At 69.5% G+C, this 56,143-nt stretch carries 58 protein-coding genes (2 of these 58 cut by a window edge); 42 read left to right on the top strand and 16 right to left on the bottom strand.

What is annotated here, in order from left to right; translation table 11 throughout:
- A protein-coding gene (locus ACFWPS_RS16840; RefSeq protein WP_383705656.1) for an FtsK/SpoIIIE domain-containing protein crosses the window boundary here: on the bottom strand, positions 1-3,923 show its 5' portion. Its footprint begins 652 nt before the window's first position; only the first 3,923 of its 4,575 coding nucleotides appear in the window; it begins with the start codon at positions 3,921-3,923; the stop codon falls past the left edge of the window.
- A gap of 240 nt (positions 3,924-4,163) precedes the next feature.
- Here ACFWPS_RS16840 and ACFWPS_RS16835 point away from each other — a divergent pair, with 240 nt between their 5' ends.
- Entirely contained in the window at positions 4,164-4,466 is a 303-nt protein-coding gene (locus ACFWPS_RS16835; protein WP_351708727.1) for a WXG100 family type VII secretion target, read from the top strand.
- A 66-nt stretch (positions 4,467-4,532) separates the two neighbouring features.
- Here the strand turns inward: ACFWPS_RS16835 and ACFWPS_RS16830 are convergent, their stop codons facing one another.
- Positions 4,533-5,225, bottom strand: a complete 693-nt coding sequence (locus ACFWPS_RS16830) for a hypothetical protein (protein ID WP_383705654.1) — start codon at positions 5,223-5,225, stop codon at positions 4,533-4,535.
- Positions 5,226-5,304: 79 nt separating this feature from the next.
- Between ACFWPS_RS16830 and ACFWPS_RS16825 the strand changes: the two genes are divergently transcribed.
- From ACFWPS_RS16825 to ACFWPS_RS16805, 5 genes are read left to right on the top strand one after another with little or no spacing between them, the layout of a single operon-like run.
- Positions 5,305-5,610, top strand: coding sequence for a hypothetical protein (locus tag ACFWPS_RS16825; protein ID WP_383705652.1), 306 nt, complete (start codon positions 5,305-5,307; stop codon positions 5,608-5,610).
- Positions 5,607-6,890: a putative T7SS-secreted protein gene (locus tag ACFWPS_RS16820; RefSeq protein ID WP_383705650.1), complete on the top strand. Its 1,284-nt coding sequence runs from the start codon at positions 5,607-5,609 to the stop codon at positions 6,888-6,890. The genes ACFWPS_RS16825 and ACFWPS_RS16820 overlap by 4 nt, the downstream gene beginning before the upstream one ends.
- Before the next feature lie 50 nt (positions 6,891-6,940).
- Entirely contained in the window at positions 6,941-7,519 is a 579-nt protein-coding gene (locus ACFWPS_RS16815; RefSeq protein ID WP_383705647.1) for a hypothetical protein, read from the top strand.
- Positions 7,516-8,184: a hypothetical protein gene (locus tag ACFWPS_RS16810; protein ID WP_383705645.1), complete on the top strand. Its 669-nt coding sequence runs from the start codon at positions 7,516-7,518 to the stop codon at positions 8,182-8,184. The genes ACFWPS_RS16815 and ACFWPS_RS16810 overlap by 4 nt, the downstream gene beginning before the upstream one ends.
- The gene (locus ACFWPS_RS16805; RefSeq protein ID WP_383705643.1) at positions 8,181-8,744 is read left to right on the top strand and encodes a hypothetical protein; all 564 of its coding nucleotides are present in this window, start codon (positions 8,181-8,183) and stop codon (positions 8,742-8,744) included. The genes ACFWPS_RS16810 and ACFWPS_RS16805 overlap by 4 nt, the downstream gene beginning before the upstream one ends.
- A gap of 328 nt (positions 8,745-9,072) precedes the next feature.
- Here the strand turns inward: ACFWPS_RS16805 and ACFWPS_RS16800 are convergent, their stop codons facing one another.
- The 3 genes from ACFWPS_RS16800 to ACFWPS_RS16790 form a co-directional block, all read right to left on the bottom strand.
- Positions 9,073-11,064, bottom strand: a complete 1,992-nt coding sequence (locus ACFWPS_RS16800; protein WP_383705641.1) for a protein kinase — start codon at positions 11,062-11,064, stop codon at positions 9,073-9,075.
- A gap of 346 nt (positions 11,065-11,410) precedes the next feature.
- Positions 11,411-11,788: a hypothetical protein gene (locus ACFWPS_RS16795; RefSeq protein ID WP_383705639.1), complete on the bottom strand. Its 378-nt coding sequence runs from the start codon at positions 11,786-11,788 to the stop codon at positions 11,411-11,413.
- Positions 11,788-12,135: a hypothetical protein gene (locus tag ACFWPS_RS16790; protein ID WP_383705636.1), complete on the bottom strand. Its 348-nt coding sequence runs from the start codon at positions 12,133-12,135 to the stop codon at positions 11,788-11,790. Before ACFWPS_RS16790 ends, ACFWPS_RS16795 begins: the two co-directional genes overlap by 1 nt.
- Positions 12,136-12,317: 182 nt before the next feature.
- Here ACFWPS_RS16790 and ACFWPS_RS16785 point away from each other — a divergent pair, with 182 nt between their 5' ends.
- Positions 12,318-12,587 carry a GntR family transcriptional regulator gene (locus ACFWPS_RS16785; protein WP_383705632.1) on the top strand — a complete coding sequence of 90 codons (270 nt, stop codon included), beginning with the start codon at positions 12,318-12,320 and terminating at the stop codon, positions 12,585-12,587.
- Positions 12,588-12,821: 234 nt separating this feature from the next.
- Here the strand turns inward: ACFWPS_RS16785 and ACFWPS_RS16780 are convergent, their stop codons facing one another.
- The 4 genes from ACFWPS_RS16780 to ACFWPS_RS16765 all read right to left on the bottom strand — a co-directional run bounded on the left by ACFWPS_RS16780 (position 12,822) and on the right by ACFWPS_RS16765 (position 16,419).
- Positions 12,822-13,289, bottom strand: a complete 468-nt coding sequence (locus tag ACFWPS_RS16780; protein WP_383705629.1) for a hypothetical protein — start codon at positions 13,287-13,289, stop codon at positions 12,822-12,824.
- Between the two features lie 211 nt (positions 13,290-13,500).
- The gene (locus ACFWPS_RS16775) at positions 13,501-14,376 is read right to left on the bottom strand and encodes a hypothetical protein (RefSeq protein ID WP_383705627.1); all 876 of its coding nucleotides are present in this window, start codon (positions 14,374-14,376) and stop codon (positions 13,501-13,503) included.
- A gap of 361 nt (positions 14,377-14,737) precedes the next feature.
- The gene (locus ACFWPS_RS16770) at positions 14,738-15,595 is read right to left on the bottom strand and encodes a hypothetical protein (protein ID WP_383705625.1); all 858 of its coding nucleotides are present in this window, start codon (positions 15,593-15,595) and stop codon (positions 14,738-14,740) included.
- A gap of 173 nt (positions 15,596-15,768) precedes the next feature.
- Positions 15,769-16,419 (bottom strand): hypothetical protein, encoded by a 651-nt coding sequence (locus ACFWPS_RS16765; RefSeq protein WP_383705623.1) that lies wholly within the window; start codon positions 16,417-16,419, stop codon positions 15,769-15,771.
- A gap of 497 nt (positions 16,420-16,916) precedes the next feature.
- Here ACFWPS_RS16765 and ACFWPS_RS16760 point away from each other — a divergent pair, with 497 nt between their 5' ends.
- The 9 genes from ACFWPS_RS16760 (at position 16,917) to ACFWPS_RS16720 (ending at position 24,165) form a co-directional block, all read left to right on the top strand.
- The gene (locus ACFWPS_RS16760) at positions 16,917-17,141 is read left to right on the top strand and encodes a hypothetical protein (RefSeq protein WP_383705621.1); all 225 of its coding nucleotides are present in this window, start codon (positions 16,917-16,919) and stop codon (positions 17,139-17,141) included.
- A gap of 68 nt (positions 17,142-17,209) precedes the next feature.
- Complete coding sequence (locus tag ACFWPS_RS16755; protein ID WP_383705618.1) at positions 17,210-18,469, top strand: putative T7SS-secreted protein; 1,260 nt, start codon at positions 17,210-17,212, stop codon at positions 18,467-18,469.
- Positions 18,469-19,212, top strand: coding sequence for a hypothetical protein (locus ACFWPS_RS16750; protein WP_383705616.1), 744 nt, complete (start codon positions 18,469-18,471; stop codon positions 19,210-19,212). The genes ACFWPS_RS16755 and ACFWPS_RS16750 overlap by 1 nt, the downstream gene beginning before the upstream one ends.
- Before the next feature lie 41 nt (positions 19,213-19,253).
- Positions 19,254-20,117: a hypothetical protein gene (locus ACFWPS_RS16745; protein WP_383705613.1), complete on the top strand. Its 864-nt coding sequence runs from the start codon at positions 19,254-19,256 to the stop codon at positions 20,115-20,117.
- Positions 20,118-20,393: 276 nt separating this feature from the next.
- Positions 20,394-20,696: a WXG100 family type VII secretion target gene (locus tag ACFWPS_RS16740; protein WP_383705611.1), complete on the top strand. Its 303-nt coding sequence runs from the start codon at positions 20,394-20,396 to the stop codon at positions 20,694-20,696.
- Entirely contained in the window at positions 20,693-22,099 is a 1,407-nt protein-coding gene (locus ACFWPS_RS16735) for a hypothetical protein (RefSeq protein ID WP_383705608.1), read from the top strand. The genes ACFWPS_RS16740 and ACFWPS_RS16735 overlap by 4 nt, the downstream gene beginning before the upstream one ends.
- A 46-nt stretch (positions 22,100-22,145) precedes the next feature.
- Positions 22,146-22,958: a hypothetical protein gene (locus ACFWPS_RS16730; RefSeq protein ID WP_383705605.1), complete on the top strand. Its 813-nt coding sequence runs from the start codon at positions 22,146-22,148 to the stop codon at positions 22,956-22,958.
- Positions 22,955-23,566, top strand: coding sequence for a hypothetical protein (locus tag ACFWPS_RS16725; protein ID WP_383705603.1), 612 nt, complete (start codon positions 22,955-22,957; stop codon positions 23,564-23,566). The genes ACFWPS_RS16730 and ACFWPS_RS16725 overlap by 4 nt, the downstream gene beginning before the upstream one ends.
- Entirely contained in the window at positions 23,566-24,165 is a 600-nt protein-coding gene (locus tag ACFWPS_RS16720; protein WP_383705600.1) for a hypothetical protein, read from the top strand. The genes ACFWPS_RS16725 and ACFWPS_RS16720 overlap by 1 nt, the downstream gene beginning before the upstream one ends.
- Here the strand turns inward: ACFWPS_RS16720 and ACFWPS_RS16715 are convergent.
- The gene (locus tag ACFWPS_RS16715; protein WP_383705598.1) at positions 24,155-24,847 is read right to left on the bottom strand and encodes a hypothetical protein; all 693 of its coding nucleotides are present in this window, start codon (positions 24,845-24,847) and stop codon (positions 24,155-24,157) included. The genes ACFWPS_RS16720 and ACFWPS_RS16715 overlap by 11 nt on opposite strands.
- Before the next feature lie 525 nt (positions 24,848-25,372).
- Here ACFWPS_RS16715 and ACFWPS_RS16710 point away from each other — a divergent pair.
- From ACFWPS_RS16710 to ACFWPS_RS16670, 9 genes are read left to right on the top strand one after another with little or no spacing between them, the layout of a single operon-like run.
- Positions 25,373-26,086: a hypothetical protein gene (locus tag ACFWPS_RS16710; RefSeq protein WP_383705595.1), complete on the top strand. Its 714-nt coding sequence runs from the start codon at positions 25,373-25,375 to the stop codon at positions 26,084-26,086.
- 17 nt (positions 26,087-26,103) lie between these two features.
- On the top strand, positions 26,104-26,943 hold the full coding sequence (locus ACFWPS_RS16705; protein ID WP_383705593.1) for a hypothetical protein: 840 nt from the start codon (positions 26,104-26,106) through the stop codon (positions 26,941-26,943).
- On the top strand, positions 26,940-28,247 hold the full coding sequence (locus ACFWPS_RS16700) for a CpaF family protein (RefSeq protein ID WP_383705590.1): 1,308 nt from the start codon (positions 26,940-26,942) through the stop codon (positions 28,245-28,247). Before ACFWPS_RS16705 ends, ACFWPS_RS16700 begins: the two co-directional genes overlap by 4 nt.
- A gap of 7 nt (positions 28,248-28,254) precedes the next feature.
- On the top strand, positions 28,255-29,253 hold the full coding sequence (locus tag ACFWPS_RS16695) for a type II secretion system F family protein (protein WP_383705587.1): 999 nt from the start codon (positions 28,255-28,257) through the stop codon (positions 29,251-29,253).
- On the top strand, positions 29,250-30,170 hold the full coding sequence (locus ACFWPS_RS16690) for a type II secretion system F family protein (protein ID WP_383705585.1): 921 nt from the start codon (positions 29,250-29,252) through the stop codon (positions 30,168-30,170). Before ACFWPS_RS16695 ends, ACFWPS_RS16690 begins: the two co-directional genes overlap by 4 nt.
- A gap of 59 nt (positions 30,171-30,229) precedes the next feature.
- Complete coding sequence (locus ACFWPS_RS16685; RefSeq protein ID WP_189266468.1) at positions 30,230-30,481, top strand: hypothetical protein; 252 nt, start codon at positions 30,230-30,232, stop codon at positions 30,479-30,481.
- A gap of 43 nt (positions 30,482-30,524) precedes the next feature.
- Entirely contained in the window at positions 30,525-30,986 is a 462-nt protein-coding gene (locus ACFWPS_RS16680; protein ID WP_383705582.1) for a TadE family protein, read from the top strand.
- Between the two features lie 9 nt (positions 30,987-30,995).
- A complete protein-coding gene (locus ACFWPS_RS16675; protein ID WP_383705579.1) occupies positions 30,996-31,406 on the top strand; it encodes a TadE/TadG family type IV pilus assembly protein in 411 nt (136 codons plus the stop codon).
- Positions 31,403-31,864 (top strand): TadE/TadG family type IV pilus assembly protein, encoded by a 462-nt coding sequence (locus ACFWPS_RS16670; protein WP_217548921.1) that lies wholly within the window; start codon positions 31,403-31,405, stop codon positions 31,862-31,864. Before ACFWPS_RS16675 ends, ACFWPS_RS16670 begins: the two co-directional genes overlap by 4 nt.
- Here the strand turns inward: ACFWPS_RS16670 and ACFWPS_RS16665 are convergent.
- Complete coding sequence (locus ACFWPS_RS16665) at positions 31,861-33,393, bottom strand: sigma-70 family RNA polymerase sigma factor (RefSeq protein ID WP_383705577.1); 1,533 nt, start codon at positions 33,391-33,393, stop codon at positions 31,861-31,863. The two genes, ACFWPS_RS16670 and ACFWPS_RS16665, sit on opposite strands and share 4 nt — an antisense overlap.
- A gap of 202 nt (positions 33,394-33,595) precedes the next feature.
- Here ACFWPS_RS16665 and ACFWPS_RS16660 point away from each other — a divergent pair, with 202 nt between their 5' ends.
- The 6 genes from ACFWPS_RS16660 to ACFWPS_RS16635 all read left to right on the top strand — a co-directional run bounded on the left by ACFWPS_RS16660 (position 33,596) and on the right by ACFWPS_RS16635 (position 40,701).
- Positions 33,596-33,946: an SsgA family sporulation/cell division regulator gene (locus tag ACFWPS_RS16660; protein WP_383705574.1), complete on the top strand. Its 351-nt coding sequence runs from the start codon at positions 33,596-33,598 to the stop codon at positions 33,944-33,946.
- Positions 33,947-34,201: 255 nt separating this feature from the next.
- On the top strand, positions 34,202-37,168 hold the full coding sequence (locus ACFWPS_RS16655) for a hypothetical protein (RefSeq protein ID WP_383705572.1): 2,967 nt from the start codon (positions 34,202-34,204) through the stop codon (positions 37,166-37,168).
- A complete protein-coding gene (locus tag ACFWPS_RS16650) occupies positions 37,165-38,034 on the top strand; it encodes a prepilin peptidase (RefSeq protein ID WP_383705569.1) in 870 nt (289 codons plus the stop codon). Before ACFWPS_RS16655 ends, ACFWPS_RS16650 begins: the two co-directional genes overlap by 4 nt.
- A 370-nt stretch (positions 38,035-38,404) precedes the next feature.
- Positions 38,405-38,953 (top strand): 2-phosphosulfolactate phosphatase, encoded by a 549-nt coding sequence (locus ACFWPS_RS16645; RefSeq protein ID WP_383705567.1) that lies wholly within the window; start codon positions 38,405-38,407, stop codon positions 38,951-38,953.
- Between the two features lie 73 nt (positions 38,954-39,026).
- Positions 39,027-40,226: a cyclic dehypoxanthinyl futalosine synthase gene (gene mqnC / locus ACFWPS_RS16640; RefSeq protein ID WP_351708850.1), complete on the top strand. Its 1,200-nt coding sequence runs from the start codon at positions 39,027-39,029 to the stop codon at positions 40,224-40,226.
- A 25-nt stretch (positions 40,227-40,251) separates the two neighbouring features.
- Positions 40,252-40,701: a hypothetical protein gene (locus ACFWPS_RS16635; protein WP_383705565.1), complete on the top strand. Its 450-nt coding sequence runs from the start codon at positions 40,252-40,254 to the stop codon at positions 40,699-40,701.
- A gap of 88 nt (positions 40,702-40,789) precedes the next feature.
- On the opposite strand, the gene ACFWPS_RS16630 is transcribed toward ACFWPS_RS16635, so the two are convergent.
- On the bottom strand, positions 40,790-41,827 hold the full coding sequence (locus ACFWPS_RS16630; protein ID WP_383705563.1) for a chitinase: 1,038 nt from the start codon (positions 41,825-41,827) through the stop codon (positions 40,790-40,792).
- 305 nt (positions 41,828-42,132) lie between these two features.
- Between ACFWPS_RS16630 and ACFWPS_RS16625 the strand changes: the two genes are divergently transcribed.
- From ACFWPS_RS16625 to ACFWPS_RS16610, 4 genes are read left to right on the top strand one after another with little or no spacing between them, the layout of a single operon-like run.
- Positions 42,133-42,510, top strand: a complete 378-nt coding sequence (locus ACFWPS_RS16625; RefSeq protein WP_383705561.1) for a hypothetical protein — start codon at positions 42,133-42,135, stop codon at positions 42,508-42,510.
- A gap of 22 nt (positions 42,511-42,532) precedes the next feature.
- A complete protein-coding gene (locus ACFWPS_RS16620; RefSeq protein ID WP_383705559.1) occupies positions 42,533-44,959 on the top strand; it encodes a bifunctional polysaccharide deacetylase/glycosyltransferase family 2 protein in 2,427 nt (808 codons plus the stop codon).
- Positions 44,959-46,317, top strand: coding sequence for an acyltransferase family protein (locus ACFWPS_RS16615; RefSeq protein WP_383705557.1), 1,359 nt, complete (start codon positions 44,959-44,961; stop codon positions 46,315-46,317). The genes ACFWPS_RS16620 and ACFWPS_RS16615 overlap by 1 nt, the downstream gene beginning before the upstream one ends.
- A 24-nt stretch (positions 46,318-46,341) precedes the next feature.
- Entirely contained in the window at positions 46,342-47,037 is a 696-nt protein-coding gene (locus ACFWPS_RS16610; protein ID WP_383705555.1) for a demethylmenaquinone methyltransferase, read from the top strand.
- A gap of 15 nt (positions 47,038-47,052) precedes the next feature.
- Here ACFWPS_RS16610 and ACFWPS_RS16605 read toward each other — a convergent pair whose 3' ends face one another.
- Together ACFWPS_RS16605 and ACFWPS_RS16600 are read right to left on the bottom strand one after the other, a co-directional pair.
- Positions 47,053-47,361: a PASTA domain-containing protein gene (locus ACFWPS_RS16605; protein ID WP_275539746.1), complete on the bottom strand. Its 309-nt coding sequence runs from the start codon at positions 47,359-47,361 to the stop codon at positions 47,053-47,055.
- Positions 47,362-47,471: 110 nt separating this feature from the next.
- Positions 47,472-48,008, bottom strand: a complete 537-nt coding sequence (locus tag ACFWPS_RS16600) for a GNAT family N-acetyltransferase (RefSeq protein WP_383705552.1) — start codon at positions 48,006-48,008, stop codon at positions 47,472-47,474.
- Positions 48,009-48,106: 98 nt separating this feature from the next.
- Here ACFWPS_RS16600 and ACFWPS_RS16595 point away from each other — a divergent pair, with 98 nt between their 5' ends.
- On the top strand, positions 48,107-49,390 hold the full coding sequence (locus ACFWPS_RS16595; RefSeq protein ID WP_383705550.1) for a geranylgeranyl reductase family protein: 1,284 nt from the start codon (positions 48,107-48,109) through the stop codon (positions 49,388-49,390).
- A gap of 9 nt (positions 49,391-49,399) precedes the next feature.
- Here ACFWPS_RS16595 and def read toward each other — a convergent pair whose 3' ends face one another.
- Complete coding sequence (gene def, locus ACFWPS_RS16590; RefSeq protein WP_383705548.1) at positions 49,400-50,026, bottom strand: peptide deformylase; 627 nt, start codon at positions 50,024-50,026, stop codon at positions 49,400-49,402.
- A gap of 281 nt (positions 50,027-50,307) precedes the next feature.
- The gene (locus tag ACFWPS_RS16585; protein ID WP_383705545.1) at positions 50,308-51,114 is read right to left on the bottom strand and encodes a C40 family peptidase; all 807 of its coding nucleotides are present in this window, start codon (positions 51,112-51,114) and stop codon (positions 50,308-50,310) included.
- 745 nt (positions 51,115-51,859) lie between these two features.
- On the opposite strand from ACFWPS_RS16585, the gene ACFWPS_RS16580 reads away from it, so the two are divergent.
- The 6 genes in view from ACFWPS_RS16580 to nuoF are tightly spaced (at most 13 nt apart) and all read left to right on the top strand, a layout consistent with a single transcriptional unit that may run on beyond the window.
- Positions 51,860-52,219 carry an NADH-quinone oxidoreductase subunit A gene (locus ACFWPS_RS16580; protein ID WP_007383963.1) on the top strand — a complete coding sequence of 120 codons (360 nt, stop codon included), beginning with the start codon at positions 51,860-51,862 and terminating at the stop codon, positions 52,217-52,219.
- A gap of 13 nt (positions 52,220-52,232) precedes the next feature.
- Positions 52,233-52,787: an NADH-quinone oxidoreductase subunit B family protein gene (locus ACFWPS_RS16575; RefSeq protein WP_058923874.1), complete on the top strand. Its 555-nt coding sequence runs from the start codon at positions 52,233-52,235 to the stop codon at positions 52,785-52,787.
- The gene (locus tag ACFWPS_RS16570) at positions 52,784-53,527 is read left to right on the top strand and encodes an NADH-quinone oxidoreductase subunit C (RefSeq protein WP_383705543.1); all 744 of its coding nucleotides are present in this window, start codon (positions 52,784-52,786) and stop codon (positions 53,525-53,527) included. Before ACFWPS_RS16575 ends, ACFWPS_RS16570 begins: the two co-directional genes overlap by 4 nt.
- A complete protein-coding gene (locus tag ACFWPS_RS16565; RefSeq protein WP_383705541.1) occupies positions 53,524-54,846 on the top strand; it encodes an NADH-quinone oxidoreductase subunit D in 1,323 nt (440 codons plus the stop codon). The genes ACFWPS_RS16570 and ACFWPS_RS16565 overlap by 4 nt, the downstream gene beginning before the upstream one ends.
- On the top strand, positions 54,843-55,607 hold the full coding sequence (gene nuoE, locus ACFWPS_RS16560) for an NADH-quinone oxidoreductase subunit NuoE (RefSeq protein ID WP_383705537.1): 765 nt from the start codon (positions 54,843-54,845) through the stop codon (positions 55,605-55,607). The genes ACFWPS_RS16565 and nuoE overlap by 4 nt, the downstream gene beginning before the upstream one ends.
- Positions 55,607-56,143, top strand: partial view of an NADH-quinone oxidoreductase subunit NuoF gene (nuoF, locus tag ACFWPS_RS16555; protein WP_383705535.1) — the 5' end (the start) only. The gene runs 810 nt beyond the window's last position; the window shows 537 of its 1,347 coding nt (coding positions 1-537); the start codon lies at positions 55,607-55,609; its stop codon lies off the right edge, out of view. The genes nuoE and nuoF overlap by 1 nt, the downstream gene beginning before the upstream one ends.

The raw sequence follows: 56,143 nt of genomic DNA, 5'->3' as shown, positions 1-56,143 counted from the left end.
ATCGCCCAGGCATCCTCGAAGGAGATCCGGCCGGGCAGTACGTCCACCCGGAACGGTCGCCGCGAGCGCGGCACCTGCGTGTCCCGGACGTCGGCCGCCTCGCCGATCGCGGCGATCGCGGCGGCCTGCCCCTGGCCGGTGGTGTCCGCGGAGAGCAGCGCGAACTGCGTCTCGGCGGCCGTCTCGCTGCGGAAGGCGCGGCCTGGCGGGATCTCCTCGGGAACCTTGCGGGAGTTGATGTCCAGCATCGAGAAGTCGGCGCGGTCGGCGAGCCGCAGACCGTACTTGTCCTCGGTGAGGGAGGAGATCCGCCCGGCCAGGATCTGCCGGTCGCCGGTGAGGACGAGATGGATGCCGACGCTCGCACCCTCCCGCATCATCGCCATGATCCGGTCGGTGAGGTCACCGTGGTTGATCTCGCCGAGGGTGGGCAGCCAGCCCTCCCAGCGGTCCAGGAGCAGCACGATGTGCGGCAGCCGCTCCGCCTCCGGCACGGCCGCCCGCTGCTCGCCGATGTCCGCGAACCCCCGGTCGGCAAGGAGCTCCTGACGCCTGCTCAGCTCCCCGGAGAGGCGGGCCATGAGCCGCTCGACCCGCTCGGTCTGGTTACGGCTGACGACGGCACCGCAGTGCGGCAGCCGGGTCAGCGCGTTCAGCGCGCCGTTGCCGCAGTCGATGCCGTACAGGTGCACGTCGGCACAGGAGTTGGTGCGGGCCAGCGAACCGGCGATGGTGCGCAGCACCTGGGACCGTCCGGTGCGCGGGGCACCGGCGATGATCAGATGCCCGAAGGTCGCGAAGTCGACGGCGACCGCGCGCCGGGCCTGGTCGGCGGGCAGGTCCTCGACACCGTACGCGGCGGCGGGCAGCGCGCCCTGCGCCTGCACGGCCGGCACGTCGTCGAGCAGCAGCATGTCGTCGAGGGCGGGCAGCCACGGCGAGTGCTGGGCCGGGATCCGCAGGGCGGTGTTGGCCTCGCGCACGGCGTCGACGAGCACCTTCAGGTCGGTGATCTCGTCGTCCTCCTTCGCCTCGGACTTCGGCTTGCGCAGCGCGGCCCGCCCGAGGTCCTGCCAGGACAGCGCCCCGGCCCAGGGCGCGAGCGTGGCCGGGTCCGCGGCCCCCGGCCGCCTGCCGCCGACGCGCCCGGACTGGAAGGGGACCAGCGAGGCATGCCCGAGCCGGACGTACGCCCGGCCCGGCGTGCTCTTCGCGATGTGCCCGGCGTCGGGCGCGTCGATGACGTCGGTCGACTCACCGGCGTCGGTCACGCGCAGCGCGATCCGGAGGTTGGTGTTGGCGCGGATCTCGGGGGACACGACACCGGAGGGCCGCTGCGTGGCGAGCAGCAGATGGATCCCGAGCGACCGCCCTCGCTGGGCGATGTTCACGAGTCCCGTGACGAAGTCGGGCAGATCACGCACCATCGACGCGAACTCGTCGATGACGATGAGCAGTCGCGGCACCGGCGCCCGCGACGGATCCCTCTTCACCAGGTCCTGGTAGTCCTCGATGTCCTTGGCGTCGGCGGCGGCGAGGATGTGCTCGCGCCGCTTCAGCTCCGCACCCAGCGACTCCAGGGCCCGCTCCACGAGGTGGGCGTCGAGGTCGGTGACCATGCCCACCGTGTGCGGCAGCTTCACGCAGTCCTTGAACGCCGAGCCGCCCTTGTAGTCGACGAGCACGAAGGTCATGTTCTCAGGGGTGTTGGCGACGGCCAGCGCGGCCACGATGGTCTGCAGCAGCTCGGACTTGCCGGAACCGGTGGTACCGGCGATGAGCCCGTGCGGCCCGTCCCGCCGCAGGTCGATGCCGAACGGGCCGTCGTACGACTCCCCGATGACGGCCATCGTCGACTGCCCGCCCATCCGCCACCGCGCGGCGATCGCGTCCCGCGACGGCGGCTCCAGCTGGAGCACGTCGAGCAGCCGGCTCGCGGCGGGCAGCGCGGAGTCCTCGCTCTCGCCGCTGATGTCCCGGAGCGGGGAGAGCGAGCGGGCGAGCCGGCCGCACCAGGCGGCGGAGACGAAGTCGGGCCGTACGGCGCGCTTGCGCAGCGCCCCGCTCTGCTCGACGCGCAGCCGCAACTCCAGGTCCTGCGGCTCCTGTTCCTCACCACCGCCGTACTGGGGATGCCAGGCCTGGAAGGACGGAAAGCCGCCGGCTGCCTGCTGCTGTGGCACGGGCGTCGCCTGGGCGGCGGTCTCCTTGGCGGCTCGCGGCTCGGCGACCACGACGCCCTGGCACTCCCCGGGAAGGAAACGCTCCTCCTCGTCGAGGCAGAGGGAGCGAATGGCGACGCCCGGCCCTTCCTTCAGGAGCCGTACGACACCGGGCATGGACCGCAGCCGCCGCGACCCGTCCCACACCACCACGATGTCCGGGTCGGAGAAGGCGGGCCCGTCGACCTTGCTGCGCCCGCCCTGCTGCAGGGCCTTCTGCCGGCCGTCGAGGAGCTGGGTGAGTTCGCCGACGCGGGCGCCGACGGTCTCGGAGTCGGTACCGATGAGGACGTTCACGTCCTGGCCGCCGCCCGGGCGGGCGTGCGGCAGCCAGCGCACCCAGTCCCAGCGGTCGCCGGCGTCGTTGTCGGTGAGGACGTAGAACTGCACGTCCATGGGGCTGTGCAGGACGGCGGTCTGGGCGACGGCCCAACGCCCCAGCGCATGTGCCGAATCCCCCGGCCCGGCGACCCCGATCACCCCGAGGTCGCGCAGCGACAGACCGACCGGGGCGTCCTCGATGTACCAGCGGACCTTGCGCTTGTGCTCGTCCTGCTCGGGATCGTCCAGCTCGACCTCGGAGGGCACGCGCCCGGTGCCGAACCTGATCAGCAGATGGTCGGCGTCGGTGCGCCGCCGCTCCCACAGCCGCGTCCGAGGCCCGGTGCCGTACGTCAGCACGGCCGCCGGATCCGGCACCGCCCCCCGCCGCTCGGATCTCTCCGCGACGAGCGCCTCCTGCGCCTCCTCCTCGATCCGCGCCTTGTGCTCCTTGTACTCCTTCAGCTGCTTGGCGTGTGACTTCCTGCCGTGCTTCTTGTCCATGAAGTAGTTGCCGAAGAGCATGAGCGGGCTCATCAGCGCCATGATCAGGTAGTACCAGCGCCCGAACATCATCACGGAGACGACGGCGCCGACGAGCGGCAGCAGCGCCATCAGCCAGGGCAGCGGCCGGGCTTCGTAGTCGCCGGGCGGGTTGGGCAGCGAGAAGTGCGTCTGCCGGTCGGCGGGGCGCAGCCGCGGGGGTCGGTTGTAGTCGAGCCCGGCACCGTCGTCGGACCACTTGAGGGCGGCGTTGGGCGGCGCGTACCCGGTGATCTCCAACAGGGTGTTACCGAGTGCGAGCTGGGAGTTGAGGGGCCAGTCCCCGCCTCCCTGGAACTCCTCCCCGTCCAACTGCACGTCGTCCATGTGGGTCTGCACTTTGCAGGTGCCGTCGATGGCGATGGTGAGGGTGGCGGCGCGGGCGGGCAGCTCGGGGTCCTCGACGCGGAGGTGGGAGGCGGCCCCGGTACCGATGTCGTACCGGCCGACTCCGAGCCGGTGCACGGCGCCGGCGGCGGGACCGCCGGCGACCCGGAACTCCACGACACCGGTGGGCTCGCCGAGCAGGCACCCGGCGGGGTCGTGAAGACTGACGACGACCCCGTCCCGCAGCGGCGAGCCGACGACGGTGGCGGCGGGGTCGAGGGCGTACCCGTCGACGTAGGCGTGCGGCCCGGAGGCCTGGAAAGGGGCGGCGCCCCTGGAGGCGCCGATGGGTATGACCTGGGCCCCTCCCTGGCTCTCGGGAAAACCCGCACCGACCTGCCGGGCCAACTCCCGGGCGACGTCACCGACCGTGGACTCGGGATCCGCGTCGAGCACGACGTCGGCGGTGGCACCGCCGACCGGGTCGACGACGGTCAGACTCAGGCGCACGTTCGTCCCCCAACACACCGAGAGCACCCAACACAGTGGAAGTGACCTTAGCCGCCCGCTCTTTCCCGGGTGCAACGGGATGTAGGGGGTTCACGATTCCGCCGCACAAGGACCGTGCGGTCGCACGCGTCACCCCCGTAGGATCTTTGCTCGTGCGGACGGCCATGTCATGGCCAAGGATCCGCGCGATCGGTGCCACGGGGGAAGGCCCTGAGGCCACACCAACGGGAGGGGGCCGTCATGGCCAGCAAAGACACGGATCTCACATATGCCGAGATGGAGAAGGTCGCCGGCGACCTGATCAAGGACATGCACGAGCTTGAGGACAAGATCAAGAACGTCGAGAAGCGCGTCTCCGCACTGGTGGAGAACGGCTTCACCACCCAGAAGGCCTCGGGAGCGTACGACGACTCCATGAAGGACTTCACGAAGGGCGCGACGAAGACGATCCAGGGCCTGCACGGGCTGTCCGACTTCCTGAAGAAGGCCAAGGAAGCGTACGAGCAGCTGGACGACTCGCTGGCGAAGCAGGCCAAGGGCTAGTAAAGTCCGAGGTCATCGAACGACCGGTGCGACGGAGCACGTGCTGTGTTCCGTCGCACCCGGCTGTCAGGCCTCGGTGGCTCCGGCCTCGCCCGGCTGCTGTTGGCGCGCCAGGTACGTGTGTAGTTCGCTGCGCCACTCGTCGGTCGTCAGCCTGAGCCATGAGCCGTCCTTGAACCGCAGGAGCAGCCTGTCGTTCTCGAACTCGGGGAGCGGGTCTGCGAGGACGGCCTCCCCGGCCGGAATCTCGGCGACGACCTGCGTGAGGGCATCCCGCCGGATGGACACGCGCTTGGGCGGAGCGGCCAGCAGGATGCGGTTCCCGGCAAGCGCGACCAGGCGTTGATGGTGGGAGGAATGGCTGTACCACTGCAGAAGGAAGCGGCCGGCCGCCCCGTTCCAGTCGCCGTCGAAGGTCTTGTCCAGACCGAGTTCGATGACGGCCGCGTCCCGCCGCTTCCTGTCGAGCTGCGCGGCGCGGTGGCGCTCTTGTTCTCCGGTGGTCGACAGCATGCGCTTGATGGCCTCCTCGGCCGCGCCGATGAGGCCCAGCAACTTCCCGATGTACAGCAGGGGGGTCCCCAGAGCGACACCGAGCATGCCGAGCGGCGGCATGGAGGCAGGGCGCAACGGTCCCGATCCTGTTGCCCGGTGGACCTCGGCGGGTGGTTCGGGGATCTTGCCGATCGTGCACCAGGCTGCTGCGTCGGGTGTGACGCCGAGTCGGTCCCGTATGGTGCGGTCGGTGCTCGTGGACAAAACCCGTCCCACCTTCCAAGTCGTTTGCCGAAGGAAGTCTCGCGGCATTGTCTCATGTTCATGATGGGGGATTTTTTCAATGGCCGACAGAATCAGGTACGACCTCGACATGATCAAGGGGTGCTCGCGCACCCTGGGCAAGCTCCACAACGAGTTTGATCAGCATGGGAATCCTGCGGATGGCTATGAGGACGAACTGGGGCACGGCGGCCTGAAGGACGCTTTCGACGAGTTCAGTACCACCTGGAAGAAGACGCGCAAGAAACTGTCGAAGGAACTCAAGAAGCTGGCGGACTACACCGGAGCTGCGGCGCAGAAGTACGAAGAGATAGACCACGAGTTGGCGAAGGCCATTGCCGAGAACACGGGGAGGGGCAAGAAGTGAGCAGGCGCTCCAGTGATTGGCCGCCGCTGTGGGACGGAGATCCCACTCCGGGTGATCCTGACGAAGTCGCCGCGCTTGGGCGGAAGTTGCGTCAGATGGCCGACACGATCGACGAACAGGCGCGCGTCATCAAGGCGCTGTCGTCGGTCGAGGGCTGGGACAGCGACGCCGGCCGTGCTTTCAACGAGATCGCCGACGGTGCCGGAGACCGACTCAAGAAGGCGTTCGAGCGGTACGACGAGGCGTCCAAGGCGGTGGGCACCAAGGTCGCCGAAGGCGAATCGAGTGAATTCGCCGGTGAGTTGCACCGAGCCCAGAGGAAGGCCGACAAGGCCTTGGCGGATTACCGTGAGGCCAAGTCCGATCACGACCTCGCCGACCGGGGGGTGAAGAAGTTCACGGACAAGTACCTCGTCAGTGAGATACCCGAGGCGGACAGACCCGAGTACGAGCGCTGGGAGAAGAAGCGCGACGAGGCGCTGCACCGTATCGGCCAGGCACGCAAGGAAGTAAAGGACGCCCGGGACATCTTCGACGACGCCGGGGACCGCGCGGCTCGCCGTATCAAGGACGTGGTCCACCACGATGCGGTGCGAGACCCGGGCGGATTCATGAACTGGCTCGCCGACTGGGCGGACATGTTCTCCAACATCTCCGCGATCCTGTCCGTTCTGGCGGTCGTCTGCGCGTTCATCCCGCCGCTGCAGTTCCTGGTGCCCGTCTTCGCCACCCTCGCAGTACTCTCCAGCGCGGCCGCGCTGGCCGGACATGCCTACGACATGTCGGTGCGCGGAGCGAAGGTCAACTGGCTGACGCTGGGGACCGACTTTCTCGGAGTCCTGCCCGGGCTCGGCGCCCTCAAGGGCTTCAAGGCCGTGAGTAAACTCAAGGGGCTGGCCAAACTCGGGGCTTTCGGCAAGGCCGGTACCTGGGGCGAGGCCAGCCTTCGCGGGCTCGACGGTATCGGTCACAACTTCCTCAACGGTATGAGCGTGGGCTTGACGAACAAGGTCCTCTCCCAGGGCCTCAAACTCGGACAGCGGCTCAACATCGCCGGTCTGCCGGAGAGGTTCGCGCCCATCGGCGGAAAGCAGATCACCGGGGTCATCAAGGGCAACGGCCTTGCGAGCGCGCTGCACCGGATGTTCAGCGGCGAGAACGGCGGGACCACGGGTTATCAGGAGCCGGAGCCCGCCAAGTCCACGCCGGCCCCTGTGCCGACGCCCTCGCCGTCGCCACAGCCCTCGCCGAAACCGTTCCATGCGGCTCTGGCCGCGTAGCCGCAGCGCCGTGACAGCGATGGACACCGCGCGAAAGGAGGGCGAACCAGGTGGATGACACGACCGACCTCGGCGAATGGGAGTTCGTCGGCCGCCGCGGCGCAGAGCCCGTGCGCGTGGTCCCCGCTGAGGTGATCTCCGCGATCCCCAGGGCCAGGACGGAAGCCGAGCGGCTTGGAGCGGAGCTCCGCTTCGACTTCCTGGACGACCGAGCGGTTCTCCGGATGCTTCGGCGTCGGCATCAGGACGAGGTCGCGATGTTCAACGCGGGGTTCAGAACAGGCGTTCCTCTGGCGTTCATCGGCTTCGGCGCGGCGGTGTACTGGGGCGGCGTGGTCCAGTTCTGGGAGTCGGCGGCGGCACGTCTCGCCTTTGCGGGCGCAGCCGTCGCTGTCGTACTGGCCCTGCTCGCCGTGTTCGTGCGCACTGCCGCGGTGCACTGGGGTGACCCCGTTCGTCAGAACCTGCGGGCCCGCGCCAAGGGATACCGCGAACTGACGCATCTCGCACGCAGGGAAGGGGCGGACATTCCGGCTCACTATCCGCACTACGGTCCTTACCCGTTCGCGGCCACCTTCCGCCCCGAAGCGGACCGAGCAGAGACCACCGATGGAGAAGGCCTGTCATGAGCGCCGTAACAGCAGAGGAGAACGTCCAGGGCTCGATCGGCGGCCCGGGCATCGACGTCCGCTGGATCATGCCGGAGGGGTTCTTCGAGATCCCGATGGACGCGGAGAGCCTGGACGAGACCGCCGAGCAACTCGTCGAGCTGGCCCGCGCCGTGATGCCGGAGGCCACCTTCGAGGTGCAACTGGAGTGGGCGGTCATGGTTGCCGCGCACTATGACTCGTTCGCCGAGGCCGGTATCCACTACTCCGGCTTCGTCATGACGGAGGTGGACGGAGCGCGGTGCACGGCGACGGTCACCGTCAGCATGATCGACCTGGACGAGAGGGCAGGCACCCGCCCCGTGGGGTTCCTGAGCTCGACGATGCGTCACCTCGGCATGGGGCAGGTCGGCGAGATCGAGCTGCCTTGCGGTCCGGCCGTGTCCTGCATCGGGACCCGGAAGGGCAGCCTGCCCGGCAGCCTTACCGCGTCCGGAGCCGACGAGCCGGTGGTGACCTCCTTCATCCAGGTCCAGATACCGCTCAGCAACGGAACGGTCCTGGTCCTGGAGATGGGCACCCCCACGCCCCAGGCCTGGGACGTCTTCTCGGCCATGTTCGCCGGCGTCGTGAAGAGCGTCCGCCTGTTCAACGAGTCGGGCAAGCCGATGGTGATGCCTGCATGACCACGGAGCCCGACGCGACGGAACCCCCCAAGGACTACCGGCTCCTGGTCCCCCGGGACTGGTTCCGTATCGATCTCACCCAGGAACGCTGGCGTGCCCAGCTGAAGACGTTCGTGGACCACCAGGCCGACGGAAAGAACGTGCCGGCCGAGGTCAAGCAGGAAACCTGGGCGATCCTGCGGAACACCGCCGAGGCCGGGGTCAGGGCCGGTGGGCTGGAGTTCTTCCTGAGGCCGGAGCTGGAAGGAGGCGGCATCCTGCCAGCTTCGCTCATCGTCTCCTTGATTCCCCGGCCCGGGGGACTGACTCCCCGGGACCTCCGGGAGTTGCTCGAAGCGAAGCAACGGCAGAACGCATCCGTCGCAGACGTCTCGACCGTCGTCCTTCCCGCGGGAGAAACCGTGCGAGTCGTCGGCCCCACGACTCTGGACCTGTACGTCCGGATGCCCGGAGGCGTCGGCTACCTCGCGCTCGCGTTCGCGGTGCCGCTCGGCGGAGTCACGGGTCCCATGCGCAACCTGTGCGAGTCGATCGCGGAGTCCCTACGGTGGATCGTGTGAGGGCCGCCGGTTCGGGCGCCTCCTGATCGGGCCCCCGAGCTGCTCATGGGCCTGGGGCACGAGGCCGCAGCCCGGGGCGATCCAACTGCACAGTGAGCGTGAGCCGTTGCCGAAGACAATTCTGGGCGGATGGGGTGCCTAGCAGTGTGACTTGTGTCCTGATCGTGCTTGAACGGACGGCGACCCGGACGAATTTCTGTGCAGTTTCCGGGCCGCTGTGAGGTGAGTTCCGTTTTGCTGGTGCTGTGCCTTGCATCTCGGCCACGCGCACGGCGGATCCGCTGAGGTGCACGGCACCGAGTATCCGACAGTGCCGCGCGTGCCGGCGTCAGGACCAGGTCCACGCCTGGTTGCTGTTGCCGGCGCAGCTCCATGCCTGGATCCGCTGGCCGTCCTGGCCGGACGTGGCGGCGTCCGCGTCCAGACAGAAGCCGTCCGGAGGACTGACCAGGGCCTGGCCCTCGTTCGAGCCCGAATCGCCGAGCCTCCACCGTTGCGCGGGCAGCCCGTTGCAGACCCTGCCGTGGACTCCGTGGCCGTTCTGGCCGGAGCCGGCGGTGTCGGCGTCCAGGCAGAGGCGGCTGCCCCGGTTGACGACGATGTACTGCCCGTTCCGCCCGGGAACGGCGTACAGCGCCCACTTCTGCTTGGCGACGTCCGCGCACTCCCAGACCCGGACGTCCGCGCTGTCCGCACCGGCACCGAGGCATCTGGGGGTCGGGGTGCCGTTGACGGTCTCGGTCACGGTGACCGCGCCTGACCGCACCGGACCGCGCGGGCTGTAAAGGAGCCTCTTGGTCTCCGGGCCGGCCTTGCCGTCGACGTCGGTTCCCGTCTCGGTCTGGAAGGCCTTGACGGCAGCGAGGGTCGCGGCGTCGAAGTTCCCGTTGATCGGGACGTACAGGCCGTGGGCGTTGAGCAGGTTCTGCAGGAGCGTGACGCATGCGGCCGAGGCTCCGGCGGTGATCTCGTCGGCGCAGGGTGCGGACCGCAGGTCCGAGACCGAGATGTTCTGCGGAGACGTCTTCGTCGCGCCGGTGGCGGTCGGCTCCCCGCTCGTCGAGGTTGTCGCGGAAGGGGAGCCCGACCCGGAGTCCGACGCGGACGGGGTGCCGGGGGTCGAGGCCGGACCGTCGGTCTCGGGGTGGGCGGACGGCGGCACGGAACCGGCCGACGCGGGGTTGTCGCGCGCCGACAGCAGCGCCAAGGTGACACCACCGGCGACCAGGACGGCTGCCGCCGCCACCGCTCCCACCAGCGTCTTCGAGCGCTTGCGACGGATCGTGGGCGTGTCGGGCGAGGTGGCCGGGCCGGCGAGCGCAAGGGGCGGCGACGACGACGGCGCGGCGGCGAACGCGTCGGCCGCCGGTCTCGCCCTCCGTGCCGCCCGAGCCGGTCGGGGCGGTGCGGGGACCGGTGCCGAGAGCTGGTGCCCGATGGCAATCCGGAACACCTCGTCCGGTGCGGGCCGGGACTCGGGATCCTTGGCCAGACAGGCGCGCACGAACGCGCCCAGTTGCGGATCCGCGGCCGTCACCTTGTCGAGGACCTCCTCCCGAGGCGGGTCGAAGGCGACCCGGTGCAGGACGTCGACCCCCGTGCCCTCACCGAACGGCGGTGTCCCCGAGACGGCGTACGCCAGGGTGGACGCCAGCGAGAAGACATCGGACGCGGCCGTCACCTCCTGTCCCCGGACCTGTTCCGGGGACATGAAGGCGGGCGTGCCCACGTTCTGGCCGGTGGCGGTGATCGAGGTGCCGTCGGAGGCCTGAACGACCCCGAAGTCGATGACCCTGGCTCCGTCGGCCGCCAGGATCACATTGGACGGCTTGAGGTCACGGTGGACGATGCCCTGCCGCCACACCGCCTCGACCGCCCGCGCCAGATCCGCCACCAGCCGCCAGGCGGCCTCCACGTCCATCGGCCCGCGCGCGTCGACGGCCTCGGCGAGAGTGGGCCCCGGTATGTACTCGGTCGCCACCCACAGCAGCTCCCCGTCGGTGCCGCTGCCCAACAGCCGTGCGGTGTGCGCTCCTTGGACCCGGCCCAGTGCGCTGACCTCACGTTCGAAGCGCTTACGGAAGAGCGGATCCTCCGCGTACTCGGGCCGCACCACCTTGACGGCGGCCTGTCCCGCACCTCCACCGGCGTTCCGGCCCAGATAGACCCGGCCCATCCCGCCGCTGCCCAGCACCGAGGTCAGGACGTACGGGCCGACCCGCGGGGGATCGTTCTTCCGCAACGGGACCGGAGAGGGAGGTTCCATACCGGCCGCCGCGTAGGCCATCACGTCGGACCTGCTGCGGTAGTGGTCAGGCATGGGAATCCAGGTGTCTCGCGTGCCGCATGAGACCGCGAGAGTAGCGCAACAACCCTTCATTAAAGACGAGTTGCCCCCGTTCCTGCCCTCGTGGTCAGGGGGTGATCCCGCGGTGCCCGGCGCAGCCACCGGCGGTATGACTCCGCCTGGGCTCCCGCCACTTTCGCGGCCAGGTAGTCAGGTGGTCGGTTCACCCTGCGCGTCGACCTTGTGGACGCGCAGGGTGAGGCGGGAGCGGCGGTGGGCAGGGTGGGGGAGTTGGAGTGCGTCGGTCAGCGGCGGACGGTGGGAGCCGGTTCGGCGGTGTGGGTGGTCGTGACCTGTGCGCTCCTTGGAGGCGTCACGCTTACGCCCGTAGTCGGTTCTCCGCGTTCCGTGTTGCCCGCCCGTGGGCGCCTTCGCCGTCCTCCTCGTAGCCCGCTGTGACCATGCGCATGCCCCGGGACTCGGCGACGCGCAGAGCGTCGGTAAGGCACTCGGCGAGGCGGATGCCGGCGTAGCGGACTTCGGTGTACGGCGACATCGGGTCGTCCAGCACCTGGCGGGCGTGGGTAAGGACGTCGGTGCCGGTGGCGAGTTGGGCGGCCTCCATGTCGTCGGCGAGGCGGGAGAGGTAGCTGCCGTTGTTGTCGGTGACCAGGTAGCAGGGCTTGCCCTCGGGGGTGGGCCAGGGGAGGAGGCGGGCGGAGGCTGGGGCGTGCACGTTGCTGCTTGCCTGTTCCATCAGGCAGCCACCTCCGGCGTGCCGATCACGTGCTGGTCGAGGTCGATCCCGAAGTCGGCAGCGAGTACGAGGGCGAGGCGGCGGCGCTGCTGGAGGGCGGCTTCGCGTTCGTGGGCTGTGAGGTAGGGACGGACGAGGGCGGAGTCGGTGCCGTCGAGGAAGGTGGCAAGGCCGTACGGCGACCGGTGGCCGGGGAGGCGCGGGGGCTCGGCGGCGAGGGGGCAGCGTACGAGGGTGACGTGCAGGTGAGGGAAGGGCAGACGGTGAGGGTGACGACGCCGTTTCCCGGTACCGAGGGCGAAGAGGAGACGCAGCCATTCGAGGGCGCGGGGGATAAGGTCGTGCATGTCGGCGCTCCTGGTAAGCGTTGGCCATGCCCCGGGAGGTCTAGCCACCTCGCCGGGGTCCTGTCATTTCGACCATACCGGTAACTGCGTCCCCCCGCACCCCTCAGATGTACTCCGCGTCCTACTGCGGTGGGACGCGTTCTGCTCCTGCGAAGTGCGTAGGGCTGCGGCACGGTTGAGCTATGACCGAGCTTCCGCGCTATGAGTACGTGAAACTCGCCGACGCCATCGCGGCGGACATCGCTTCCGGGAAGCTGCCGCAGGGGGCTGCGCTGCCCGGCGAGCGCGCCATGACGGATCTGTACCGCGTGAGTATCGGTACCGTGCGCCGCGCCATCGTGGAACTCCGAAAACGAGGGCTGGTCGCGACGTTGCCCGCGAAGGGGACGTACGTCATCGGGATGCCGGAGTCAGACGGTGACGCACGGAATGGGGACGGGTCGAACGCCTGAATGGGCTGGGCATTGCGTTGCGCGGTCCCTGCAGTCCTGTTGGCTACTCGGCAGCAGCAGCCCGCGACCCGCCCCGCCCCGCTTCTCTCTGGGGACAGTTCCCCAGGTCGACTCGAACGAGCCGGCTCGGTCTCGCCCTCACTGGCATCGATACAGGTCACGCGGGTTCGGAAGCTTTGGTGTGGATCCGGGGAGGTGGGCCAAGCGCTGATGGAGAAGTTCAACGCGCTTCGGTCAGACGGATGCCTCGCTGAATGGCCCGTCGGCGTCCAGTTCGTCGGCTGAAACGGGGAACGAGACGTTCTGGAGGATGGCCGTCGTCATGTCGCAGAACTCGCCCCAGTACTCCATCGCCGCGGTGTCGACGGTGAATACCGCCGTGAACGGCCCTGTAGGGAAGGGAACGTGGATCTGAATCTGCCCGGTGAGTAGCCTGGCCTGTTCACCGCTCGCCGTTGTGTCCGCGCTGAGCGTGAGTTCACGCAGTGTGATGCGTGAGACTGCCGGACCGCACGGCAGATTGAGCCAGCGGGCGTCGTTCATGGGGTCGGAGGAAAGTATTGCCAGGATGCCCTGAGCGGCGGTCTCCGGGTCTGTGTGGTCGGAGGCGTATGCGGCGACAGTGAAAGAACAGTGGGCCACACCGCCGGTATCCAGAGCGAAGAGGCCGAAGCCTGAGAACGCGAGTCCTGCGCTCGCCATCGCCTCCGTGACCAGTTGCTAGAAGGGCGCCGCCGACTGCCAGAGCGTGTCGTCCCTGCCGGGAAAGAGACCGCGCACGAACTCCATGGCCGCTGCGGGCCGCTGTCCGACGGAAGTGTCTACAGGGAGAGCGTGGATGCCATCGGGGCTACGAACGTCATCGGCGGGATGATCTGTGCGTCCCGTGTGGCATTTAGCTGGACCGCTTCGGTCACTTCGCGGGGTCCTTCGGCAGTACGTCCGCACCGGACGGGGAGAGATACCGGGTGAGGGTCTGATCGGTACCGTTGGACAGGGGAACACGCAATTCGACAGCCACGATGCCGTCGGGGAGCATCTCCAGCGTCGGTGGTTCCGTGACCGGCAGGACTCTGCCGACCGAGCGGGCGACTGACAGCGGAGGATCCGTCAGCAACTCCGCGACGCGCTGCTGTTGCTGAGGGGTGAGGGCGTCCTCCGTCACCGATTTCCGTTCTCCGCGGAAACGGGCTGCCAGTTTGGTGGCGTCGCCAACCTTCCAACGAGTCCACGACCCGTCGGTGAACCGCACTCTGACATCGGACCCGTTCTGGGGATACGCCAGGCGCGCGATCGCGGCTACGGAACCCCTGGGCGCCTGCCACAGTTCGTCGGCAGGCGCCAGCCCGGCCGCTGCGTCCACTCCCAGGATGAGCAGCCGTAGATCGGTCAGTACGAGTTCCGTGCGGTACCTCTTCGGCTGACGGGCCGGGTCGAGCTGCCAGGGGACAGTACGGGCCGTGGTCCCCTCGGCTGCCCACATCACAGGAAAGTCGTCCACCTCGTTCTCAGGATCCTGAGACTTTCCCGGACTGCCCGGCTCACCGACGAGTTGGCCGCTGGGTGCGGCGATGTTCCCGATGATGTTGATCAGGCGGGGGATACCCAGCAACGCGACGTCCAGGGCACGAACGCCCGCCCGGTCCGCTTTGCCCCGCGGATTGAAACCGGGGCCGGGAGGCCAGCCTGCAAGCTCCGCTTCGATGTCGTGCCATTCGGTGTTGCGGAACGAACGTAGGCCGGCCACTGGGGGTGCCAGTCCGGTGGCGAAGGTGACGTTCGTCCGCATGAGCAGGCTCTCACCCTGAGGCGGATACCAGTCCACAGCTCGGGTCCTCTCAGTGTGCGGCAGCGGATTCCCCGTTGGCCGTCGGCGACCTCGTCGAGGCCGTGGGCACGGAGGCCCCCCTTATCCTCCCTGCTCTCGCGAGCCTTGGCTCGGCCCCTGGCGTGCCCCGGCTTCGGGGCTGGCAGCCGCTCCGCGGCGTCCTGGAGTACCGAGAAGAGGGCGGAGGAGAAGCATCAGCCGTGTGAAGAGCCTGGCCTGGATATTGCCGATCCTGCACGGGCGGCGGACTCGGCGGGGCACCGAGGCGGCTGTTTATGAGTCTGGCCAGGCTCTTCCTGCTCATTTCAGGTGATGATTCCGTTCAGCGGTTCACAGCCTGGGCTTCCTGCACCTTGACGTCTTGTGTGGTTCCGAAGGTGCCGGTCGGCAACCCGCCGCCCGCGTTCCCCGTTCCCGACCAGTTGATCTGCCAGGTGATGGTCGCCTTCAGCTGGTAGCTGCCATTGCCGGACGAGCGCAGGTATTTGATGCCGCAGGGCGGAGTCTGACCGGCCTTGCCCTTGGCGTACGGCTCACCGATCGACTTGTCGGCGTTCAGGGTGCACACGCCGGAAGCCGGATAGGTCTCTGCATCGCTGGTACCCGGCTCGAGTTTCAGGGAGACGGGCTTGGCCGTGGTCGTCGCCTGGATGTTGAGGCCGCCGACATTGAGCGACGCGGTGACCGAGACCTCCTTGAACTCGGCCTTGTTCAGCCAGGCCCACGTGGCCAGGTTGACCTTGGTGACATTTGTCGGCGCGAGAGTCACCTCGGTGCCGGGCAGCTGAATCGCACCGTAAGCGGCCTCGGCGAGCATCTTCGGGGTGACGGCCTGCGGGACCCCGGGGTCGTCGTTGTTCGCCACCCAGAAGGGGAGGTCGCTGCATTCCCAGCTGGCCGGGTCGTCCATGCGGTCGGGGTTCTGGACCGCGACCCACCAGTTCCCCTCGTCGGCCTTGTCCTCGTTGTAGTTCTTGTACTTGCCGTCCTTGTAGATGTCACGGAACTGACCGACCGCGGCCTTGGCATAGTTGGCCTGGCCCGGAGTGTTGATCGTGTCCGTGTACATCGTCTCGACGTAGTCCTTGAACTCCGCCGCCGAGCGGGGTTCGTACCAGCACGCGGGCGGGGTCCAGTTGGTGACGGGCTGCACGGCGGTACCGCTGCCACTCGAGCGCACCGAACCGGAATAGGTCACCCTGGAAACGAGTGTGCCGGCGTTGGAGCTGCCGCTCTGCTTGGTGCTGCCCTGAGAGCCTTCGCTCGGCGGCCAGGTCGCGGACGCCGTTCCCGAGACGGTGAGAACAAGAACTCCTGAGAGCAACCACGCCACGGCGAATCGGCTGCTGGATGTCACGGCGTGCACGACTTACTACCCCTCTGTGAAGTGAGCTTTGTCGTCTGCCATACGCCTTGCTTGTTCTTTTCGAGACGAGTCGTGTAGAGGACATATGAGTCGTCGTTCACTGCCGTCTTGATGACCTTGCCTGACTTGCGGACCTTTGCGAAGGCCTTGCTCTGGTCCTCGCAGTACACGACTCCCGCCGACGCCGAGTCGAACACGTCGATCTTGGCGTTGTAGTAGCGGTTCACGCCGGTGATCGAGTAACCGTCTTTCGCGATGGACTCGACCCAGTCCTTCGCGTCCGCCAGTGCGCCGCCGCTGTAGTAGAAGCTGAGTGCCGACAGTTCGGGATCGCCTTGCGCGATGGCGTAGTTGGTCGCGTCGACCCGCCGGGCCACGTCGCCGAGGACCGCGTCCTTGGTCGTGTCGCCGGTCTTCCAGCTTTCGAAGGTGTCGGTCAGGTCGCTCGGCAGCGTCACCTTCGGCCTGTCGGCCGCTGCGCTCGCAGTCGGCGAAGCCGACGCCTTCGTACCGCCGTTGTCGGCCCCGGCAATCTTGTCGTTGCCTTGTGAACCCCCGCCTCCGCCGCCGCAAGCCGTCAGAAGCAGGGCTGCGGAGGCGGCGAGCGCGGCAGCGGCGGGCAATGTGCGGCGCTTCACTGTGGACTCCCCGTGAGAATGAAGTTCGTCAAGGACACAGACGCTATCGGCGGGGTTCACGGTTTCGCCAGCGCGAACCTGTGAGACATGAGGGAAAACACGGCTCAAGGTGTACCAACCACCCACCTCTGTGTCCGGACTGTGTCCTCGTGTGCGGGGTGGTGAAGGCGGAGCCCAAGGCGGCGAACGGGGTGGGGCGGGTCGGGCTTGCGTGTGTCTGGAACGGAACCACCGGGAGGGAAGTGCGAACTCCTCCCGTTTTTGCCCCGATTGCCTTCGCGTTCTGCCGTATTTTTGCCGTCTGTCTGCTTGTCACGTGCGGTTTTTACGCCTCCCTTGCCCTGTGTCCCTGTCCTGCCCTTCTTTCCCGGTCGTAGGATCTTTTGCTCGTGCGGATGGTCCGAGCACGCAGTAACGGGGGCGGAATGAGTGACTTGTCGGCTGATTACGCGGTGCTGAACCGTGTGCGGCACAACCTCGATCACATAGCGGGGCTCATGAAGAGGCCCGGTCGTGAGATGGCACAGGTGAGCGGGGAGTCCATGGGGGTGCCCGAGCTGGCCCAGCGGATGGACCACTTCGGGGACGAGTGGTCGTACGGAATCAAGCAGTTGACCAAGTTCTCGGAGAAGGCATCCAAGATGCTGCTCAATGTGAAGGAGTCCTTCGAGAAGCTGGACCACGAACTCGCCGAGACGAGCAAGGGGCGGGGCGCGAAGTAGGCATGGCTGAGGCGAGGCTTGAAGACTTTCCGGCGTTGGGGTTCGTGCCCTGCCCGGGTGACCACGCAGTGGCGGACGACGTCGCGGGGACGGTCCGCAGGACGGCGAAGGCGCTCGACGAGATCTGCCAGGTGCTGCACGGCACCGGTGTCGGGGATTGGAAGGGGAAGGCTGCCGAGGCGTTCCGGGAGAAGTTCGATGACGACTTCCGGCCACGTATGGACGACGCCCGTGATTCGTTCGCCAAGGCCGCAGGTGCCCTGGAGGACTGGGCGGCGTACATGGAACGCAAGCAGAAGGACGCTGTGAGACTGGAGGCCCGGGCAGCGGAGGCCGCCGGGCAGTTGGGCAGTGCCAAGGACAAGGTGAGCCGTCTCGACAACGCGGGTGGCGGGTCGGCCGACGCCAAGGACGAAAAGGACCACAAGGCGCAGGTCCGGAACGCCAAGAGCGCCGTGAGTGCCAAGGAAGCGGAACTGGAGGAGCTGCGCCGTCAGGGGCACCGGACGTCCGGCGACTACCACGCATACGGCAAGGAGATCGCGGGCCGACTGAAGTCCGCCATGGACATCGCCCCGAACGAGCCCGGTATCTGGGACAAGCTGGGTAATGCGCTCGAAGGGCTGGGCAAGGCTCTCGCCGATCTGCCGGGGGAGGTCGGAAAGCTGCTCTCCGACCTCGGGGACTGGATCAAGGCCCATGCCGACTGGATCACGGTGGCAGCCTCTGTGGTCGGCGTGATCGCGATCTTCTGCCCGGCGCTGGCTCCGCTGGCCATCGGGTTGAGCGCTCTCGCCTTCTTCGCGCACGCGGCGTCCTACGGTGTGGATGGACTCTGGCCGCCGACGGGCGGAAACATCGGCAACTGGCTCACGTTGGGCGGTGACGCGCTGGGCATGGTGCCGGGTGTCGGCGCTGCCAAGTCGGGCATCACGGCCGGTCTCAAGGCGGGACGAGGCGCGGAGGGTCTGGTCGCCGGCACCCGTGTGGGTCTCAAGACGGCCGGCGTCACCGCCAAGAACATCATGAAGGCCGCCGATCCCGTCGCTGCCGTGATTGACAGGCCGGTCATGGCCGTGGCCACGAAGCTCGGCGTCTCCCGCGGTACCGCCCTGACCGTCACGGAGGGGGTGCAGGCCGCCGCCACTCTCGCCTGGACCGCGCCGACCGCCGTCAACGCCTACCAGACGACACCCGGGCGGTACGACGCAGCCACCTGGGGCACCGGCGTGGGCAACGCCACCATGGGAACCGGCGGTGGCAAGTTCGGCGGACTCGTGGCCGTCGGAAGTGCCATCGGGCTGGGCGCCTGGGAGCTGACGGACTGATGAGCGGTTACGAAGAGGTGGCGACGGCCGGCGTGGTGACCGGTGGCCTGCCGGATGACGAGGCCGGGCCCGACCTGTGGTTCCAACTTCCGCCGGGCTTCACTCCGTTCCAGCTCGACGAGGATCCCGAGTCGCGCATGCTGCGGATGGCCGAGGCCACCGATGTCATGTTCGGCGTCACCGCGACGGCGGAGCAGAAGCTCAGTCTGATCGTGTCGGGTGAATACATCCTCCAGACCATGATTGCAGCGGACGCCGAGCACGTGTCGAGCTGCCTGGTACGCATGCCCGACGGGGAGTTGTCCCAGGCGACCCTGTGCGTCCTCGTCGAGAGGCCGGCGGCGGGTCCGCAGCACCAGGACCGGCAGAGCTCGGCGAAGCGGACGGCCGTGCAGTGGCGCGACCTCTATCCGGATGCCGAGGTCGGGCTCGTGATGCTGCCGTACGGCATGACCGCCCTCTGCATACACGACCAGGCGATCCTCATTCCCGGGGCCGTCTTCGGACTGGGTGACCCCGTTCCCGCGACGGTTCGCCAGGTGCAGTTCTGTGTGCCGTTGCAGACCAGGCCGGGGTCCGCTCTCTTCGTCTTCACCACGCAGGACACCCACCCAGTCCACTGGGCGGCGTACCTCGACATGTTCAGCGGCATCATGAGGTCGCTTTCGGCGGACGAGCCGCAGGGCGAGCGCCGGCCAGGCGATCGGGATCCGGGGGCCGAAGGAACGGAGAGGCAGACATGAACGGTGGCGACAGCGGGATCGACGAAGCTCGCGGGAGGCGTGTGCGGCATTCCGTCGTGCTCGCGGTCGTCATCGGGGCCTACGTGCTCGCGGCCATCGCGGGCCTGTTCGTCCTGGCGGGCGACTTCGGCCCCGTGCTGCTCGTGCCTCTGTGGATCGTCCACGCCGTGGTCCTCGTCGTGCTCGTCAGGAAACTGGGGGCGAGGACGTCGAGTACGTACACGATGTTGTTCGTCGTGGCCACTTCGGTCTTGTCCGTGTACGTGGCGGACATGGCGCGTGACGATCTCACGCTGCAGCAGCGCGGCGAGCGGGTCACGGCCACTGTGGTGAAGAAGTGGCGCGATGCGGCGGAGGGCCGCAAGGCGCGTGACTACAACTACACGCTGGAGCGGCAGGACGGCACGAAGGTGCCGGGGCCCGCCATGAGAACGCTGACCGATCTGTACGACGTCGGCCAGAAGGTGACGGTCATCGAGGATCCCCGCGGCGAGCTCCGGCCGAAGACCCCGGGGCAGGCGGATGCGACAGGTGACGAACTGGGATCACTGGCCTTCGCCCTCGCCGCCCTCGGCGCCGTGGGGTGGACGGCTTGGCAGGGGTCCGATGCGGCCCGGCGGAGGAGCCGTGGCGGCGAGGCGCACGGCGCGGAGCGGAGCCTCGTCGGGACCCGTGGCTCGGGCGCCACACCGGAGGAGCAGGAGGAGCGGCTCCGCGAGGCCCTGCGTACGTATCCCGCCGACCGCCGGGGCTACATCAAGGTGCCGCCTGAGCAGTACCCCGACGTGTCCCGGCAGCGCGCGGCCCGGATCGCGTGGGAACTGGGCCTTCGTGCGGAGGCGTCCGGCAACCGAGGGTCATGGCGCTTCGCCGGGAAGGTGGTGGAGGAGGTACCGCTCGACTGACCCCGGAGGTCTCAACCCCCGGGGTGCGTGGTTTCGCCACGGCGAACGTCTCGGCAAACGGCGCGCGCGAGTGCGTGGTGTGGTCTCCGACCGCGTCGGTTGTGAAGGTCGCGTGGATGCCGGGTGGGGGCGGTGCGGTCCGTCCGGCGGCGACCCTCTCCTTTGAGCACCCTTTGCGGTCCGTTGGTTGTAGCCCCAAACCCCTGGACACACAGTGACCCTGGCCCTCTGCGTCTCGCGGGGCGGCCGGGTAGGTAGCTGTTCACGGGGGTAGTAGTGGCGGATCACGTCAGGGTGTCCACGAGTGAGCTGCGGGAGATCAGCAGATCTGTCGCGAAGTTGAAGTCCAACTTTGAACATGCGAAGGATCTCGTCGACTCGTACGGCTCCGAGATCGGGTCCGGGGATGTGGCCGATGCCCTCGGTGACTTCGCCGACGACTGGAAGAAGAAGCGCAAAGAGCTCTGTGACGGGCTGGAGTTTCTCGGGAAGACGGCGGGCGAGGCGGCGAAGGCCTACGACGGGGTCGATCAGCATCTTGCCGACGCGCTGGTCAAGGCTCAGCCGGGGGACAAGTGAGCGATCACGATTTCTCCGGCGTCGACTGGCAGACGGCCCGGTATGACGACAAGGAGTTCACGCCGGGGGATCCGTACGAGGTCGCCCGGCTCGGGAAGCGGATCTCCGACACCGCCAGGCTGATCGAGGAGCAGGCCGGGAAGCTGAACAACCTTGTCGACGGGAGCGGGTGGGACTCCGATGCGGGGAGGGAGTTCGCCAAGAAGACCGGCGACACCGTCAAGCTGCTGAGCCAGTCGCATGAGCGGTATGCGGCGGCGGGGGCGGCGCTCGGTTCCGCCGTGCCGTACGAGCCCATCGCCGATCAGGTGCGGGAGAACTGGGCCACCGCTCTCAACCACGCCCAGAACCGGGTGCGCGCCGCGCTGAAGAAGGCCGCGGCGGCCGATGCCGACAGCAGTAACTACCAGAAGCAGATCGATCAGCATCCGTCCGGTGACGACAACCATCCGGACAAGCAGAAGCTCAAGCGGCAGAAAGAGGCCTCGGACGGGGATCTCGACGCCGCGAAGCGGGAGCTTCGGGCCGCGCTCGACTACCGGGACACGCAGGCCGGGTACGCCGCCAAGGCGATACGGGACGCCATCGACCACGACGGTCTGAAGGATCCCAAGCACCACTGGTGGGACAACTGGAAGGACTGGGTCGCCGACGTCGGCCACTGGGCCGGAGTGGCCGCAGCTGTTCTGGGCGTGCTCGCCCTCGCGCTCAGCTGGGTGCCGGTTCTCGGTGAGGTGCTCGCGGCGCTGGCGCTCATCGCCTCGGTCGTCGCTCTGGTCTGCGACACCGTTTCGGCGTTGGACGGCAAGGGCACCTGGCTGGACGTCGCCATAGACGCCATCGGCGTGCTGTCCTTCGGCGCCGGGCGGGTCCTGGGGACGACGGCCAAGGAGGCGGCCATGGCCGCCCGGGGTGCCTCCGCGGTCAAGGACCTTCAGCTGGCCCGGGAGATCGGGCTGAATCCGACGGCGGCCCGCGAACTCGCCGAGACGCTCAACGGGGTCAAGCCGGGAGAGATCGGCAAGGCGCTGTCCGAAGGGCCTGCGAAACTCCTGCCGCGGATGCGCTCGGTGGTCAAGGAGTCGCTGAACCTCAAGGCGTACGCGACCGACATCCGCGATGCCCCCGCAGTGCACCGGGCGGCCAAGGCCTTCGCGGAATCCGCGCCCGAGCTGTCGGAGATCGCGGACTCCTCGTTCAAGAGCATGGCGGGTCAGGCCAAGGCCTTGTACTACGGCAGCCAGGTGCTGCCGCTCCTCGCAGGCTGGTCGAACCTGGCACACACGCACCCCAACGAGCCGTGGGCCACCGGGCCGAACGTCCTCCAGGGAGTGAAGGAGATTCCGGGCATCGGGGCCGGCGGAACACCGTTCTACAACTGGCACTGGAGCACCAGCGGCTGACCCGGTCGGCTGTCAGGAACCCCAGAGCGGAAAGAGCAAGGATCACGTGGCGAGTGAGGACGAGCGGTCCGTCGACGAGCTGTTCGCGGAACTGCCGGAGAAATGGCAGCGGTCGCTGGAAGAAGTGGGCCTGGGGCTGCCGGAGCTGCGCCGCATCGCGGCCGGCCCGGACGGCACGCGGCGGGTACGCACCATCCTCGCCGAGTTCTCCGAGGCCACCACCAATCCTCGGCCGGCGCGGGCCGGGTGGACCGGGTACGGCGGCGGAACGCCGGTATGGCCCTGGGCCCGGCTGCTCCTGGTGGCCGTCGTATCGGTCGTCGTCTGTCTGCTCTCCAGCCTGTTCATCGGCAAGGCGGCGGCGTTCGTCGGCCTGCTGCTCGGGCTGCCGGTGTTCTGGGTGGCCTTCAAGACCCGTGATTCCAGAGGTGCCCCCGTCGCCCGGTATGCCACCGCGGCCGCCTATCTCGTACTGGTCCTGGTCGGCTCGTACTTCGCCAATGCCTGGTATCTGCAGCTGCGCGGGGTGGAGCAGACGGTCACCATCGCCACGCCGACCCATCAATGGACGCACGGGACCCGTGAGACGTACTGCAGGGTCCGGCTGCGGGACGGGTCCGTCCACGAGGTGATCGACAACAAGGAGAACTGCGCCGACCGAGTCGGGCAGACGACCACGGCCGTCATCGACCCGGCCGGTCACTACAAGCCCTCCCTCGGCACCAAGTCCGAGATAGGCGGCCTCCTTGAGGGTTACGTCTGCCTGGGCGCCGCCGTGGTGCTCGTTCTGGCACCGGTGACGGCCGTGGTCATGGGACGGCGCAAGCGGTACGACCAGGCGATCGGGACGGCGGTATGAGCGGCGAGACGGCCGGTACGGCCATCGCACCCCCCTCCGACTACCGGCTCGCCGTTCCCGAGGGCTGGGAGCGGATCGTGCTCGATCCCGAGAGGTGGGCGCACCGTATCGACAAGCTGGTCAAGCGCGGTCTACGACGTACGAAGGCCGGTCCGCAGCTGGAGGCGGCGCTCGCCGAGCGGATGCGGGAGCAGGCCCGGGCGGCGCATGCCAACGGCGGTGTCGAGATGTACGTCATGAACCAGGTCCTCGGCCAGGTCCCCGTCTCCGCCGGCGTGGTCGTCACCGTGCTCCGGCCGGCTCACGGCACCGAGGCCGGCGACCTGGGGGACATCGCCCGCTCGCTCGCTCTGCGCGCGACCGCCGAGGACGTCACCCTCGTCGACCTCCCCGCCGGCCCCGCCGTACGCCACCGCTATCTGCGCCGCCCGGCTCCCGACGACCCCGACGGCAACAAGCTCGCTGTCACGCACCTGGACGTCTACCTCGCTGTCCCGAACAGCGACCAGCGACTGCTGCTCTCCTTCTCCACGCCGATGGAGCCACTGGCGGAACCCTTGGTCGGCCTCTTCGATGCCGTCGCCCGCACTCTGCAATGGATGGCCTGATGCCCGAGTTCGCCGCGTCCACGGTGCGTATGAAGGTGCCCGAGGACGCCATATCCCTGCCGGTGCGCGTGTCGGGGGTCGGCCTGCATGCGTGGGCCGCGGGGGCGGCCGCGCACCGCGTCGGCCCGGACGACCACGACCCCAAGCTGCTCGACGCCCTCGCCGCCGAGCTCCGCGAGGCCGCCGCCGACTCCCGTGAGCGCGGTCCGATCACCGCGCTGTCGTACGTCCCCGAGCCGCGCCTCGGTGAACTCGCCCGGATCGAGCTGTCCGCGCTGGTCGCCGACGAGACGTACCCGAACATGAGCGTCGAGCTGCTCCAGCGCTACCTCGCCGCCCCCACCCCCGTCTCCTACCGCCCGCCCGAGGCCGAGCTCCGTACCCTTCCCGCGGGCCCGGCCGTGCGCGTCCGGCACGCGTACGTCCAGGACGTGGGCCGGGACGGGCTGGGGACGGTGATGGAGACGTGCGCGTACGGCATCCGGGCCGACGAGACGTGGGGGCTGGTGCTGCTGACGTCCTGGCAGGCGCTGGCCCACACGGACGCCTTGTGCGAGTTGACCGACGATCTGGCGCGGACCGTCCGGGTCACGGCCTAGGGCGGAGTGGTGAGGTCGCCGTCAGGTGACCGACGAGGGGCTCGCCCTCCAGGGACGTCAGGCGGCACCAGGAGCCGTCGGTGAAGGTGATCCCGAAGTCCCGTTCGCCGACGCTGAACGGTCGGCGTTCGACCGTGGCGACCGTGTCCAGGTCCGTCTCCCAGAGGACTTCCTCCCAGGGTTCCCTGGGGTCCTGCAGTCCGCCGAGGACCAGCAGGCGGCGGTCGGTCAGGACGAGGTGGGTGAGGTCCGTGTCGGGGCGGCGGGCCGGGTCGAGTTCCCAGGGGAGGGTACGGGCGATCGTGCCGGGGGCCGCCCACAGCACCGGGAAGTCCGTCTCCTCGTTCTCCGGGTCCTCGCTCCTGCCCAGCGAGCCGGAGCCGCTGGGGCCGCTGCCGGAGGGCACGTTGCCGTCGAAGACCACGGCCAGGGCCAGTACACCGAGGAGGAACGCGGCTGTCAGGACGCCCCGCACCACAGGGCCGATCCCGGACCTGAGCCGGTATGCCGGGCCTGTCGGCCAGCCCGCCAACTCGTTCTGTATGTCACGTCGTTCGGTGTCGCGGAACCAGCGCCGGTCCTGGACACGGTGTGCCGCGCCGGTCGCGAAGGACGCCGGGGCACGCGCCACGAGCTCCTCGCCCGCCGGGGGTTGCCAGGAATGCCGCTGCGGCACGGTCACGGTCTGGCATCCTCACGGTTCGTTGCTGTCCGGTTGTCGTGGGCGTCGTGGGCGTCGTGGGCGTCGCGGTCGTCGTGGTCGTCGCACTCTTTCGCTGCGGCGAACGCCTCGCCCGGCCGGGTGATCGTACTCGGACCGCCGTCGGTACCAGCCGGGCCGGCGTGTGCACTTCGTGCAGGCCTCATGGGTGCGCGGTGAGGGTGTCGGGGGCGGCCCGGCCGCGAACGGGGTGTTCTGGATTCGCCGGCGCACAGTTCGGTGCCCCCTGGTGTCCCCCCGATCCCAACCGCCGCACAGGGCAACGCCGTTGCAGATCGCAACGACGATTTCGGTGAGGTCAAGGAGTCCGGGCGCGCCTTGAGGGGCTTATGTGCGGCTGATACGGTGCGTTCGCTTGACTCTCGCCATGTCGCCGAGTATTCGGCCGGATCGGGCGGTTGGTGTCGAGTGTCCGCTTTTACGGCGTTGACAGAGTGTTCGAGTGTTCGGCAGACAGTTTTCTTGGCTGTAACGGGGAGCGGTTGCGTGAAGATCCAGGAGCGTACGGGGGCGGGCGCCGGTCGTTCGGCAGGTCCGGCTCAGCCTTCGGTCGGTGACCGGCTTCCCTCCGCGCCCCGCGAGCGCAAGCCCGCGCTGGCCGCGCTCGCGGTGCTGCTGATTCTGCTGGGTGCGCTGGGGGCCACGACGCTCGTGCTGCAGGCCGGCAAGCGCATCGAGGTCATAAAGATCACGCAGGAGATCCCGGCCGGCTCGTCCGTGAACGGGAGCAACGTGACCTCCGTCATGGTCGCCGACGACTCCAGCATCCACTACGTCAGGTGGTCCCAGCTGGAGGGCCTGAAGAAGCTGAAGGCCGTGAGCACCATCCCGGCCGGTGTCGTCGCCGTCGGCGAGATGTTCGGTGACGGCAGCAAGCTTCCCGCCGGGAAGTCCACCGTCGGCCTGGCCCTGAAGGAGGGTCAGTACCCGAGCGGTATCGAGGTGGGCGACACCGTCGCCGCCTACCACGTCAGCGGCTCCGCCACCGGCGGTTCGTCCTCCTCGGCCGGCACTGACTCGCTGATCACGGGCGACGCCAGGGTCAGCGCCGTACCGGACGACAAGAGCAGCGGCGAACTCGTCAGCAGCACCAGCTACGCCATCACGCTCACCGTCGACAGCGACAAGGCCGCCGAGCTGGCCGACGCCGCGTCCAACGGCGAGGTCGCCCTCGTCCTCGTGCCCAGCACCGGCAACTAGAAGGCGGCCCCCACCCCATGGCGCTCATCGCAATCGCCGCCGACAAGGGTTCCCCCGGCGTCACCACCGCGGCCGTCGCGCTGGCCGCGGTCTGGCCGCGTCGGGTCCTGCTCGCCGAGGCCGACCCGGCCGGCGGCGACCTGGTCTACCGCAGTGCCGCCGCGCACGGCGGACCGCTCAACCCCAACACCGGCATGCTGTCCATAGCGGCCACCGCGAGACGAGGGCTCGTACCGGATCAACTCTGGGATCACGTGCAGCCGTTGAGCGGAGGGCTGGAGGTGCTGGTCGGGCTCGGGATCGCCGAGCAGGCCGCCGGGCTCGCCGGGCTCTGGCCCACCCTCGGGCATGCCTTCGCCTCCCTCGCCGACTCCCCGAACGCACCCGCCGACGTCATCGCCGACTGCGGCCGGGTCAGCGGCGACACCCCGGCCGTCGAGCTGTTCCCGCACGCGGCGCTCGTGCTGCTGGTCTCGCGGACCGAGCCGGAGGCCCTCGCCCGGGTCCGGGACCGTGCCGCCGCCCTCGCGCAGAAGCTGCACGGCGGTCCGCGCGGTGCCGCCGCCCTTGCCACCCCGCTGATCGGCGTGGTGCTGGTCGCCGACGCGTCGAGCTCCGGCAAGCTGGTCAACCAGGTCAACGACATGCTCGTACACGCCCAGACCGGCGCCCGGGTGGTCGGCACCATCGCCGACGACCCCACCGGCGCCGACCAGTTGGCCGGCCGCAAGCGCGGGCGCCTCGACAAGTCCCTGCTCATCCGCTCGGCCCGCAAGGTCACCGCCGACCTCCACCAGCAGTTCGGCGCCGCCTGGTCCGTACCGACGCAGGCTCCCCACGCGGGGGCCGGCCGGTGACCGCTGTCGACCACCAGTTGGTCAAGCGGTTCCGGCAGGACGCCGGCGACCGGATCGCCGAGCAGCGCCGCCAGGACCAGGCGTCCGGTGTCACGCCGATGTCCAGCGAGGACGAACGGCAGTACGCCCGCGCGGTCATAGCCCAGATCCTGGAGGAGTACGCCCGCGCGGACATCAACGCCGGGCGCACCCCGCTGGACGCGGAGACCGAGGAGCAGTACGCGGCCGCCGTGCACGCCGCGCTGTTCGGAGTCGGGCGGCTGCAGCCGCTGCTCGACGACCCGGACGTCGAGAACATCGACATCAACGGCTGCGACCAGGTCTTCGTCGGGTACAGCGACGGACGGGAGGCCATCGGGGATCCCGTCGCGGAGACGGACGAGGAGCTCATCGAGCTGATCCAGGTGCTCGGCGCCTACTCGGGTCTGTCGTCACGTCCGTTCGACTCGGCCAATCCGCAGCTCGACCTCCGCCTGCCCGACGGTTCCCGGCTCTCCGCCGTCATGGACGTCACCCGGCGGCCCGCACTCTCCATCCGCCGCGCCCGCATGGGCAAGGTGTTCATCTCCGACCTGGTCGGGAACGGCACCGTGACGCCCGAGGTCGCGCACTTCATGGCCTGCGCGGTCCGGGCCCGCAAGAACATCATGATCGCGGGGGCGACGAACGCGGGCAAGACGACGCTGCTGCGCGCCCTCGCCAACGAGATCCCGCCGCACGAGCGGCTCATCACCGTCGAGCGCGCGCTGGAGCTCGGGCTCGACACCTTCCAGGACCTGCACCCCAACGTGGTGGCGTTCGAGGAGCGGCTGCCCAACTCCGAGGGGCAGGGCACCATTTCCATGGCCGAACTGGTCCGCAGGTCGCTGCGTATGAACCCGTCCCGGGTCATCGTCGGCGAGGTCCTCGGCGACGAGATCGTCACCATGCTCAACGCGATGTCGCAGGGCAACGACGGGTCACTGTCCACCATTCACGCGAACAGCTCCAGCGAGGTCTTCAACCGCATCTCGACGTACGCGCTCCAGGCCTCCGAGCGGCTGCCCATCGAGGCCAGCCAGATGCTGATCGCGGGCGCGGTGAACTTCGTCGTCTTCATCCAGCGGCGCAACAACTACCAGACCGGCGGCCGCCTCCAGCGCATGGTCACCTCGGTCCGCGAGGTCAACGGCGTCGACGGCCGGGTGCTGTCCAGCGAGGTGTTCACGGAGGCACACGACGGCCGGGTCGTACCGCATGCGCCCATAGCCTGCCTGGAGGACCTGATGGCCTACGGCTACCAGCCGCACGGGGCCTGGGGGTGATCTGATCATGAACCTGGACTCCCTGGGCTCCATGGGCGGGCTCTTCTCCACCGAGGTCCTGTACGCGCTCGGCTGCGGAGTCGCCGCCGGCGGCGGGCTCGCGCTGCTGATCCTGGCGATCCGCGGCCTGCCCGCCAAGCCCGACCACGAGAAGCAGAAGGCCAACGAACGGGCCGCCGAGCTCATCCGGTTCGCCGGCCAGCGCGGCTCCCTCGCCGCCATCATCGGGCTCGCCGTGCTGCTGATGACCCGCTGGGCGGTGGCCGGCATCGCCGCCGGCGTCCTGGTCTTCTTCTGGGACAAGCTGTTCGGCGGCGCCGCCGAGGAGCGGGCCGCGATGAAGCGCGTGGAGGCCCTCGCCTCCTGGACCGAGTCGCTGCGCGACACGATCGCCGGTGCGGTCGGCCTGGAGCAGGCCATCCCGGCCTCGGCCCGTGCCGCCGCGCCCATCCTGCGGCCGCACCTCGACGCCCTCGTCGACCGGCTGCGCGCCCGCACCCCGCTGCCGGACGCCCTCCAGCACCTCGCCGACGAGATCAACGACGCCTCGGCCGACATCATCGTCGCGGCCCTCATCCTCAACGCCCGCCTCCGCGGCCCCGGCCTGCGCCAGGTGCTGGGCGCCCTGGCCAAGTCGGCGCGCGAGGAGGTCGACATGCGCCAGCGCGTGATGGCCCAGCGGGCGTCCACGCGGCGCTCGGTGCAGATCGTCGTCGCCGTGTCCGTCGCGTTCGTGCTCGGCCTCGCCGTCTTCAACCGCGACTTCGTCTCGCCGTACGGCACCGCCGTCGGCCAGCTCGTCCTCGCCCTGGTCTGCGGGCTGTTCGCGCTCGGCTTCTGGTGGCTGCGCAAGCTGTCCACCATCGAGACCCCGGAACGGTTCCTGGTCCGCGACCAGTCCTCCGTGCAGTTCGTCCGGCCGCCCCGCACCGCTTCCGGCCAGCCTGGTCAGCCGGGGCAGCCTGGTCAGCAGACGCTGCCCACCGAGGAAGGAGTACGCCGGTGAACCTCACGATGCCGATCGTCGTCGGCGTGATCCTGGGTCTCGGCGTCTACGCCCTGATCCGTGCCCTGATGCCGTCCCGGCGCAGCGCGGTCGCCCAGGTCGCCCGGATCGACGCGATGCGGGCGCGCGGCGCGGCCTACGAGTCGGCGCGGCCGACGCAGGACACCGGCCGGCTCGGCTCCCTGCGCGCCGAAGTCGGGGCCCGTGTCGCCGAGTTCTACCGGGAACAGGGCTGGGAACAGCGCTCGCTCCGGGCGGACCTCGCCGTCCTGGACCGCAGCTGGGAGAAGTTCCTGGCGACCAAGGTGCTGCTCGCGGCGGCCGGCCTGATCTTCGGGCCGTTCCTGTTCGCCGTCGTCTACACGATGGGCTTCGGGCACAGCCCGGTCATCCCGGTCTGGCTCTCCCTGGCCTGCGCGGCCCTGTTCTTCTTCCTGCCCGACCTGGAGGTACGACGGGACGCGGCCGACAAGCGCCGGGACCTCAGGCGGGTCATCGGGGCGTACCTCGACCTGGTGTCGATGAGCCTCGCCGGCGGCCGCGGCCTGCCCGAGGCGCTGATGGCGGCCGCCGAGATCTCCGACGGCTGGGCCAACCAGCGCATCCGCAACGCCCTCGCCGACGCCCGGATCACCGGCGTCAGCCAGTGGCAGGCGCTGGGCGCGCTCGGTGAGGAACTCGGTGTGGAGGAGCTCAAGGACCTCTCCGCCTCCCTCGCCCTGGTCGCGGACGACGGCGCCAAGGTCCGCGAGTCCCTCGCCTCCCGCGCCGAGACCATGCGCCACCGCGAACTCGCCGAGATCGAGGGCAGCGCGGGCGAGAAGTCCCAGTCGATGCTCGTCGCCCAGCTGCTGCTGTGCGCCGGCTTCCTGGTTTTCCTGATCTTCCCGGCGGCGATGCGGGTGTTCCAGGTGTGAGCTGACGTGAGCTGAATCGAGAACCTTCGCCTACTGCTGTTTCGAGAGGACAAGTCATCATGAACACACGGAACTTCAGCACCGGGATCCCGGCGGTGGACTTCCTGGTCACCTTCCTCCAGGGCCGGGTGCAGCGCGCCCGCTCCGGCGAACTCGACCGCGGCGCCTCCGCCGTCGAGTGGGTCATCATCTCCGCGGTCGTCGTGGCGATCGTCGGCGTGGTGGCCGCCATCATCAACGCCGCGCTGAGCGACGGCGCCAAGAAGGTCGGCGACTGCATCAAGGGCGCCAACGCGAGCGGAACCTGCTGAACGGACGAGCGCGACCACGACGGGGACGACGGGGGTGACGGGGATGACGGGGATGTCCGCGGGCGTGAGCAGAGGCCTGCGCGGCTGGGTACGCCGCCGGGCGGCGGCCACGCGCGGTGACTCGGGCATGACCGCGATCGAGTTCGTGTTCCTCACCCCCGTCCTGTTCTTCATGATCTTCGCGACGGTGCAGTTCGCGCTGTACTTCTTCGCCGACCACGTGGCCCAGGCGGCGGCCCAGGCCGGCGCCCGCAAGGCCCGTGCCACCGCCGACGCGGAGCCGGGCGCCTGGCGCGGCGAGGCCCAGGACGTGGTCGACTCCTACATCAGCCAACTCGGGCCGCAGCTGGTCCTTTCGCCCGACGTGAAGATGCTCCAGCCGGAACAGACCACGGTCGGCGTCGAGATCACGGCGCGCGTCCCGACGGTGTTCCCGGGCCTGGACCTGACGGTGCACGCGCAGTCGTCGGGACCGGTGGAGCGGTTCGTGGAGGACAGGAACTAGATGTTCTCCGTGCGGAACAGAGCTCTGGACGACGACCGGGGGTTGTCCACCGTCGAGGTCGTCATCCTCGCGCCGGTCATGATCCTGTTCATTCTCGTCCTGGTCGCCTTCGGCCAACTCGTCGACGGACGCGGGGCGATCGACGGCGCCGCGCGGGACGCGGCCCGTGCCGGGTCGATCCAGAAGGACCATGCCACGGCCATGTCGGAGGCCCAGAAGGCCGCCGATGCCGACCTGTCGGACGTCTGCTCGGGGCCGGTCTCCGTCGTACAGACCAGCGCCGGCTTCCAGTCCGGCACCATCTTCACGGTCGAGGTGAGCTGCGAGGTGAGGGGTCTGGCGATGCTGGGCCTGGACATCCCGACGACCCTCTCCTCGACGTTCTCCTCGCCCCTCGACCCGCTCCGGAGGGCGGCATGAGCCTTGCGGTGCTGCGCAGTTGGTGGACCGCGCGCCGGCTCCGTCTCGACGACCGGGGCTCGGGCGCCGGCGCGGTCATCATCTTCGCCCTGGTCTTCCTCACCCTGTCCGCCTTCGTCATCGACGGCGGCCTGTCCATCTCCAAGCGCGAACGGGCCGCCGACATCGCGGAGCAGGCGGCCCGTTACGCGGCCCAGGACATCGACCTGGACAAGCTGTACGAGAACCAGGGCGACGCGCCGATCAACTTCCAGGACTGCGACGCCCGGGTGAAGACCTTCGCCCGCGAGATGGACATGTCCACCGCCGACATCGCGGGCACGCACTGCGTCGCCGCCGACGCCCAGCAGGTCCAGGTCGAGGTCCAGTTGACGTACGAGCCGGTCTTCACCGGCATGTTCTACGGCGGCGCGATCGTGGTGCACGGCCAGGCGACGGCCGAGAACGAGGTGGGCTAGGCCCCGGGGGTGGTGCGGCCGCCACGACCCTCGCTGTCGCTGTCACCGTTGCCGCCGTGGGTACGGCCGTTCCCGCCGCCGCCACCGCCACCGTTGCCGTGCCGGGGTGGGCAGTCGTCGTCCGGCGGAGTGGCCGGATCCGGGTCGGCCGGTACCGGGGCGGGGTCCGCTACGGGCGGCGGGTCCACGGGCGCCGGGTCCGCCGGGGGCGTGGGATCGGTGGGCGGCGTCGGCTCGGTCGGCGGTGCCGGGGGAGTGGGGTCCGGGACCGTGGGCACGGAGGGCGGCGTCGGCTCCGTCGGTGCAGGCGGGGCGCTGCTCCCGTCCCCGTCGCCCCCTGGGCTCTGCCCACCGGGATCGGCCGTCGAGCCGCCGCTGTCCGACGGCGGCTGCGTCGTGGGCGTGGGTTCGGGCTCGGTCCGGGACACGACCGCGTCCGCGCCTTCGTCGTCCGCGGCCTGCTGCCGTACCGGCTCCCCGCCGTCCTGACCGGGTGTCACCGTCGGCTGTGTGCCGTCCGGGACCGCCGGCTGCTCGGCCACCGGCATCTGCGTCACCGGCGCGTCGGCGACCGGTGCCCGCTGGGCGGGGACCGAGGCGGACTGGCCGGGGCCGAGTATCAGCACCAGCGCCGCCGCACCGGCCGCCATGGCGCCCGCCGCGACCGCCAACGGCGCCTTCGTACCGCCGACACCGGTGGCCTGCCGTACGCCGTGCAGCAGCCCGCTCGCGCCGCCGCCCGCGTGAGCGCCCGCCGAGGCCCCGGCCGCGGTCAGGGTCAGCAGGAACTTGCCGGCCGTGCCGCCCACCGCGAACACCAGCAGGGCCGGGCCGACGAGGGCGGGGAGCCGGTCGTTGGCGCTCATCAGCGCGGCGAGCCGGGTCCGGCAGTCCTCGCAGGTGTCCACATGCCCGAGCAGGCGGTCGGACTGGCGTTCCGTGGCGGCGCCCCGCACATACGCGGGCATCCGGCTCCAGTGGACCTGGCAGGCGGGGTCGTCGGGGGCTCCGGTCTGGGTGCGCAGGAAGGCCTGCCGCATCCCCTCACGGGCGCGGTGCAGCAGGACGGCGGTGGCGCCCTCCTTGGTGCCCAGCTGCGGCCCGATCTGCGCCAGCGGCTGGCCCTCCGCCTCGGCCAGCCAGAGGGCCTTGACCCAGCGTTCGGGCAGCTGGGCCAGGACGCGCACGAGCAGGTCGACGGAGGAGACCTGCTCGGCCGGGTCGTCGCCGTGGCGGCCGGACTCGGCCTGCTCGTCGTCGTGCGGGTCGCGGGGCGTCTCGCGCGGGGCGCCGTTCGCGGCGTACGCGAGATGCCGGACGGTCGTCGTCAGGTACGCCGACACGTTGTCGATCCCGTGCCCCTCGGCCAGCCGCCGCCAGACCCTGAAGTGCGCCTCGGCGACGAGGTCTTCGGCGAGCCAGGCGTTCCGGGTGAGGGAGCGGGCGTACGCGACGAGGCGCGGCTGCTGTTCCTCGTAGATCCGGGCATAGGCGGTGGCGCTGATCACTGCAGAGGAACCGTCGTGCATGGCGGAACGCTCCAGTTGCCGGCTGTGGGGCGGGAGAAGGTTTGTCAGAGTAGATGACGAAACTTTCAAGCAAAGTTTCAAGCGCATCGGAAAGTGACACATGTCACTCAAGTCGCTTGTGTTTCCGGCGTAATGAGCCCGTCGCCAGGCGCTCTCACTTGTACGACGGCCCACCATCGCACCGCACCCCCGGAGACCACCCGTGCCCATCACCCTTGAGCAGCCCACCGGCGCCCGCCTGCTCACCGCCGACGAACAGGAGGTGGCGGTGCCCGCGACCCTCCGCTACACCTCGGCCGACCCGCAGGCCGTGCACTTCGTCTTCCCGCCCTGGATCTCCCTGGACGGCGAGGAGGTCACCTGGACCTTCGCGCGGGCCCTGCTGGAGGAAGGCCTGGCGGGCCCGGCCGCGCTCGGCAACGTGCAGGTGCGCCCGTACGGCCCGTCGCGCACGGTGGTGGAGTTGCGCGCGGAGGAGGGCGTGGCGGCGATCAGCTTCCCCACCTCGGCCCTCACCCGCTTCCTGCTGTCGTCGCTCCGGGTGTGCGGCTGAAGCTCCGGGTGTGCAGCTGAGAACGGAGTCGGCGGGGGATTGTGCGGGGTGTGTGGAGGGGGCGTGTGCGGGCCGGGCGGTGGCAACTCCGGCCAATAGGGCATTGATTGGCTAATTGGGATGATTCAGGCGGCTGTTCGCCGTTCTTCCCCTTCGACGCTGTCGGTCCCAGTCAATAGGATCGTCAGGGGGACATCGACAGGCTCGGCGCGCCCCCGGCCCACTCCTTCCGCACACGACCCCGGGACACCCGCCATGGCGCGACGCAGCACATCAAGCTCGACGGGAAGACCGACGGGTACCGCTCCGTCGGGTCCGCGGAACCGGACCCCGCAGCCGGTGCGGTTGCGTCGGCGTACGTTCGGGGACTTCGTCAAGGCGTTCTTCGCCTTCGTGGTGCTGCTCGTCCTCGTCGTCGGCGTCCCCGGCGCCCTCGCCGTGACCGTGGGCTGGCCCCTGCCGCACAGCGCGCCGAAGATGGAATGGCTGTCGCAGCCGATCGGCGTCGACGTGTTCCTGAACACCCTGACGGTCATCGTGTGGCTCGCCTGGGCCCAGTTCACGGCCTGCGTGCTCGTGGAGGTCAAGGCCGCCGTCTCCGGCGTCGGCCTGCCCGGCCGGGTCCCCGGCTCCGGCCCCAGCCAGCTGCTCGCCCGTCAGCTCGTGGCCGCGCTGCTGCTCGTCGGCGCCACCGCCGCCAGCTTCACCCCGGGCCTCTCCCAGCTCGGCCACAGCCTCGAAGGCAACCAGAAGGGCACGGTCGCCACCGCCCAGGCGACCCCCGGCATCCTCGCCCAGCAGCAGGAGCAGGCGAAGAGCACCGCCGCCGCCCTCGCCGAACAGGCAAGTCATGCCGCCGCCCAGGCGGAGCAGGGTTCCACCGCCACGCACGGCGCGACGAAGTACTACCGGATCCAGCCGCCCGAGGGCCGCCACCACGACTCCCTGTGGGAGATAGCGCAGCGCCACCTCGGCGACGGCCGCCGGTACAAGGAGATCTACGAGCTCAACAAGGACCGCATCCAGCCCGACGGCTCCCGGCTCTCCGAGGCCAGCCTCATCCGCCCCGGCTGGATCATGGAGATGCCCGGCGACGCACACGGCGGCGAACTCGTGGAGAACCCCGACGCGCACGTCTCGCCGGAGGTCCAGCAGCAGATCGGCGACTACGCGAAGACCGGCGACCAAGCCCAGCAGCAGCACCAGGAGCAGGGCGGCGGGCAGCACGCGGGCGAGGACGGCGCCACCGCCCAGATCACCGTGCCCAGCCAGCGCCAGACCGGCGGCAACACCGGCGCCCCCGCCGCACACGAGACCTCCGCGCACTCCTCCTCCTCCTTCGGTCTGCCCGAGGCCCTGCTCGGCGCCCCCCTCCTCGCCGCCGGCCTGCTCGCCGCCCTCGGCCGCCGGCGCCGGCAGGCCCTGTGGCAGTCGGCGCTCGGTGCCGTGGGCGGCCGCCGTGGCATGGAGCCGCCGATCCCGACCGGCGACGCCCAGGACGTCCAGGACGCGCTGCTGGTCGGCGCGGACCCGGAGGGCGTACGGCAGCTCGACCGGTCGCTCCGCGCGCTCGCCGCCGCCCTCACCGCCGAGTCCCGCTCCCTGCCCGTCGTCTACGCGGCCTGGCTCAGCCACGGCGATCTGCATCTGCAACTCGCCCAGCCGGCCGGCAAACCCCCGGCGCCCTGGCAGCTCGGCCAGGACCAGACGTTCTGGACGCTGTCCCGCGCGGACGCCGAGCGCTACGAGGACACCGACGCCGCGGCCCCGTACCCCGGTCTGGTCAGCCTCGGCACCATGGACGACTCGCGGCTGCTGCTCAACCTGGAGGCCGTACCCGGCATCGTCTCGCTGAGCGGCCGCGAGGCCGACCGGGCCGCCGTGTTCGCCTCCGTCGCCGCCGAACTCGCCACCAACGGCTGGTCGGACCGTATGACCATCACGCTCGTCGGCTTCGGTGCGGATCTCACCCCGCTCGCCCCCAACCGGCTGCGCCATCTCGACGACGTGGAGGCGCTGTTCGAGACGATGGAGGCGGAGACCCGGCAGCGGCGCGGCGCGCTGGGCGCCGCCGACCACCACTCGGTTCTCACCGGCCGGACCGGGCCCGCCCAGCACACCCGCTGGGCGCCGAACCTGGTGCTGCTCGCCACCCAGCCGTCCGCCGAGGACGCCCTGCGCCTGGCCGAACTCGCCGCGGACGCCGGCCGGCTGGGCATCGGCTACCTGGTCGGCACCGAGAGCGACGACCTGCCGGGTGCCGCCTGGGCGATGGAGATCACCCCGGACGGCAGGCTCCTCGCCCCGCTCCTCGGCCTCGAACTCCAGGCCCAGCTGCTGCCCGCCGTCCAGCAGCGCGCGGTCGTCGAACTCTTCGTGGAGGCCGACCCCGAGCGCGACCCGGACGGGCCCACCACCACCCCGCCGTTCCTCGTCGACATCAGCGAACAGGGCCGTCCCGCGGTGTACGCGCGGCTCGTCGGACCGTACGAGATCATCGGCCTGGACACCCCCGACGGCGAGCGCAGCCCCCTCCTCCACGAGGCCCTTGCTCTCCTCCTCCTGCACCGCGAGGGCGTGCACCCGCGCGTGCTGTCGTCCGCGCTGTGGCCGCGGGGCGTGACGGAGGACGTCCGCGACGCCCTCCTGGAGCGGCTGCGCGGCTGGCTCGGTACCGACCCCGACGGCGGCGCCCGGCTGCGTTCCGACGCGGCCGGCCGCCTCACGCTCGCCAAGTCGGTCGTCTCCGACCTGGACGTACTGCGCTCCCTCTACCACGAGGCCACCCAGGGCAAGGGCGTCGACAGCCGGGCGGTCCGCGGCCGCCTCCTCACCGACGCGCTCGTCCTGGTGCGCGGCCCGCTGCTCGCCGACCGCGCGGAGGGCCGCTACCGCTGGCTCACCCACGAGATCATCGACGCCCAGCTGCCGCTCCTCGTCGCCGACATCGGCCTCGCGCTGTCCGCGTTCCACCTGGAGAAGGACCGCGCGGAGAAGGCGATCGAGGCGCTCGGTGCGGCGCTGCGGACCGCCTCGGCGGACGAGCGCCTCTGGAACGAGCTGCTGCGCGCCACGCACGCCACCGGCGACCCGGACCGGCTGCGTGCCCTCGCCGCCGACCTCGTCACCCGCAGCGGTGCGCGCGGTCTGCCCCCGCGCACCGAGGCCCTCCTCGACGAGCTCCTCCCGACCTGGCGCGACGGCGCCGCCGCGACGGGATGACGACCGCCCTGGACCTCGCCCTCCCGGCCGCCGCCGCCCTCTGGGGCGCGACGGCCGGCGCCCTGCTGCCCCGAGCCGCGTACCGCTTCTCGGTCCCGGCGGGGGAGGAGTGGCGCAGGGCGTGCCCGGCGGGCCATCCCATCGGGGGCTGGCTGGGCCCGGCCCGCTGCGCCGAGTGCACGCCCGCCGACGCCTGCGTATCAGCTCCCGACGACGAACCCGCGGCCGCCGACGGCGAGGACGCCGCACAGAGGCCACCCGCCCCCGACAACGAAACTCGCACGGATGGTGCGGGTGGGAACACCAAATCCGCAACCACCCACGCACCCGCACCCGCCCCCCTTGCCCTGGCCACCGCCCTCGTCTGCGCAGCCCTCGCCCTAGCCACCGGCACCCGCCCCGAACTCGCCGTCTGGCTGCTCCTGGCCCCCGTCGGCGTCCTTCTCACGGTGGTCGACTTCCGAGTCCAGCGCCTCCCCGACCCCCTCACCCTCCCCTTCGCCGCCGCGGCCCTCGCCCTCCTCGGGGTCGCCGCCCTGCTCCCCGAGCACGCAGGCGACTGGTCCACCTCCCTCTACGCGGCCCTCGCCCTCGGCGGCGGCTACTTCGTCCTCTTCCTCATCAACCCCGGCGGCATGGGCTTCGGCGACGTGAAGCTGGCCCTCGGCGCGGGCGCCGCCCTCGGCTGGTACGGCTGGCCCACCGTGCTGCTCGGCACCTTCGCCAGCTTCCTGTTCGGCGCCCTGTACGGCGGCGCACTCGTCGTCGTACGGCGGGCCGGGCGCAAGACGGCGATCGCGTTCGGGCCGTTCCTGATCGCGGGAGCGTTCGCGGGGCTGCTGGTCGGCGCGTATAGCGGCGTCTAGTCTCCGATGTCCTTTTCTCGGATGTACGGGCGTGCTTGCGTTGTCCTGTTGCGTGGCCCACTGCCTGGCGGGGGTACGAGGTCTGTCCCTGCAGACCATTGGCGAACCGTGAGCACTCGACTCGGCCGCAGTCTGTCTCGGCCTGCGGACAGAACGCGACGGACACCGGTATTTCGCCCACCCGGGGGCCTGCCTGACCGTCGTGCTGCATAGCGAATTCGCGATCCACCGGCCGACATGGCCCGAGCGCACCCCAGCGAGACCGTGTGACGAGCTCGTGGGAGGTTCCCCGGATCCGGAAGGGCTGCACTGGATCCTGACCCACACCGTGCGTTGGGGATATGTCGGTGCCTACCCCACCGAACCCGCTGTGCGGACTCGGCCCCTCGACGCCCTCTGGGACACGGGTACCGGGGTCTACGACACCGCGCTGTTCGCCACCGTGCTTCACCACGAGCCCGACCCCGCCGCACTGGTCGAGCGCGTGCTGATCACCCTGCGGCCGACGGCCGGCAACTCGACCGTGGTCGCCGGCTGTCTGCGCAATGCGACGGCCGCAGGGCGATGGCTCGCCACTCGGGGTTACGGCACCCCGGAGTGTCCCGTCGGTGTGATCGCCTCGGGCGAGCGTTGGCCGGACGGAAGCCTGCGGCCTGCGTTGGAGGATCTGTTCGGAGCCGGCGCGATCATCGCCGAACTGCAGGAACAAGGAGCCGGGCCCCTGTCGCCCGAGGCCGCCGTCGCACGATCGTCTTTCACCGGGACCCCCAAGGCAGCGGAGACCGTGGCCTGCTGTTCCTCGGGTCTGGAACTGGTCCAGGGAGGATTTGCCGACGATCCCCCCGGCCCGGCGGCGGTGTCCGCCGCGCGCGACGAACCGGGGACACAGGCACCCGGCACCTACCCGTACACATCCTGAGGTCGGGCCGTCCGAAGGGCTGGCGTAGGCTGGTTCGGTCCGTCCACAAGCCATTACGAAAGGGACGCGCCCGGTGACCGAGAAGGCCGACCTTCAGTCCGTCCTCGACCGTGCCGCAGCCGGTGGGCGGATCACCCCGGAAGAGGCGCTCGACCTCTACCGCGACGCCCCGCTGCACGCGCTGGGCGCCGCCGCCGACGCCGTACGCCGCCGCCGTTACGCGGGTACCGAGCACATCGCGACGTACATCATCGAGCGGAACATCAACTACACGAACGTGTGCGTCACGGCGTGCAAGTTCTGCGCCTTCTACGCGGCCCCCAAGGACACCGCCAAGGGCTGGACCCGCGACCTCGACGACATCCTGCGCCGCTGCGCGGAGACGGTCGAGCTGGGCGGCACGCAGATCATGTTCCAGGGCGGCCACCACCCCGACTTCGGCGTCGAGTACTACGAGAAGCACTTCAAGGCGATCAAGGACGCGTTCCCGCAGCTGGTGATCCACTCCCTGGGCGCCTCCGAGGTCGAGCACATGGCCCGGATCTCCGGCGTCTCCGTCGAGGAGGCCATCACCCGCATCCACGAGGCCGGCCTGGACTCCTTCGCGGGCGCCGGCGCGGAGCTCCTGCCCGCGCGCCCCCGCAAGGCCATCGCGCCCCTCAAGGAGAGCGGCGAGCGCTGGCTGGAGATCATGGAGACCGCCCACAGGCTGGGCGTCGAATCCACCTCGACCATGCTCATGGGCACCGGCGAGACCAACGCCGAGCGCATCGAGCACCTGCGCATGATCCGGGACGTCCAGGACCGCACGGGCGGCTTCCGCGCCTTCATCCCGTACACCTACCAGCCCGAGAACAACCACCTGAAGGGCCGCACCCAGGCCACGCTCTTCGAGTACCTGCGGATGATCGCCATCGCCCGCCTCTTCATGGACAACGTCGCCCACATCCAGGGCTCCTGGCTGACCACCGGCAAGGAGGTCGGCCAGCTCTCGCTCCACTACGGCGCGGACGACCTCGGCTCGATCATGCTGGAGGAGAACGTCGTCTCCTCCGCCGGCGCCAAGCACCGCTCCAACCGCCTGGAGATCATCGACCTGATCCGCAAGGCGGGCCGCGTCCCGGCGCAGCGCGCCACGACGTACGAGCACCTCGTCGTCCACGACGACCCGGCGAACGACCCGGTCGACGAGCGGGTGATGTCCCACATCTCCTCGACGGCGATCGAGGGCGGCACCGCACACCCCGAGCTGAAGCTCCTCGCCTCCAACTGACGTAACCGACGTAACCGACGTATTCGTGGAGACGATTCACACGGCGGACCGGGTCTTCGTCACCTGGGACGCCGAGCCGGTGGAGAACGGTGCGGTGGCCGTCGTACAGGACCGGATCGCGGCCGTGGGGCCGTACGAGGAGCTGCGCGAGCGCTTCCCGCGAGCGCGGGTCCGCACCTGGCCGGGTGCGCTGGGCCCCGCCCGCGTCCACGAGGGCCCGCTCCCGGACGCACCGAGCCCGCGAGAGCGCGTGCACGCGGTGCTGAAGCTGGGAGCGACGGCGGTCCTGGAGCGATACGTCGACTCGCCCGAGCTCAGGTCGGCGGCGGAGCGCAATGACGTGGCGGTTCTTCCGGGCGCGCCCGTACAGCCGACGCTCATGCAGACCACCCGGGCCGACCTGGTGGTCTTCGACGCGGCGGATGTGTGCCTCGCGACGGTGTGCGCCGGGCGCCTTGTCCACAGACGTCGATAGAAGCGCCCCGTAGGGGCGCGGGGCTGTATTGGATTTGCGGCTGCCGCCGCGTGGGCGCGACCAGCCCCCGACTACCCGCACACGGCACTCAGCCCGCGAACGCCTTCCCGAACGCCCCCGAACTCTGGCTCACCCCACTGCAATTCGTGGCCGCGTCGTCATCCCCCGAACTCCCGCTCGCACACTGCTGATCCCTGAACGTCGACCACATCGACACCCACGCGACCCCCTCCTCCTCTGCGAACGCCCGCACATCCTTCGCGTCGGACAGCGAGAGCGTCTCCCCGTCGACGTCGTTCACCCCGATCATCGAGGTCAGCGCCATCCCGCCCCACGCCCCCGCGTCCGACAGCCCGAACACCTTCTTCAGCTGCGTGTGCGTGGCCTTCGCCGAGGTGACCGCGTAGTCGCCCATGTCCCCGTCGTACGACTCGCCGTAGTTCATGGTCATGATGTTGACCGTCGAGACCTGCACGTCGTACTTGTTCGCGGACTCCAGCAGCGCGAGGCCGTCGGAGTCGAGCCCCGACGGCATCACGGGAAGCGTGAAGGAGACCTCCAGGTCCGGCCGTTCCTTCTGGAGCAGCGCGATCGCCTCCGACCGCAGGGCGACCGAGCCGGAGTCGGTCAGCGTGTCGCCCTCGATGTCGAAGTCCGCCTGGGCGGAGCCCGCGGCGTCCAGCGCAGCACCGTACGCGGCGGCGAGTTTCGACGCGCTGGAGCACGTCGTCGCCAGCTCCTTCCCGGAGGCCCCGCCGAAGGACACCCGGACCGTCGCACCGTCCTCCTTCAGTTTGGAGATCCGCGACTTCACGGTCGAGTCGCCTATCGCGTCCGTCCCGTTCCACGCGGGCGTGCAGCTGCTGCCGCCGGCGATCACGAACGCGAGGTTGTACGTCGAGGGCGACCCGGCGTCGTCCGTGTCGGCGGCCTCCGTGGCGCTGACGTAGGGCGCGTACGACGTGCTGGAACCGTCCGAGCCGTCGGCCTCACTCGCGGAGGCGGACGCCTTCTTCGACGGTGCGGGCGCCGCGTCCGACGTGCCGTCGGAGCCCGAGGAGCACCCCGCGACTGCCATGGCAAACAGGCAGGTAAGCCCAGCAGCCGGCCTGAGGAAACTCCGCATTAAGATGCACCCGCTCTCGTGATTTGTGTCTCAGGCTCGAAACAAAGCCTGATTCCAAAGGAAAACGTCTCACACGGTCATGGTGTTCAACGGTCCGATCAATACATAGAAACCTCATGGAATGAAAGGGGTGAATGGGGCGAAAGGTGCGGAGCAAAAGGGATGTTGAGGTGGTTTCTCATCCCCGGCGACCGCCGCAGGTGTTCACAGAATCTCTCAGCCAAAAGATAGGTTAAGGGGTTTCTCATGGGCACTTCACAAGAACTCTGAAGACGATCACATAAAGACTCCCTAATATCCGGGGAATGCAATCCGAGCCTGCCATCGAAAGCCGCGCCGCCGTGCGCGGTCGCCGCCGCAAACAAGGCAACGGGTCTGCCGAGGGGCCCGTGTTCGTCGACTCCTCCGGGCGCCGGTCCAAGGTGCTGCGGCGTGTCGGCCTCCTCCTCGGCGTCGTCTGCCTCGCCTACACGGGAGTGCTCGGCGCCGCCTTCATGGGCTGGGGAACCTCGCTCACCCCGGACTCGCTGATCCCGGACTTCGCGCGCGCCGGCAACGCCCCCGGCGGCGTGCGCCCGCAGGGCGGCATCGGCCGTCAGGCCGGCGTGCCCAGCGGCCGCCCGTCGTCGCTGCCCTCGACCGCCGCCACCTCGTCCGCCTCCGCATCCGCCACCGCCGACTGACCGGAAACGCAGGCCTCTTCCCATGACTACACCGACGTCCTCACGCGGCCGCAGGCGCGCCCCCACCCGCATCGAGCGGGCGGCGGGCAGGGCCGCGGCGCTGCAGAAACCACGTGTCATCCTCGCGCTGCTGCTTCTGCTGGCGCTGACCTGCGTGATGCTGCTCGACGGCTATCTGCGCGCAGAGGTCGGCGGCGACCAGCGGGTCCGCACCGGCGCCAGCTCGAGCAAGGTGCCGGACAAGATCCTCGACGGCGGCCCGATCCTCACCTTCCGGGGCGGCCAGGCGTCCACCGTCTCGGTCCCCTCCAAGACCATCGCCCTCACCTTCGACGACGGCCCGAACCCGACCTACACCCCGCAGGTCCTCAAGATCCTCGAGCAGTACGACGTGCCCGCCACGTTCTTCCTGGTCGGCTCCATGGTGTCGCGCTACCCGAGCATCGTGAAGACGATGGTCCAGCAGGGCAACGAGGTCGGCGTCCACACGTTCACGCACGTCGACCTGTCGTACCAGAGCGACGCCCGGATCAACCGCGAGATGCAGCAGACACAGCTCGCGCTGGCGGGCGCGGCCGGCATCACGACGACCCTCTTCCGCGCGCCGTACTCCTCCGAGACCGACGCCATCGACAACTACAGCTGGCCGGTCTACAAGAAGCTCGGCGACGAGGGCTACACCAGCGTCTTCGTCGACACCGACAGCGACGACTGGAAGAAGCCGGGCGTCTCGAAGATCGTCAAGTGGGCCACGCCGAGCGGCACCAAGGGCGCCGCCGTCCTCTTCCACGACGCCGGCGGCGAGCGCTCGCAGACGATCAAGGCGCTGCCGACGTACATCAAGAAGATGAAGGCGAAGGGCTACACCTTCACCACCGTCAGCGGCGTCATCCAGAAGCGGAGCACCACCAACCGGCAGGCCGCCGCCGCGAGCACCGGCTCGAACAGCCAGACCACCACCGGGGTCACCGAGGCCGGCGTGACCGGCACCGGAACCGGTACGAGCACCGGCAGCACCGGCACCGGCACCGGGTCCCAGCCCGGCACCGGCACCGCCCCGAACGGCTCCGCCCCGAACGGTGAGGGCGGTACCGCCCCCAACAGCGGCACCGGCACCGGCGCCACCACCGTCTCCCGCCTCCAGGCCGCTCATCGCACGGCCACCGGCATGACCCTCTACGAGGGCAAGGCGCTCATCGTGGCGGTCGCGATAGCCGAGTGGGCCCTCCCGGTCCTCTCCGGTCTGCTGTTCGTCGTCGGCATCGCGGTCATGGGCCGCTTCGGGATGATGCTGCTCATCGCCCGCCGCCACTACCGGCTGCGCAACAAACGCCGGTTCAGCTGGGGGGCGACGGTCACCAGACCGGTGAGCGTGATCGTCCCGGCGTACAACGAGAAGGAGTGCATCGCCAACACCCTGGAGTCGCTGGCGCAGAGCACCCACCCGATCGAGGTCATCGTCGTCGACGACGGCTCCACGGACGGCACCTCGGAGATCGCCCGCGCCGCCGCCGACAAGCTCGGCATGCCCAACGTCCGGGTCATCCGGCAGGAGAACGCGGGCAAGCCGGCCGCCCTCAACAACGGTGTGCGCAATGCCAGTTACGACATCGTCGTGATGATGGACGGCGACACGGTCTTCGAGCCGGAGACGGTACGGCACCTCGTGCAGCCGTTCGCCGACCCCGAGGTCGGCGCGGTCGCCGGCAACGCCAAGGTCGGTAACCGCAACACGATCATCGGCGCCTGGCAGCACATCGAGTACGTGATGGGCTTCAACCTGGACCGCCGCATGTACGACCTGCTGCGCTGCATGCCGACCATCCCCGGCGCGATCGGCGCCTTCCGCCGCGAGGCGGTCCTGGAGGTCGGCGGCATGAGCGAGGACACCCTCGCCGAGGACACCGACATCACCATCGCCATGCACCGCGCGGGCTGGCGGGTCGTCTACCAGGAGCACGCCAAGGCCTGGACGGAGGCGCCCGGTTCGCTGAAGCAGCTGTGGTCCCAGCGCTACCGCTGGTCCTACGGCACCATGCAGGCCCTGTGGAAGCACCGCAAGTCCCTGACAGACAAGGGTCCTTCGGGCCGCTTCGGCCGCGTCGGCATGCCCCTCGTCGTCCTCTTCCAGATCGTCACCCCGGTCTTCGCCCCGCTGATCGACGTCTTCACCGTCTACTCGATGATCTTCGTCGACTTCGAGGCGGCCCTGCTTGCCTGGCTCGCCGTCCTCGGCATCCAACTGGCCTGCGCCGCCTACGCGTTCCGCCTGGACAAGGAGAGGTACCGCTATCTCGCGATGATGCCGCTGCAGCAGCTGGCCTACCGCCAGATGATGTACCTCGTCCTCATCCACTCCTGCATCACCGCCCTCACCGGCGGCCGCCTGCGCTGGCAGAAACTCAAGCGCACGGGCGAGGTCGGCACCCCGGCGGGGGTGAGCGGCTGATGAGCTGGGACCAGCAGAACCCGTACCAGCAGAACCCGTACCAGCAGGGCTACAACGGCTACGACCACGGCCCCTACGGCGGCCAGCAGCAGTACGCCCAGCAGCCGTACCCCCAGCAACAGCAGTACGCCGACTACGGCTACACCCCGGCGCCGGACCAAACGGCCCCACTGCCCCTCGTTGAACCGGACTCCCCGGAACCGGCACCCGACTCAACTGCTGTGGGCAGTCGTTCCGCAGGGCGGAACGGGTGGGCACAGCCCACAGCTCCGGGCGCCGAACAAGCAGACGCCAACGAGTCCGACCCGAACCCGCGGCCCAAGCCCCCCGCAAGGGACCGCTACTTCGACACCCTCCGTGCCGTCGCCCTCATCCGCGTCGTCACCTACCACACCTTCGGCTGGGCCTGGTGCGGCATGGTGTTCCCCTCCATGGGCATCATGTTCGGCCTCGCCGGCACCCTCATGGCGAAGTCCCTGGAGCGTCCGGCGCTCAAGGTGGTCAAGAGCCGGCTTCGCCGCCTCCTGCCGCCCTTCTGGTTCTGGGGCTTCTTCGTCGTCCTGGCGATGCTGATCCACGACTGGATGCCGGGCTGGGAGATCGTCTACTGGATCGTGCCGCTCGGCGACCCGCCGGGCAACGCGTGGGGCACCCAGGCCTGGGAGATCCTCTGGTACCTGCGCACCTACCTCTGGTTCGTGCTCCTCTCGCCGGCCCTGCTGTGGATCTTCCGCAAGGCCCCGATCCCGGTGCTCCTCCTCTCCCTCGCCCCGATCCTGGTCCTGAACTTCGTCTGGTCGGGCCCGGACAACCGGTTCGGCAGCGCCCTGTGGGACCTGTCGACGTACCTCTTCTGCTGGATCCTCGGCTTCGCGCACCGCGACGGCGTGCTCCAGCGGATGAAGCCGGCCCTGGTGGTCGTAGGCTCGCTCGCCGCGATCGGCTACGGCGGCTGGTACGCCTTCTCGCACCAGGCCGACTTCGGCACCTACGACCTGGACGAGAACCCCCTCGCGCAGGCCTTCTGGTCGGCCGGCTTCGTGATGCTGCTGATGTGGGCGAAGGCGTACTTCAAGATCGACTTCGCCTGGCTGACCCGGTACAAGAAACTCGACCGCACGGTCACGATCTTCAACGCCCGCGCGGTGACGATCTACCTCTGGCACGAGATCGCCCTGGTCCTCGCGGTCCCGCTGATCGACCAGATGTGGAACGTGCCCGCGTTCGAGAAGTGGCTCCCGCTGGACAGCCAGTGGTTCATGTTCGGCGTGGGCTGGATCCTGATCGCGGTGTTCATCGTGGCGTGCGGCTGGGTGGAGGACGTGGCCGCGAAGAAGAAGCCGAAGCTTCTCCCCTGAGGGCGTGCTGCAAGAATGGCGAGCGTGACCCGCGCTTCCCTGAACAAGCAGCCGCACGAAGTCGCCTCGATGTTCGACGACGTGGCGGAACGGTACGACCTGACCAACGACGTGCTGTCGCTGGGCCAGGACCGGCAGTGGCGGAAGGAGGTCGCCAAGGCGGTCGACGCGCGCCCCGCGCAGAAGATCCTGGACCTGGCGGCCGGCACGGGCACCTCCTCCCAGCCGTTCGTCCGGGCCGGCGCCTACGTCGTGCCCTGCGACTTCTCCCTGGGGATGCTCCAGGTCGGCAAGCAGCGCAACGCCTGGATGCCCTTCACCGCGGGGGACGCCACCCGGCTGCCGTTCGGGGACGACACCTTCGACGCCGTGACCATCTCCTTCGGGCTGCGCAACGTCCAGGACACCGACGCGGCCCTGCGTGAGATGTACCGGGTGACGCGGCCCGGCGGCCGGGTCGTGATCTGCGAGTTCTCGCACCCGACCTGGGCGCCCTTCAGGACCGTCTACACCGAGTACCTGATGCGCGCACTGCCGCCGGTCGCCCGGGCGGTCTCCTCCAACCCGGACGCCTACGTCTACCTCGCCGAGTCCATCCGCGCCTGGCCCGACCAGCCCGCACTGGCCGGACGGCTGCGTGCGGCGGGCTGGTCGAAGGTGGCCTGGCGCAACCTCACCGGCGGGATCGTGGCCCTGCACCGGGGCTTCAAGGAGGCCTGAGCCCCGACCAGGGACTCACAGGCTGCTCACCTCGAAGGCGTCCCCGGGCCGGTCCAGCTCCCGTTGCAGCCCGCCCGTCGGCGGCCGCGGGATGCGTGGCTCGCGCACGCCCCCGCCGCCCTCGCCCTCACCGAAGTCGAACCACACGTACACCATCGAGTCCTGCGGCACCTCGGCACCGGGCTGCGGGAACTGGCGTACGACGTAGTCGACGACCGTGAGATGGAAGTCCGGCCGATCCGGCGCGTTGAGGAACAGACCCCGCGCCCGGGCGGTCTCGCGCGCGTCCACGGCCATCAGCCCGACCAGCCGTGGCACGCGCACTTCGGGTGTTTTGGGTGTTATATGCACAGATGTCACCCCCAGCGGTACTGGAAGGGTAACCCCCGGCATGTGGCGGCCGGAAGCGCCAAGTGTCTTTCTGTAACAGATCGTTACTCTCTGTAGTCAATCGGGCTGCCGCCCCGCAGGTCGAGCCGGAAGCAGAGCGCCTCCTCGGGGAGCCGTGGGTGCGGGAACGTCTCGGCCAGTTCCATCCCGAGGCGCCGGGTGACCGCGACGGACCGCTCGTTCCCCGGCCGCACCATCGCCACCACGTCCGGCACGCCCGCCGCCCGCAGCCGCCCCAGCGTCATGTGCGCCGCCGCCGTCACGTACCCCTTGCCCCAGTGGGCCCGCCCGAGCCGCCAGCCGATCTCGATCTCGCCCCTGGGCCCCCAGTCCGGCGCCCACGGCTGCGCACCCGTGAAGCCGATGACCTGGCCGGCCTCGTCGGTCATCGTCCACAGGCAGAAGCCGAGCTCCGCGTCGTGCCGGCGCTGGCGAGCGGTGAGCTCCTCGTAGACGGACAGCTCGGCGGACCTGCCGCCGTGGAACTCCATGACCTCCGGGTCGTCGAAGACCCGATGCCAGGCGAACGCGTCCTCGTGCGTGGGTACACGCAGCCGTACCGCGGGGAGAGCTCGGTTCACAGGGGCAGCCCTTCAGCCGGGTGATCAGTACCGCTGAATAGACTGCCCATGTCCAGTGCCGGTCGGCACGCGATTTCGAGCCTTGGGGAGACCCTGCCGTGACCGAGCCCCTCTCCGAAAACACCGCCGATGTCATCGTCGTCGGCGCGGGGCCAGCCGGCTCCACGACGGCGTACCACCTCGCCAAGTCCGGTCTGGACGTACTCCTGCTGGAGAAGACCGAGTTCCCGCGCGAGAAGGTGTGCGGCGACGGACTCACCCCGCGCGCAGTGAAGCAGCTGGTCGCCATGGGCGTCGACATCTCCGAGGAGGCCGGCTGGCTGCGCAACAAGGGCCTGCGCATCATCGGCGGCGGCAGCCGCCTCCAGCTGGACTGGCCGGATCTCGCCTCCTTCCCCGACTACGGCCTGGTCCGCAAACGGGACGACTTCGACGAACAGCTCGCCCGCCAGGCACAGAAGGCCGGTGCCCGCCTCTTCGAACGCTGCAACGTCGGCGCCCCGATCGTCGACGAGCGCACCGGCCGGATCACCGGCGTGCACGCCAAGCTCGGCGAGGAGAAGCGCGAAGTCACCTTCCACGCGCCGCTCGTCGTGGCCGCCGACGGCAACTCCACCCGGCTCTCCCTCGCGATGGGCCTGCACCGCCGCGAGGACCGCCCGATGGGCGTGGCCGTCCGGACCTACTTCACCTCCCCCCGTCACGAGGACGACTACCTGGAGTCCTGGCTGGAACTCTGGGACCGCCGCGGCCCCCAGGACCGCCTGCTGCCCGGCTACGGCTGGATCTTCGGCATGGGCGACGGCACCTCCAACGTCGGTCTGGGCGTCCTGAACACCTCCGACTCCTTCAAGGAACTGGACTGGCGCGAGGTCCTCAAGGCCTGGTGCGCCTCCATGCCCGAGGACTGGGGCTACACCCCCGAGAACATGACCGGCCCGATCCGCGGCGCCGCCCTGCCCATGGCCTTCAACCGCCAGCCCCACTACACGCGCGGCCTGCTCCTCGTCGGCGACGCCGGCGGCCTGGTGAACCCCTTCAACGGCGAGGGCATCGCCTACGCCATGGAGTCCGGCCAGATCGCCGCCGACGTCATCGTCCAGGCGCACGCGCGGGCCACGCCCAGCGGGCGCGAACTCGCCCTGCAGCGCTACCCGCGCGTCCTCAAGGACACCTACGGCGGCTACTACACGCTGGGCCGCGCCTTCGTGAAGCTCATCGGCAACCCGAAGGTCATGCAGATCGCGGCCCAGCGCGGCCTGACCCACCCGCTGCTGATGAAGTTCACCCTGAAGCTCCTCGCGAACCTCACCGACCCGACCGGCGGCGACGCGATGGACCGCATCATCAACGGCCTGAGCAAGGTGGCCCCGAAGGCGTGACCGCCCGCGCTACGAGGTGAGCGCCTCGATGTTGGCGGCCCGGCGGGCGTAGACGTCCTCCCGCCGGTCCGTCATCTGCCGGAGCGCTTCCTTCCGCTCCCGCCTGGAGAGCCGGTCGAGATACACGCGTCCGTTCACATGGTCGGTCTCGTGCGCCAGGCAGCGGGCGAAATACCCCGTTCCCTCAAGGATGAGGGGATTGCCGTTCTTGTCCTGTCCGTGCACGACCGCCCGGTCCGGCCGCGGCACGTCCATCGCGGCACCCGGCACCGACAGGCATCCCTCACTGTCGTCGAGCAGCCGGCGGCCGGCCGGGTCCTGCGCAGCCAGCACGGGGTTGACGATGTGACCGACATGTCGGATACCGTCGTCATCGAGGCAGTCGTACACGAACAGTCGCAGGTCGACCCCGACTTGGTTGGCCGCGAGGCCGGCTCCGTCGGCGATGTACATGGTGAGGAACATGTCGTCGATGAGCGCGGCGAGGTCGGGGCCGAACTCGGTGACGTCCCGGCACGGCCTGTGCAGGACGTCCTCGCCGGTCTCGGTGATCCGGCGCACCGAACCGCTCCGGGCCTCGGGGGCGTGCCGGGGGTAGTAGTCCACGGGGTTTCCCTGGACGAAGACGCGTGGCATCGCGGTGTCTCCTTCTCGGATCTCGGGGCCGCCGCTCCGGGCGAGCGGCCTGCACCGAGCATCCCAGGAGTCACCGGATCGCGGGCGGGCCTGTGGAAAACCCTCGCGAGGGCCTGTGGCCTGTGGACAACCGGGGGGAGGGTGGCTGGCGCCGGGGTGATCCGTGGCGATGCGGGGGTGATCCGTGCCGGGGCGGGCATGCCGGAAGGGCCGCTGCCCCCGAGCGGCTGCGGCCCTACCGTGCTTGTGCGATGCCTGAGTTGTCCTTGTTGCCCGGGTTGTCAGAGCACCCGCACCGCGCCGGTCGGCGGGTCGTACGACAGCGGGTGCTCACCGACGCCGCTGGAGGGGTTCTGCGCGCCGACGAACATGCCGTCGCCGACGTACACCGCCACGTGGTACGCGCTGCCGGCGCTGCCCCAGTAGAGGATGTCGCCGGGCTGGAGGTTGCTCAGCGAGACCTGGGTGCCCTGTGTCGACTGGTCCTGGGAGACGCGCGGCAGGCTGACGCCGACGGACTTGAAGGCGGCCTGGACGAGACCCGAGCAGTCCCACGAGTTGGGACCCGTGCCGCCGGAGACGTAGGCGTCACCGATCTGCGCCTTCACGAAGGCGACCACCGCGGCGGCCGAACCGGTCGCCGTGGACGTGCTCGTGGAGCTGCTGGAGCTCGTGGAGGCGCTCAGGGTGGTCCGCTCGGCGCTGCGCGAGGCGGCGCGCTCTGCGGCGGCCTTGCGGGCCTCCTCGGCCTTCTTCTTCTTGGCCTCGGCCTTCTGCTTCGCGTCGGCGAGGTCCGCCTTTGCCTGCTTCGCGGCATTTGCGGCGGCCTCGTTGCGCTCGGCCTGGAGGGTGTAGTTCGCCGCGGCCTGCTGCGTGGCGTCGGCGGACTGGGCCACCTGGGTGGCCAGATCGGCCGTCAGTGTGGGCAGTTCGAGCGTCTGCGTCACGGGTTCGGCGGCACTCGCCGAGGCCGCGCCCGCCGCTGCCATGCCGAGGACGCCACTGGCAACTCCGGCACGCACGGCGATGTTTGTCGTCGCGCTGCGGCGGGGCTTCCGGTGGCTGCGTATGTGAGCGGTGTGGGACATGGGAACAACCGGTATCAGGGGCTCCTTCATATCTTCAAGAAACGTGTGCTGCGCCACAGTTGCTCAATCGAGACTGTGAATCCCTCGCATGTCTTTCTTTATTGACGCCGTAACGGACATTGCGGACGCTCGCGATCAAGCCTGTGATCACGCCCTTTCGCTGTTACGTCCGAATTGCCCGCGACTTACCATCGGTTCGGATGGTTGGCCAAGCCCGGTTCTCAGACGCCTCTCATCAATGTGGCGGAGGTCACGGAACGGTTACCGGGAGGGGCGCGTCTCGCGCGTCCGGGTTCGTGAACGCGTGCACGCGTCCACATCGCGTCTCACGCCTCCCTCTGATGTGTGAATGCGGCCCTCTATCAAGGCGCCCCGTCCATCGCGAATTTGCATGCAGGGGAACTCTCTTGATATGGAGACGCCCGCCCGAAACCCCCTCCTGTCTGCATCAACGGTCGAAAATGTCACTTCTGGTGATCAGTCGAACGCTTCGCGTGTGAAGATCACTGCTCATCCGACTTCATGATCGATCGTCAGGTGGTGGAGATCACAAAGCTTGTGTAATACCCCGTGTCGCAGATCACAGAGCGGCGGGCATAAGATGCGAGGCAGTTGGGCTTGTGACCTGCTTCACATGTTCGCGATCTTCGCCCGGGACGCGCGGGGTTCGCGTGACGGATGAGGCAGGTGGGGAGCCCGATCCGAACCGCCACCAGTCAGTGCCGACTGAGAGGAGCGAGGAGCGGTGAACGCCTATGCGCCCATCCTCGTACTGGGAGCCCTCGGGGCAGGCTTTGCGATCTTCTCCGTGGTCATGGCCACGCTGATCGGTCCGAAGCGGTACAACCGCGCCAAGCTCGAAGCCTACGAGTGCGGTATCGAGCCGACCCCCACGCCGGCCGGCGGCGGGCGTTTCCCGATCAAGTACTACCTGACGGCGATGCTCTTCATCGTCTTCGACATCGAGATCGTCTTCCTCTACCCCTGGGCCGTCACCTTCGACGCCCTGGGTGTTTTCGGGCTCGTGGAGATGCTGCTCTTCGTGCTCACCGTCTTCGTCGCCTACGCGTACGTGTGGCGGCGCGGCGGCCTGGAATGGGACTGAGGGGCCTTTAGACATGGGACTCGAAGAAAAGCTGCCGAGCGGATTCCTGCTGACCACCGTCGAGCAGGCCGCGGGCTGGGTGCGCAAGGCGTCCGTCTTCCCCGCCACCTTCGGCCTCGCCTGCTGTGCCATCGAGATGATGACCACCGGCGCCGGCCGCTACGACCTGGCCCGCTTCGGCATGGAGGTCTTCCGCGGCTCACCCCGCCAGGCCGACCTCATGATCGTCGCCGGCCGGGTCAGCCAGAAGATGGCGCCGGTGCTCAGGCAGGTCTACGACCAGATGCCCAACCCCAAGTGGGTGATCTCCATGGGCGTCTGTGCGTCCTCGGGCGGCATGTTCAACAACTACGCGATCGTCCAGGGCGTCGACCACATCGTGCCCGTCGACATCTACCTGCCCGGCTGCCCGCCGCGCCCCGAGATGCTGATGGACGCGATCCTCAAGCTCCACCACAAGATCCAGACCTCCAAGCTCGGCGTCAACGCGAAGGAAGCGGCCCGGGAGGCGGAGGAGGCGGCGCTCAAGGCCCTGCCCACGATCGAGATGAAGGGGCTGCTGCGGTGAGCGACGCGAACGGCCACAACGGGGTCAACCCCGAGAAGGACCTGGCCACCGACAACCTCCCGGGCCAGCGCGGCCAGGGCGGTGAGGAGATCCGCGTCCAGCGCGGCATGTTCGGCGCGAACAACGGCGGCGACACCTCCGGCTACGGCGGCCTGGTCCGCTCGGTCCGGCTCCCGGGACCGGCGGCCCGCCCCTACGGCGGCTGGTTCGACGAGGTCGCCGACGAGCTGGAGGGCGCACTGGAGGAGCAGGGCCTGCTCCCGGACAACGCCATCGAGAAGACGGTCGTCGACCGCGGCGAGCTCACCTTCCACATCGAACGCGAGCATCTGCCGCGCGTCGCCCGCACCCTGCGCGACGACCCGGCCCTGCGCTTCGAACTGTGCACCGGCGTCAGCGGCGTCCACTACCTGCACGACAAGGGCCGCGAGCTGCACGCCGTCTACCACCTGCGCTCGATCACCCACAACCGGCTGATCCGCCTGGAGGTCAGCGCCCCTGACGCCGACCCGCACATCCCGTCCCTGGTCTCCGTCTATCCGACCAACGACTGGCACGAGCGCGAGACCTACGACTTCTTCGGGATCGTCTTCGACGGTCACCCGGCCCTGACGCGGATCATGATGCCGGACGACTGGCAGGGCCATCCGCAGCGCAAGGACTACCCCCTCGGCGGCATCCCCGTCGAGTACAAGGGCGCCCAGATCCCGGCTCCGGACCAGCGGAGGTCGTACTCATGAGCACGCAGCACGCAACTCCGCGGGAGACCACCGAGGGCACCGTATATACGGTCACCGGCGGCGACTGGGACGAGATCGTCCAGTCCGCGGCCCGCGCCGACGACGAACGCATCGTCGTCAACATGGGTCCCCAGCATCCGTCCACCCATGGAGTGCTCCGCCTCATCCTGGAGATCGACGGCGAGACGGTCACCGAGGCCCGCTGCGGCATCGGCTACCTGCACACCGGTATCGAGAAGAACCTCGAGTTCCGCACGTGGACGCAGGGCACCACGTTCGTGACGCGCATGGACTACCTGACGTCCTTCTTCAACGAGACCGCCTACTGCCTCGCCGTCGAGAAGCTCCTCGGCATCGAGGACCAGATCACCGAGCGCGCCGAGATCGTCCGGGTGCTCCTGATGGAGCTGAACCGGCTCTCCTCCCACCTGGTGTGCATCGCCACCGGCGGCATGGAGCTCGGCGCCACCACGATCATGATCTACGGATTCCGTGATCGTGAAATGATTCTCGATCTCTACGAGCTCATCACCGGCCTGCGGATGAACCACGCGTACATCCGCCCCGGCGGCCTCGCCCAGGACCTGCCGCCCGGCGCGGTCGACCAGATCCGCGAGTTCGTGAAGAAGATGCGCAAGAACCTCCCGGAGTACGACAAGCTCGCCACCGGGAACCCCATCTTCAAGGCCCGCATGCAGGACATCGGCTACCTCGACCTGGCCGGCTGCATGGCCCTCGGCGCCACCGGCCCGATCCTGCGCTCCGCCGGCCTGCCGCACGACCTGCGCAAGGCACAGCCGTACTGCGGCTACGAGACGTACGACTTCGAGATCCCGACCGCCGACACCTGCGACGCCTACGGCCGCTTCCTGGTCCGCCTGGAGGAGATGCGCCAGTCGCTCGGGATCGTCGAGCAGTGCCTGGACCGGCTCCAGCCCGGACCGGTCATGGTCGCCGACAAGAAGATCGCCTGGCCCGCCCAGCTGGCCCTCGGGCCGGACGGACTCGGCAACTCCCTCGACCACATCAAGAAGATCATGGGCACCTCCATGGAGGCCCTGATCCACCACTTCAAGCTGGTCACCGAGGGCTTCCGGGTCCCGCCCGGGCAGGCCTACGCGGCCGTCGAGTCACCCAAGGGCGAACTCGGTGTGCACGCCGTGTCCGACGGCGGCACCCGTCCCTACCGGGTCCACTTCCGCGACCCGTCCTTCACCAACCTGCAGGCCATGGCGGCGATGTGCGAGGGCGGCCAGGTCGCCGACGTCATCGTCGCCGTCGCGTCCATCGACCCCGTGATGGGAGGCGTCGACCGGTGACCACCTCTTCTTCGGAGCGCGGTATCAGCCTGGGCATGCCCGAGCTGCCCGCGCCCGCCTACCCGGACGACGTCCGGGCCCGCCTGGAGACGGACGCGCGCGACATCGTCGCCCGCTACCCCGACTCCCGGTCCGCCCTGCTGCCGTTGCTGCACCTCGTGCAGGCGGAGGAGGGCCATGTCACACGCACCGGGATGCAGTTCTGCGCGGACGTCCTGGAACTGACCACCGCCGAGGTCACCGCCGTCGCCACCTTCTACACCATGTACCGGCGCAAGCCCTCCGGCGACTACCAGGTGGGCGTCTGCACCAACACGCTCTGCGCGGTCATGGGGGGCGACGCGATCTTCGAGACCCTCCAGGAGCACCTCGGCGTCGGCAACGGCGAGACCACCGGCGACGGCAAGGTCACCCTGGAGCACATCGAGTGCAACGCGGCCTGCGACTTCGCGCCGGTCGTGATGGTCAACTGGGAGTTCTTCGACAACCAGACCCCGGCCAGCGCCAAACGCCTGGTCGACGACCTCCGCGCGGGCCGGGACGTCGAGCCCACACGCGGCGCCCGGCTGTGCACCTTCAAGGAGACCGCACGGATCCTGGCCGGCTTCCCGGACGAGCGGCCCGGTGCCGTGGAGGAGAGCGGCAGCGCGGGACCCGCCTCACTGGTGGGCCTGCGCCTGGCCAAGGGCGAGACCGCACGCGTGGTCCATCCGCGCGCCCAGGGATCCCAGGAAGCACCGTCCGCAGAGGAGGGGGAGTGATGACGGTGGCACCCGACCTGAAGGACACCAGTCCCGAGAAGCTGCTGGCACCCGTGCTGTCGGCCTTCTGGGACGAGGACCGGTCCTGGAGCCTGGACGTCTACCGAAGGCACGAAGGATACGAGGGGCTCCGCAAGGCGCTCACGATGTCACCGGACGACCTGATCGCCTACGTCAAGGAGTCCGGACTGCGCGGCCGCGGTGGCGCGGGGTTCCCCACCGGGATGAAGTGGCAGTTCATTCCGCAGGGAGACGGCAAACCGCACTATCTAGTTGTCAACGCCGACGAATCGGAGCCCGGGACCTGCAAGGACATCCCGCTCCTCTTCGCCAACCCGCACAGCCTCATCGAGGGCATCGTGATCGCGTGCTACGCCATCCGGTCGTCGCACGCCTTCATCTACCTGCGTGGTGAAGTCGTCCCCGTCCTGCGGCGGCTGCACGAGGCCGTGCGCGAGGCATACGACGCCGGCTACCTCGGCGAGAACATCCTCGGCAGCGGACTCGACCTCACCCTCACCGTGCACGCCGGCGCC

This window comes from Streptomyces sp. NPDC058457 (genome assembly GCF_042720695.1).
GTDB lineage: Bacteria > Actinomycetota > Actinomycetes > Streptomycetales > Streptomycetaceae > Streptomyces.
Note: the sequence above shows the minus strand (reverse complement) of the source record. Positions and strands in the feature narration are given on the sequence as shown.

Excerpts from the sequence above, each read along its gene's own strand:
- ACFWPS_RS16670 (WP_217548921.1), top strand. The coding sequence starts at position 31,403 with ATGAGCCTTGCGGTGCTGCGCAGTTGGTGGACCGCGCGCCGGCTCCGT.
- ACFWPS_RS16575 (WP_058923874.1), top strand. The coding sequence starts at position 52,233 with ATGGGACTCGAAGAAAAGCTGCCGAGCGGATTCCTGCTGACCACCGTC.
- ACFWPS_RS16810 (WP_383705645.1), top strand. The coding sequence starts at position 7,516 with ATGAGCGCCGTAACAGCAGAGGAGAACGTCCAGGGCTCGATCGGCGGC.
- ACFWPS_RS16665 (WP_383705577.1), bottom strand. The coding sequence starts at position 33,393 with ATGCACGACGGTTCCTCTGCAGTGATCAGCGCCACCGCCTATGCCCGG.
- ACFWPS_RS16695 (WP_383705587.1), top strand. The coding sequence starts at position 28,255 with ATGAACCTGGACTCCCTGGGCTCCATGGGCGGGCTCTTCTCCACCGAG.
- ACFWPS_RS16720 (WP_383705600.1), top strand. The coding sequence starts at position 23,566 with ATGCCCGAGTTCGCCGCGTCCACGGTGCGTATGAAGGTGCCCGAGGAC.
- ACFWPS_RS16585 (WP_383705545.1), bottom strand. The coding sequence starts at position 51,114 with ATGTCCCACACCGCTCACATACGCAGCCACCGGAAGCCCCGCCGCAGC.
- ACFWPS_RS16705 (WP_383705593.1), top strand. The coding sequence starts at position 26,104 with ATGGCGCTCATCGCAATCGCCGCCGACAAGGGTTCCCCCGGCGTCACC.
- ACFWPS_RS16790 (WP_383705636.1), bottom strand. The coding sequence starts at position 12,135 with ATGCACGACCTTATCCCCCGCGCCCTCGAATGGCTGCGTCTCCTCTTC.
- ACFWPS_RS16620 (WP_383705559.1), top strand. The coding sequence starts at position 42,533 with ATGACTACACCGACGTCCTCACGCGGCCGCAGGCGCGCCCCCACCCGC.
- ACFWPS_RS16750 (WP_383705616.1), top strand. The coding sequence starts at position 18,469 with ATGAGCGGTTACGAAGAGGTGGCGACGGCCGGCGTGGTGACCGGTGGC.
- ACFWPS_RS16785 (WP_383705632.1), top strand. The coding sequence starts at position 12,318 with ATGACCGAGCTTCCGCGCTATGAGTACGTGAAACTCGCCGACGCCATC.
- ACFWPS_RS16760 (WP_383705621.1), top strand. The coding sequence starts at position 16,917 with ATGAAGAGGCCCGGTCGTGAGATGGCACAGGTGAGCGGGGAGTCCATG.
- def (WP_383705548.1), bottom strand. The coding sequence starts at position 50,026 with ATGCCACGCGTCTTCGTCCAGGGAAACCCCGTGGACTACTACCCCCGG.
- ACFWPS_RS16630 (WP_383705563.1), bottom strand. The coding sequence starts at position 41,827 with ATGCGGAGTTTCCTCAGGCCGGCTGCTGGGCTTACCTGCCTGTTTGCC.
- ACFWPS_RS16795 (WP_383705639.1), bottom strand. The coding sequence starts at position 11,788 with ATGGAACAGGCAAGCAGCAACGTGCACGCCCCAGCCTCCGCCCGCCTC.
- ACFWPS_RS16780 (WP_383705629.1), bottom strand. The coding sequence starts at position 13,289 with ATGGCGAGCGCAGGACTCGCGTTCTCAGGCTTCGGCCTCTTCGCTCTG.
- ACFWPS_RS16825 (WP_383705652.1), top strand. The coding sequence starts at position 5,305 with ATGGCCGACAGAATCAGGTACGACCTCGACATGATCAAGGGGTGCTCG.
- ACFWPS_RS16680 (WP_383705582.1), top strand. The coding sequence starts at position 30,525 with ATGACGGGGATGTCCGCGGGCGTGAGCAGAGGCCTGCGCGGCTGGGTA.
- ACFWPS_RS16650 (WP_383705569.1), top strand. The coding sequence starts at position 37,165 with ATGACGACCGCCCTGGACCTCGCCCTCCCGGCCGCCGCCGCCCTCTGG.
- ACFWPS_RS16565 (WP_383705541.1), top strand. The coding sequence starts at position 53,524 with ATGAGCACGCAGCACGCAACTCCGCGGGAGACCACCGAGGGCACCGTA.
- ACFWPS_RS16655 (WP_383705572.1), top strand. The coding sequence starts at position 34,202 with ATGGCGCGACGCAGCACATCAAGCTCGACGGGAAGACCGACGGGTACC.
- ACFWPS_RS16835 (WP_351708727.1), top strand. The coding sequence starts at position 4,164 with ATGGCCAGCAAAGACACGGATCTCACATATGCCGAGATGGAGAAGGTC.
- ACFWPS_RS16625 (WP_383705561.1), top strand. The coding sequence starts at position 42,133 with ATGCAATCCGAGCCTGCCATCGAAAGCCGCGCCGCCGTGCGCGGTCGC.
- ACFWPS_RS16800 (WP_383705641.1), bottom strand. The coding sequence starts at position 11,064 with ATGCCTGACCACTACCGCAGCAGGTCCGACGTGATGGCCTACGCGGCG.
- ACFWPS_RS16615 (WP_383705557.1), top strand. The coding sequence starts at position 44,959 with ATGAGCTGGGACCAGCAGAACCCGTACCAGCAGAACCCGTACCAGCAG.
- ACFWPS_RS16775 (WP_383705627.1), bottom strand. The coding sequence starts at position 14,376 with ATGCGGACGAACGTCACCTTCGCCACCGGACTGGCACCCCCAGTGGCC.
- ACFWPS_RS16725 (WP_383705603.1), top strand. The coding sequence starts at position 22,955 with ATGAGCGGCGAGACGGCCGGTACGGCCATCGCACCCCCCTCCGACTAC.
- ACFWPS_RS16805 (WP_383705643.1), top strand. The coding sequence starts at position 8,181 with ATGACCACGGAGCCCGACGCGACGGAACCCCCCAAGGACTACCGGCTC.
- ACFWPS_RS16685 (WP_189266468.1), top strand. The coding sequence starts at position 30,230 with ATGAACACACGGAACTTCAGCACCGGGATCCCGGCGGTGGACTTCCTG.